This window comes from Mesorhizobium sp. W050, assembly GCF_054719535.1.
In genome coordinates, this window is sequence record NZ_JBTTIH010000001.1 from 3819602 (window position 1) to 3875100 (window position 55499).

Annotated in this window: 58 protein-coding genes (2 of these 58 running past the window's edge); 33 read left to right on the forward strand and 25 right to left on the reverse strand. The window is 63.6% G+C overall.

Going from position 1 to position 55499, the window contains the following annotated elements; translation table 11 throughout:
* Positions 1-40, reverse strand: partial view of a polyprenyl synthetase family protein gene (locus tag ACYG9Y_RS18695; protein WP_023668471.1) — the 5' end (the start) only. Its footprint begins 977 nt before the window's first position; only the first 40 of its 1017 coding nucleotides appear in the window; it begins with the start codon at positions 38-40; the stop codon falls past the left edge of the window.
* A gap of 222 nt (positions 41-262) precedes the next feature.
* Here ACYG9Y_RS18695 and ACYG9Y_RS18700 point away from each other — a divergent pair, with 222 nt between their 5' ends.
* From ACYG9Y_RS18700 to ACYG9Y_RS18730, 7 genes are all read left to right on the forward strand, one after another.
* Positions 263-487 (forward strand): putative signal transducing protein, encoded by a 225-nt coding sequence (locus ACYG9Y_RS18700; protein WP_023692106.1) that lies wholly within the window; start codon positions 263-265, stop codon positions 485-487.
* Positions 487-1281 carry a tRNA1(Val) (adenine(37)-N6)-methyltransferase gene (locus tag ACYG9Y_RS18705; protein WP_023745501.1) on the forward strand — a complete coding sequence of 265 codons (795 nt, stop codon included), beginning with the start codon at positions 487-489 and terminating at the stop codon, positions 1279-1281. The genes ACYG9Y_RS18700 and ACYG9Y_RS18705 overlap by 1 nt, the downstream gene beginning before the upstream one ends.
* A gap of 120 nt (positions 1282-1401) precedes the next feature.
* Positions 1402-2259 (forward strand): S49 family peptidase, encoded by an 858-nt coding sequence (locus ACYG9Y_RS18710; protein WP_023738466.1) that lies wholly within the window; start codon positions 1402-1404, stop codon positions 2257-2259.
* 72 nt (positions 2260-2331) lie between these two features.
* Positions 2332-2517 carry a membrane protein gene (locus tag ACYG9Y_RS18715; RefSeq protein ID WP_023668475.1) on the forward strand — a complete coding sequence of 62 codons (186 nt, stop codon included), beginning with the start codon at positions 2332-2334 and terminating at the stop codon, positions 2515-2517.
* A 26-nt stretch (positions 2518-2543) separates the two neighbouring features.
* A complete protein-coding gene (locus ACYG9Y_RS18720; RefSeq protein WP_023738465.1) occupies positions 2544-3437 on the forward strand; it encodes a 4-(cytidine 5'-diphospho)-2-C-methyl-D-erythritol kinase in 894 nt (297 codons plus the stop codon).
* Positions 3424-3978, forward strand: a complete 555-nt coding sequence (gene moaB, locus ACYG9Y_RS18725) for a molybdenum cofactor biosynthesis protein B (RefSeq protein ID WP_023738464.1) — start codon at positions 3424-3426, stop codon at positions 3976-3978. Before ACYG9Y_RS18720 ends, moaB begins: the two co-directional genes overlap by 14 nt.
* 128 nt (positions 3979-4106) lie before the next feature.
* On the forward strand, positions 4107-4538 hold the full coding sequence (locus ACYG9Y_RS18730) for a GFA family protein (protein ID WP_023738463.1): 432 nt from the start codon (positions 4107-4109) through the stop codon (positions 4536-4538).
* On the opposite strand, the gene ACYG9Y_RS18735 is transcribed toward ACYG9Y_RS18730, so the two are convergent.
* Complete coding sequence (locus ACYG9Y_RS18735; protein WP_023738462.1) at positions 4528-5502, reverse strand: hypothetical protein; 975 nt, start codon at positions 5500-5502, stop codon at positions 4528-4530. The genes ACYG9Y_RS18730 and ACYG9Y_RS18735 overlap by 11 nt on opposite strands.
* A 253-nt stretch (positions 5503-5755) precedes the next feature.
* Complete coding sequence (locus ACYG9Y_RS18740; RefSeq protein WP_023738461.1) at positions 5756-6259, reverse strand: glycosyltransferase; 504 nt, start codon at positions 6257-6259, stop codon at positions 5756-5758.
* 150 nt (positions 6260-6409) lie between these two features.
* Between ACYG9Y_RS18740 and ACYG9Y_RS18745 the strand changes: the two genes are divergently transcribed.
* Together ACYG9Y_RS18745 and ACYG9Y_RS18750 are read left to right on the forward strand one after the other, a co-directional pair.
* Positions 6410-7564 carry a PA0069 family radical SAM protein gene (locus ACYG9Y_RS18745; protein WP_023684378.1) on the forward strand — a complete coding sequence of 385 codons (1155 nt, stop codon included), beginning with the start codon at positions 6410-6412 and terminating at the stop codon, positions 7562-7564.
* Positions 7565-7718: 154 nt separating this feature from the next.
* The gene (locus ACYG9Y_RS18750) at positions 7719-8417 is read left to right on the forward strand and encodes a ribonuclease HII (protein WP_023726390.1); all 699 of its coding nucleotides are present in this window, start codon (positions 7719-7721) and stop codon (positions 8415-8417) included.
* A 225-nt stretch (positions 8418-8642) separates the two neighbouring features.
* On the opposite strand, the gene ACYG9Y_RS18755 is transcribed toward ACYG9Y_RS18750, so the two are convergent.
* The 7 genes from ACYG9Y_RS18755 to ACYG9Y_RS18785 form a co-directional block, all read right to left on the reverse strand.
* The gene (locus tag ACYG9Y_RS18755; protein ID WP_023668483.1) at positions 8643-9134 is read right to left on the reverse strand and encodes a F0F1 ATP synthase subunit B; all 492 of its coding nucleotides are present in this window, start codon (positions 9132-9134) and stop codon (positions 8643-8645) included.
* A gap of 10 nt (positions 9135-9144) precedes the next feature.
* Positions 9145-9744, reverse strand: a complete 600-nt coding sequence (locus ACYG9Y_RS18760; RefSeq protein ID WP_023738460.1) for a F0F1 ATP synthase subunit B — start codon at positions 9742-9744, stop codon at positions 9145-9147.
* Between the two features lie 92 nt (positions 9745-9836).
* Positions 9837-10061, reverse strand: a complete 225-nt coding sequence (locus ACYG9Y_RS18765; protein WP_006206606.1) for a F0F1 ATP synthase subunit C — start codon at positions 10059-10061, stop codon at positions 9837-9839.
* A 66-nt stretch (positions 10062-10127) separates the two neighbouring features.
* Positions 10128-10886, reverse strand: a complete 759-nt coding sequence (locus ACYG9Y_RS18770; RefSeq protein ID WP_023668485.1) for a F0F1 ATP synthase subunit A — start codon at positions 10884-10886, stop codon at positions 10128-10130.
* Positions 10887-10949: 63 nt separating this feature from the next.
* Complete coding sequence (locus ACYG9Y_RS18775) at positions 10950-11342, reverse strand: AtpZ/AtpI family protein (protein WP_023668486.1); 393 nt, start codon at positions 11340-11342, stop codon at positions 10950-10952.
* Between the two features lie 265 nt (positions 11343-11607).
* A complete protein-coding gene (locus tag ACYG9Y_RS18780) occupies positions 11608-12792 on the reverse strand; it encodes a cell wall hydrolase (RefSeq protein WP_023738459.1) in 1185 nt (394 codons plus the stop codon).
* Positions 12793-12928: 136 nt separating this feature from the next.
* The gene (locus ACYG9Y_RS18785; RefSeq protein WP_023738458.1) at positions 12929-14224 is read right to left on the reverse strand and encodes an MFS transporter; all 1296 of its coding nucleotides are present in this window, start codon (positions 14222-14224) and stop codon (positions 12929-12931) included.
* A 117-nt stretch (positions 14225-14341) separates the two neighbouring features.
* Here ACYG9Y_RS18785 and ACYG9Y_RS18790 point away from each other — a divergent pair, with 117 nt between their 5' ends.
* On the forward strand, positions 14342-15250 hold the full coding sequence (locus tag ACYG9Y_RS18790; RefSeq protein ID WP_023738457.1) for a LysR substrate-binding domain-containing protein: 909 nt from the start codon (positions 14342-14344) through the stop codon (positions 15248-15250).
* A gap of 239 nt (positions 15251-15489) precedes the next feature.
* Here ACYG9Y_RS18790 and der read toward each other — a convergent pair whose 3' ends face one another.
* Entirely contained in the window at positions 15490-16920 is a 1431-nt protein-coding gene (gene der / locus ACYG9Y_RS18795) for a ribosome biogenesis GTPase Der (RefSeq protein ID WP_023692116.1), read from the reverse strand.
* Between the two features lie 76 nt (positions 16921-16996).
* Positions 16997-17659 (reverse strand): tetratricopeptide repeat protein, encoded by a 663-nt coding sequence (locus ACYG9Y_RS18800; RefSeq protein WP_023729304.1) that lies wholly within the window; start codon positions 17657-17659, stop codon positions 16997-16999.
* Between the two features lie 193 nt (positions 17660-17852).
* Here ACYG9Y_RS18800 and ACYG9Y_RS18805 point away from each other — a divergent pair, with 193 nt between their 5' ends.
* Complete coding sequence (locus ACYG9Y_RS18805; RefSeq protein ID WP_023738456.1) at positions 17853-18857, forward strand: polysaccharide deacetylase family protein; 1005 nt, start codon at positions 17853-17855, stop codon at positions 18855-18857.
* Between the two features lie 26 nt (positions 18858-18883).
* Here ACYG9Y_RS18805 and sbmA read toward each other — a convergent pair whose 3' ends face one another.
* From sbmA to ACYG9Y_RS18820, 3 genes are all read right to left on the reverse strand, one after another.
* Entirely contained in the window at positions 18884-20140 is a 1257-nt protein-coding gene (gene sbmA, locus ACYG9Y_RS18810; protein WP_023668493.1) for a peptide antibiotic transporter SbmA, read from the reverse strand.
* A 115-nt stretch (positions 20141-20255) separates the two neighbouring features.
* Positions 20256-21413 carry a YbfB/YjiJ family MFS transporter gene (locus ACYG9Y_RS18815; protein ID WP_023738455.1) on the reverse strand — a complete coding sequence of 386 codons (1158 nt, stop codon included), beginning with the start codon at positions 21411-21413 and terminating at the stop codon, positions 20256-20258.
* 81 nt (positions 21414-21494) lie between these two features.
* A complete protein-coding gene (locus tag ACYG9Y_RS18820) occupies positions 21495-21710 on the reverse strand; it encodes a hypothetical protein (RefSeq protein WP_023668495.1) in 216 nt (71 codons plus the stop codon).
* Between the two features lie 94 nt (positions 21711-21804).
* On the opposite strand from ACYG9Y_RS18820, the gene ACYG9Y_RS18825 reads away from it, so the two are divergent.
* From ACYG9Y_RS18825 to ACYG9Y_RS18835, 3 genes are all read left to right on the forward strand, one after another.
* Positions 21805-22719 carry a LysR substrate-binding domain-containing protein gene (locus ACYG9Y_RS18825; RefSeq protein ID WP_023738453.1) on the forward strand — a complete coding sequence of 305 codons (915 nt, stop codon included), beginning with the start codon at positions 21805-21807 and terminating at the stop codon, positions 22717-22719.
* An 86-nt stretch (positions 22720-22805) separates the two neighbouring features.
* A complete protein-coding gene (locus ACYG9Y_RS18830; RefSeq protein WP_023738452.1) occupies positions 22806-24062 on the forward strand; it encodes an aminopeptidase in 1257 nt (418 codons plus the stop codon).
* A 9-nt stretch (positions 24063-24071) separates the two neighbouring features.
* Positions 24072-24428 (forward strand): DUF488 domain-containing protein, encoded by a 357-nt coding sequence (locus ACYG9Y_RS18835; RefSeq protein ID WP_023701480.1) that lies wholly within the window; start codon positions 24072-24074, stop codon positions 24426-24428.
* Positions 24429-24638: 210 nt separating this feature from the next.
* On the opposite strand, the gene ACYG9Y_RS18840 is transcribed toward ACYG9Y_RS18835, so the two are convergent.
* Positions 24639-24986: an ArsC family reductase gene (locus ACYG9Y_RS18840; protein WP_023687095.1), complete on the reverse strand. Its 348-nt coding sequence runs from the start codon at positions 24984-24986 to the stop codon at positions 24639-24641.
* 165 nt (positions 24987-25151) lie between these two features.
* On the opposite strand from ACYG9Y_RS18840, the gene ACYG9Y_RS18845 reads away from it, so the two are divergent.
* Together ACYG9Y_RS18845 and ACYG9Y_RS18850 are read left to right on the forward strand one after the other, a co-directional pair.
* Positions 25152-25508, forward strand: coding sequence for an ArsR/SmtB family transcription factor (locus ACYG9Y_RS18845; RefSeq protein WP_023687094.1), 357 nt, complete (start codon positions 25152-25154; stop codon positions 25506-25508).
* On the forward strand, positions 25505-25984 hold the full coding sequence (locus tag ACYG9Y_RS18850; protein WP_023668501.1) for an SRPBCC family protein: 480 nt from the start codon (positions 25505-25507) through the stop codon (positions 25982-25984). The genes ACYG9Y_RS18845 and ACYG9Y_RS18850 overlap by 4 nt, the downstream gene beginning before the upstream one ends.
* A gap of 89 nt (positions 25985-26073) precedes the next feature.
* Here ACYG9Y_RS18850 and ACYG9Y_RS18855 read toward each other — a convergent pair whose 3' ends face one another.
* Positions 26074-26427: a nuclear transport factor 2 family protein gene (locus tag ACYG9Y_RS18855; protein WP_023668502.1), complete on the reverse strand. Its 354-nt coding sequence runs from the start codon at positions 26425-26427 to the stop codon at positions 26074-26076.
* A 186-nt stretch (positions 26428-26613) separates the two neighbouring features.
* Here ACYG9Y_RS18855 and ACYG9Y_RS18860 point away from each other — a divergent pair, with 186 nt between their 5' ends.
* Positions 26614-27318 (forward strand): SOS response-associated peptidase, encoded by a 705-nt coding sequence (locus ACYG9Y_RS18860; RefSeq protein ID WP_023701482.1) that lies wholly within the window; start codon positions 26614-26616, stop codon positions 27316-27318.
* Between the two features lie 440 nt (positions 27319-27758).
* Here ACYG9Y_RS18860 and ACYG9Y_RS18865 read toward each other — a convergent pair whose 3' ends face one another.
* From ACYG9Y_RS18865 to ACYG9Y_RS18890, 6 genes are all read right to left on the reverse strand, one after another.
* Complete coding sequence (locus ACYG9Y_RS18865; RefSeq protein WP_023735598.1) at positions 27759-28844, reverse strand: ABC transporter ATP-binding protein; 1086 nt, start codon at positions 28842-28844, stop codon at positions 27759-27761.
* Positions 28834-29433, reverse strand: a complete 600-nt coding sequence (locus ACYG9Y_RS18870) for a helix-turn-helix domain-containing protein (protein ID WP_023684396.1) — start codon at positions 29431-29433, stop codon at positions 28834-28836. The genes ACYG9Y_RS18865 and ACYG9Y_RS18870 overlap by 11 nt, the downstream gene beginning before the upstream one ends.
* A 279-nt stretch (positions 29434-29712) precedes the next feature.
* Positions 29713-30819 carry an ABC transporter substrate-binding protein gene (locus ACYG9Y_RS18875; RefSeq protein ID WP_023738451.1) on the reverse strand — a complete coding sequence of 369 codons (1107 nt, stop codon included), beginning with the start codon at positions 30817-30819 and terminating at the stop codon, positions 29713-29715.
* Between the two features lie 25 nt (positions 30820-30844).
* Positions 30845-31672, reverse strand: a complete 828-nt coding sequence (locus ACYG9Y_RS18880; protein WP_023709184.1) for an ABC transporter permease — start codon at positions 31670-31672, stop codon at positions 30845-30847.
* Entirely contained in the window at positions 31669-32550 is an 882-nt protein-coding gene (locus ACYG9Y_RS18885; RefSeq protein WP_023732142.1) for an ABC transporter permease, read from the reverse strand. The genes ACYG9Y_RS18880 and ACYG9Y_RS18885 overlap by 4 nt, the downstream gene beginning before the upstream one ends.
* Positions 32551-32617: 67 nt before the next feature.
* The gene (locus tag ACYG9Y_RS18890) at positions 32618-33895 is read right to left on the reverse strand and encodes an NAD(P)/FAD-dependent oxidoreductase (protein ID WP_023738450.1); all 1278 of its coding nucleotides are present in this window, start codon (positions 33893-33895) and stop codon (positions 32618-32620) included.
* Positions 33896-34071: 176 nt separating this feature from the next.
* Between ACYG9Y_RS18890 and ACYG9Y_RS18895 the strand changes: the two genes are divergently transcribed.
* From ACYG9Y_RS18895 to ACYG9Y_RS18925, 7 genes are all read left to right on the forward strand, one after another.
* The gene (locus ACYG9Y_RS18895; RefSeq protein ID WP_023749139.1) at positions 34072-35229 is read left to right on the forward strand and encodes a fumarylacetoacetate hydrolase family protein; all 1158 of its coding nucleotides are present in this window, start codon (positions 34072-34074) and stop codon (positions 35227-35229) included.
* Between the two features lie 137 nt (positions 35230-35366).
* Positions 35367-36911, forward strand: a complete 1545-nt coding sequence (locus ACYG9Y_RS18900; protein WP_050593113.1) for a sugar ABC transporter ATP-binding protein — start codon at positions 35367-35369, stop codon at positions 36909-36911.
* Positions 36908-37936: an ABC transporter permease gene (locus tag ACYG9Y_RS18905; protein ID WP_196813737.1), complete on the forward strand. Its 1029-nt coding sequence runs from the start codon at positions 36908-36910 to the stop codon at positions 37934-37936. The genes ACYG9Y_RS18900 and ACYG9Y_RS18905 overlap by 4 nt, the downstream gene beginning before the upstream one ends.
* 296 nt (positions 37937-38232) lie before the next feature.
* Entirely contained in the window at positions 38233-39165 is a 933-nt protein-coding gene (locus ACYG9Y_RS18910) for a substrate-binding domain-containing protein (protein ID WP_023687083.1), read from the forward strand.
* A gap of 109 nt (positions 39166-39274) precedes the next feature.
* Entirely contained in the window at positions 39275-40261 is a 987-nt protein-coding gene (locus tag ACYG9Y_RS18915; RefSeq protein WP_023668514.1) for an ABC transporter permease, read from the forward strand.
* 4 nt (positions 40262-40265) lie between these two features.
* The gene (locus tag ACYG9Y_RS18920; RefSeq protein WP_023668515.1) at positions 40266-41060 is read left to right on the forward strand and encodes an ATP-binding cassette domain-containing protein; all 795 of its coding nucleotides are present in this window, start codon (positions 40266-40268) and stop codon (positions 41058-41060) included.
* Between the two features lie 136 nt (positions 41061-41196).
* Positions 41197-42219, forward strand: coding sequence for a LacI family DNA-binding transcriptional regulator (locus tag ACYG9Y_RS18925; protein WP_023738448.1), 1023 nt, complete (start codon positions 41197-41199; stop codon positions 42217-42219).
* A 439-nt stretch (positions 42220-42658) separates the two neighbouring features.
* On the opposite strand, the gene ACYG9Y_RS18930 is transcribed toward ACYG9Y_RS18925, so the two are convergent.
* The gene (locus tag ACYG9Y_RS18930) at positions 42659-43240 is read right to left on the reverse strand and encodes a TetR/AcrR family transcriptional regulator (RefSeq protein ID WP_023668517.1); all 582 of its coding nucleotides are present in this window, start codon (positions 43238-43240) and stop codon (positions 42659-42661) included.
* 242 nt (positions 43241-43482) lie between these two features.
* On the opposite strand from ACYG9Y_RS18930, the gene ACYG9Y_RS18935 reads away from it, so the two are divergent.
* The 8 genes from ACYG9Y_RS18935 (at position 43483) to ACYG9Y_RS18970 (ending at position 53785) form a co-directional block, all read left to right on the forward strand.
* A complete protein-coding gene (locus ACYG9Y_RS18935) occupies positions 43483-43743 on the forward strand; it encodes a hypothetical protein (protein WP_023738446.1) in 261 nt (86 codons plus the stop codon).
* Entirely contained in the window at positions 43737-46925 is a 3189-nt protein-coding gene (locus tag ACYG9Y_RS18940; protein WP_023735605.1) for an efflux RND transporter permease subunit, read from the forward strand. The genes ACYG9Y_RS18935 and ACYG9Y_RS18940 overlap by 7 nt, the downstream gene beginning before the upstream one ends.
* 14 nt (positions 46926-46939) lie before the next feature.
* Positions 46940-48094 (forward strand): efflux RND transporter periplasmic adaptor subunit, encoded by a 1155-nt coding sequence (locus ACYG9Y_RS18945; protein ID WP_023738445.1) that lies wholly within the window; start codon positions 46940-46942, stop codon positions 48092-48094.
* Between the two features lie 180 nt (positions 48095-48274).
* Positions 48275-48982: a GntR family transcriptional regulator gene (locus ACYG9Y_RS18950; RefSeq protein WP_023738444.1), complete on the forward strand. Its 708-nt coding sequence runs from the start codon at positions 48275-48277 to the stop codon at positions 48980-48982.
* Between the two features lie 17 nt (positions 48983-48999).
* Complete coding sequence (locus tag ACYG9Y_RS18955; protein WP_023738443.1) at positions 49000-50103, forward strand: mandelate racemase/muconate lactonizing enzyme family protein; 1104 nt, start codon at positions 49000-49002, stop codon at positions 50101-50103.
* 161 nt (positions 50104-50264) lie between these two features.
* Complete coding sequence (locus tag ACYG9Y_RS18960; protein ID WP_023668524.1) at positions 50265-51587, forward strand: NAD(P)H-dependent oxidoreductase; 1323 nt, start codon at positions 50265-50267, stop codon at positions 51585-51587.
* 20 nt (positions 51588-51607) lie between these two features.
* Positions 51608-53095, forward strand: a complete 1488-nt coding sequence (locus ACYG9Y_RS18965; protein WP_023696611.1) for a xylulokinase — start codon at positions 51608-51610, stop codon at positions 53093-53095.
* Between the two features lie 96 nt (positions 53096-53191).
* Positions 53192-53785: a hypothetical protein gene (locus ACYG9Y_RS18970; protein WP_156929750.1), complete on the forward strand. Its 594-nt coding sequence runs from the start codon at positions 53192-53194 to the stop codon at positions 53783-53785.
* A gap of 16 nt (positions 53786-53801) precedes the next feature.
* Here the strand turns inward: ACYG9Y_RS18970 and ACYG9Y_RS18975 are convergent, their stop codons facing one another.
* Complete coding sequence (locus tag ACYG9Y_RS18975; protein WP_023668527.1) at positions 53802-54764, reverse strand: sugar-binding transcriptional regulator; 963 nt, start codon at positions 54762-54764, stop codon at positions 53802-53804.
* Positions 54765-55048: 284 nt separating this feature from the next.
* On the opposite strand from ACYG9Y_RS18975, the gene ACYG9Y_RS18980 reads away from it, so the two are divergent.
* On the forward strand, positions 55049-55499 hold the 5' portion of the coding sequence (locus ACYG9Y_RS18980; protein WP_050587411.1) for an ABC transporter permease. 533 nt of this gene lie beyond the right edge of the window; the window shows 451 of its 984 coding nt (coding positions 1-451); its start codon is at positions 55049-55051; its stop codon lies beyond the right edge, outside the window.

Genomic DNA, 55499 nt, shown 5'->3' on the forward strand with positions numbered 1-55499 from the left:
GTTCCCGCTTCCCGTTTTCGATGTTGAGAACGACACCCACCAACAAACACTCCCGTCTTTGATCACGCGTGCGACGGCACCCCTGGTCCCGCCTGGGACTCTAGGGCGGCACATACGGGCACGGCAAGAGGCGAATTGGCGCGGCTGCGGTGACGGCGTGTCAACCTTAGCGACCGCATGCCGTTGCCCGAAAACCGCTCCACACTTTTCGGCGCCATGCTCCAGCGTTTACATCAACGCTGCAACCTGCGAACTTCGTCCGATGATAGAACTCGTGCGCACCAACGATGCCGTGATCATCTCCTTTGTCGAATCGCTGATGCGCGATGCCGGGATTGCCTGCTTCGTCGCCGACCAGAACATGAGCATTCTCGAAGGGTCGATCGGTCTTTTGCAGAAGCGCGTGATGGTCGATGCCGACCAGGCCGATCAGGCGCGGCGCATCTTGAAAGACGCCGGCATCGAGAACGAAATCCGCCAGACATAATGGCTGAAGCGAGCGGGCTTACCAGCGATACGCCGGCCCACACGGTGGATGCCTTCCATCGCGGCCGCTTCTGGCTGGTCCAGCCCAGGACAGGGCATCGCGCCGGGATGGATGCCATGATGCTGGCGGCAGCAGTTTCATCCGGCTTTTCTGGACGCCTCGCCGATTTCGGCGCCGGCGCCGGTGCGGCGGGTCTCGCCGTGCTGTCGCGCTGCCCAGAGGCGCAGGTCGTGCTCGTCGAACGGTCGACCGAGATGGCAGGCTTCGCCACAACCACGCTCGCCCATCCCGGCAATGCGCATCTCGGCAATCGCGCCTCGGTGCTGACCGCCGACGTCACGCTGTCGGGCCGGGCGCGGACGCAAGCCGGCCTTGCCGACAATTCCTTCGATTTCGTCATCATGAACCCGCCCTTCAACGCGGCGCAAGACCGCGCCACGCCCGATCCGCTGCGGCGGCAGGCGCATGTCATGGACGACGGGCTGTTCGAAAGCTGGATCCGGAGTGCGGCTGCCGTCGCCAAGCCGCGCGGGGGCCTGGCCGTCATTGCGCGGCCGGAACAGCTTGGCGACCTCCTCTATGCGCTGTCGGGCCGCTTCGGCGACGCCGAGATGCTGGCCGTGCATCCGCGCCCGGAAGCAGCCGCAATCCGCATTGTCGTCAGGGCAGCGCTCGGCGCGCGCGGCAAGCTGTCGATCCGCCCGCCTTTGATGCTGCATGGGCAAACGGGCGACGGCCCGTCGGAACGAACCGAGATGATCAACAACGGACTGGCGTCGCTGTTTGGCGATTGATTTGGGCCCGTCAGTGTCGTTGCCGCAAAACCGGCACACAGTTGGCTGAGATGGATTGCAGCATTGCCGTTGACCGGCAAATCCCTACATGCGTTGAAGCCATTTGGAGACAGCCACCTCGTGAAACGCCTTTTCAACCGCCTGCTGCCGAAATCCTGGCGATCCAGCGTCGTCACCATTCCCGTCATCAGGCTGCATGGCACCATCATGGCCGGCGGCGGCCCGTTCCGGCCGAGCCTGTCCTTGGCGTCCACCGCCGCCCTCATCGAAAAGGCGTTCCTGTTCGATGCGCCCGCCGTCGCCATTTCGATCAATTCGCCTGGCGGCTCGCCGGTGCAGTCGCGGCTGATCTTCAAGCGCATCCGTGATCTCGCGGTCGAGAAGAACAAGAAGGTGCTGGTCTTCGTCGAGGATGTGGCGGCCTCGGGCGGCTACATGATCGCGGCCGCCGGTGACGAGATCTTTGCCGATCCGTCCTCCATCGTCGGTTCGATCGGCGTCGTCTCGGCCTCGTTCGGCTTTCCCGAACTGATGAAGAAGATCGGTGTCGAGCGCCGTGTCCACACCGCCGGCCAGAACAAGGCGGTGCTCGACCCGTTCAAGCCGGAGAAGAGGGAAGACGTCGAGCGCCTGAAGGCGCTGCAGCTGGAAGTGCACGAGACCTTCATCGACCTGGTCAGGGAACGCCGTGGCACCAAGCTGAAGGACGATCCGGACCTGTTCACCGGCCTGTTCTGGACTGGCAAGAAAGGGCTGGAGCTTGGCCTCGTCGACGCGTTGAGCGACATGCGCACGGTATTGAAAACCCGCTTCGGTGCGAAAACCCAGCTCAGGCTGGTCACCGCGCCGCGTGGCCTGTTTGGCCGCATCGGCCTGTTCGGCTCGAACTTTTCAGCGCCCGATATTGCCGCCGCCGCCGCAAGCGGCGTGATCGATGCGGCGGAAGAGCGCGCATTGTGGGCGCGCTTCGGGCTTTGAAAAAGCGGGGAAAGCGTCTAGCATAAGCGCTTGACAGTCTGCCTTGCCGCCTTGCGAGGGAGGAGCTTTGAAATGCCACAGATCATTTTCTTCGCAGTTGTCGGCGCCGCCGCTTATTTCGGCTACCGCACCTTCGTCCGCGAGGCCGAACGTGTGACCGCCAAGGTGCGGCGCACCGAAAAGCAGGCAGCCAACGGCACCAACGGCACGCTGGTCCAGGATCCCAAGACCGGCGAATACCGCCTGGCCAAGGACTGAGCATCATCCCGTCAGCAGCCGACAGTTTGGATGCCGCAGCCCGGACGTGGCTTGCGCCCGCCAAGATAAATCTGGCGCTGCACGTCACCGGCAGGCGCGCCGACGGGTATCATCTGCTCGAGAGCCTGGTCGTTTTCACCCGCTTCGGCGACAGGGTCGAGATCGAGCCTGCCGACGCCGACCGGTTCTCCGTATCGGGCCGTTACGCGACTTCCGTGCCGATCGACGACAGCAATCTGGTGGTGAAGGCGCGCGAGGCGCTGCGCAGGCAGGCCGGCCAGCAGAGCACGCCGCCGGTTGCCATCCGGCTGGAAAAGAACCTGCCGGTCGCCTCGGGCGTCGGCGGCGGCTCGAGCGACGCGGCGGCGGTATTGCAGGGTCTTGTGCGGACCTGGGGGCTCGACATCGGCGAGGCCGAACTGAGCCGGATCGGTCTCACGCTCGGCGCCGACGTGCCGATGTGTCTTGCGGCAAAACCGCTGGTTGCGCGTGGCGTCGGCGACGAGCTGTCGCTGGTGCCGGATTTTCCGGCGCTCGCTTTGGTGCTGGTCAATCCCGGCGTCGCCGTCTCGACGCCTGATGTGTTCAACGCACTTGAGAAACGCGACAATGAGGGATTGCCGCCGCTGCCGCGTGCATTTGACTTCCACAGCGTCCGCAACTGGCTGGAGATCACCCGCAACGATCTCGAATCGGCGGCGCAGGCGATCCAGCCGCCCATCGGCCGAGCGGTTTCCCTGCTGAACCGGGCCGGATCGGGATTTTCGCGCATGTCGGGCTCCGGCGCCACATGCTTCGGGCTGTTCGAGACCGGCAATGTCGCCAAGCGCGCCGCCGCCGAGATTCGCAGCCGCGAACCGGAGTGGTTTGTCGCCGCGACACGAAGCATCGCTTCGGAGGGGGCCGATGGCCAAAATTGACGAGAGCCGCCCGTTCATCCCGGTGCGCATCGCGGTGCTGACGGTGTCCGATACGCGCAGCCTTGCCGACGACAAATCAGGGCGGACGCTGGCCGATCGCATCGTCGAGGCCGGCCATGTCCTGGCCGCGCGCGACATCGTCACTGACGACCGGGAGAAAATCCGCGACAAAGTGCTGGGCTGGTCGCGCGACAAGGACATCGATGTCGTCATCACCACCGGCGGCACCGGTTTTACCGGCCGCGACGTGACGCCGGAGGCGCTGGAGCCGATCTTCGAGAAGCGCATGGATGGCTTTTCCGAAGTGTTCCACCGCATTTCCTACGACAAGATCGGCACCTCGACAGTGCAGAGCCGGGCGACGGGCGGCGTCGTCAACGCCACCTTCGTCTTCGTGCTGCCGGGCTCGCCCGGCGCCTGCAAGGACGCCTGGGACGGCATCCTGAAACCGCAGCTCGACTACCGCCACATGCCCTGCAACTTCGTCGAGATCATGCCGCGCCTGGACGAGCATTTGCGGCGCGGCAAGGCCGCCTCGTAAACCAAGGCAAAGTGCCGGCCAAGTGCTGCCTTGTCAGGCAGAATGGCGGCTGCGCCTGCGAAAGGATCATTTCCTGAAGGCCGCCAGGCGGGTAATCTGCCACTAGGTCCTTGAGGCGGAAAGATGCCATGACTGCGTATCGCGGCGGCTGCCATTGCGGCAACATCCACCTGACATTCGAAACCGGAATCGAGCCGTCCGAGATGGAGATCCGCGCCTGCCAATGCGCCTTCTGCGTCCGGCATGGCTCACGCGCCGCCGCCGATCCGCGGGGGCGATTGATCGTCGCGGTCGAGGACGAGGCCCGGCTGCACCGATACCGGTTCGGATTGCGCACCGCCGATTATCTCATCTGCCGGGACTGCGGCGTCTATGTCGCTGCTGTGACCACCGACGGCGAACCGAGAGCGATCGTCATCGTCAATGCGCTGGATGACCGGCCGCGGTTCAACCGCGAGCCGGTCCCGATGGACTATGATGCCGAGAACAAAGAGGGTCGCATTGCCCGGCGGCAAGCGCGCTGGATGCCGGTCGAGATCCGCTCCGGCCTCAGCGGATGACCGGTTCGCCGTGGAAGCGGCGGCGCGAGGGCGGCGAGACGCCGAAGCCGACCTCCATCATCAGCCGTGGCGTGGTGGACGGCACAGTGCCCATGTGGAAGCCGAACGGGTCCTCGACGAAGCCGAGGCCGGCCTCACCGGTCAGCGTGACCGGGCTGTCGTCGCCATAGACCTTGAGCACGTCTTGCGCCGGATGGCCGACCAGCAGCGTCAACTGGTGCTTGAGGCTGCGCCTGTTGTGGCTGCCTTTGACATAGACATGCGGGCCGGTGCCGGCATCGCAGGGCTTGAGATAGAAGAAGAATTTCAGCATCCGCCAGTCGTCGAGATCGAAATGATATTTGCCGAGCGAGGCAAGGTTCTTGTCGGCGTCGGAAGCCTCGCCGGTCGGAAAACTCCACCAGACACGCGTGGTGATCAGCTTTGCCTGCCCGCCCAGATAGTGCTGGGCGATGTCGAGCAGCAGCGGCTCGTTCTGGATGGCGAGTGCCGCCTTGCAGCCGAGGATGCGCTCGAAATAGTGTCCGCTGAGCAAAGAGCGGCCGAACCGCTTCTCGGCTTCTGCGTGTTCTCCGGGCATGAATTCGAGCCGGCGGTCGAAATTGCCGAAGCACGGCGTGCTCTGAGCAAAGCTGGCGATCTCTTCGTGCATTGCCTGCGGAAGGACCAGTCCGGAGAACAGGCCATCGGTGCGCAGCGCCGCGACGATCGACTTGAGGTCGACGCCCCTGAACATCGTCGCTCCGGCACTCTGCGCGGGGCGCGCGGCTTTGGCGCCAAGCCAGTGCAGCTTGCGCGCCGGCATGGTGCGGGCAAGCACGAACATCGGCAGCCATGCGGGATTTTCGCGCAGGTCGGACAGATAGGTCGGGATACGCACCGCAATGCGGCGGAGCAGGCTGCCGTTGCGGGCAATGGCTTCCAGACTGGGGGCGCCGGATTTGTCAGGGGACGAAAGGTTCATCGGGGTCCTCAGATATGAACGGGCAGCAACGACGACGCGGCGCTTGCTTACCGCTCCGGCACTACCCAAACCCCGATATCCCGCATCAACGGAATGCTAATCCCGCGTCAGCTTTTGTGCAATGCACAATAGGTTTTTGCGGCGAAAAAGAGGGATGGTGCTGCGACCGTGCCAATGCGGATGAGACGCCGACGCTGCCCCTCATCCGCCCTTCGGGCACCCTTCTCCCTGGGAACGGGAAAAGGGAGAAACATCACTTCTTCGGCGCCATCCAGATTTCGGCGTCGAGCCGCCTGGTGGCGAGACCGCGCGCAAGGGCTTCGGCGCTATGCGCGTTCTTCGACAGGGCAGCGGCCTGGCGCTTGCTGATGACCAGCCCTTCGGCCAGCGCCCGGTTGCCCGAAAACACCCGTGACAGGAACGGCGTGCGGCTGCCGCGCGCACGGCAAAAGCGCGCCGGCATGGTTTGCCGCGCCGTGTGAGCGACAACGTCGTCGATCCAGCCCTCCGCCAGCCTTGCGCCGGGTTCCAGAAACAGCAGCCAGTCACCCTTCGCCTGCCTGATTCCCGCGGCAATGCCGCCGGCCACGAAGTGGCAGCCGGCATGATCGGCAACCCGATGCGTCTGGTCGGTCGAGCCGGTGTCGCAGACGATGACATCGCGCACCACGCCCTCGACCGCGCCGCCGATCAACGAGGCGAGCGTGCGGGCAAGGCCTTCTTCGTCATCCCGGGTTTCGATGAGAACGCTGAGCATTTTTAGCCGAATAGCGGAAAGCCCGGCGCAGCGCCAGTTTTGCATGGCCCAACGAAAAAGTTCTTGCTTTGTTCTCATCAGCGAAATAGGATTATTTTCATGAACAGAGCGATTCGACAGCCAGCCGACAGTCCTTGGGAAAGGGCCAAAATGGAACATATCGTGCGTGCGGACATTGCTGCTTTCGGAGCAGGGCGAGCCGAGATGGCCAATGCGATGATCGAACAGAGCGGCATGCGCGTCCGTCCGGATCGCAACCGCGGCCGTTCCGCCGGCATCAACCCGTCCGGCCGGTTCGAGCCGGTCAGCAGGCATGTGTTCGACGACGGCTGGAATTCGCTGGAGGAATTGCCGCCGTTCAAGACCGAAGTGCAGGTCGAGAAGCCGCGCACCATCATCACCCGCAACGAATCGCCCGACATTTCCTTCGACCGCTCGATCAACCCCTATCGCGGCTGCGAGCATGGCTGCGTCTATTGTTTCGCCCGGCCGACGCATTCCTTCATGGGCCTGTCGCCGGGGCTGGATTTCGAAGCGAAGCTGTTTGCCAAGCCGGATGCGGCGCGGCTGCTCGACAAGGAACTATCGAAGGATGGCTATCAGCCGCGCACCATCGCCATCGGCACCAACACCGATCCCTACCAGCCGATCGAGAAACAATACCGGATCATGCGCGAGATCCTCGAAGTGCTGGAGGCCCGCGGCCATCCGGTCGGCATCGTCACCAAATCCCATCTGGTGACGCGCGACATCGACATCTTGTCGCGCATGGCCGAACGGGGCTTGGCCAAGGTGGCGCTGTCGGTGACAACGATGGACCGCATGCTGGCGCGCACCATGGAGCCACGCGCGTCGACGCCGACCAAGCGCCTTGAGGCGATCCGGCAGCTTTCCGATGCCGGCATCCCGGCCTCTGTCATGGTGGCGCCGATCATTCCCGGCCTGACCGACCAGGAGATGGAGCGCATCCTCGATTCGGCACGCGCCGCAGGCGCCCGCGAGGCCGGCTATGTCATCCTGCGCCTGCCGCTCGAGGTGGCGCCGATCTTCAAAGACTGGCTGCTGCGCCATTATCCCGACCGCTACCGGCACGTGATGTCGCTGATCCGTTCGATGCGCGACGGCAAGGACTATGATTCGGAATGGGGCAAGCGGATGAAAGGCGCCGGCCCCTATGCCTGGCAGATCGGCCGGCGCTTCGAGATCACGGCCAAGCGGCTCGGCCTCAACGCCGAGCGGCGCACGCTCCGAACCGACCAGTTTGTCGCCGCCGCCAAGGCGACCGAGCAGCTGATGCTGCTCTGAGAGTAGCGCCTGCCCTGCCCTCGTGGTTGGCAGGCGACCCAAGAATCCCGTCCGGCCTGTCCCCCGGCCTGCAGACGGTGCCCTCCCGGTCTTGCCCCACTCGACCCTGGAGGGACTTGCGGAGAATCGGAGCCGATGCGAACCTCGCCGCAACATGGCTCGCGCACGTTCCGATTCTCCGCTTCTTTTCGAAATCGTCGAAAAGCCCGATTTCTCCTTCGAGACGAAGGCGATGGCCGAAGGCCTGTGGCCGGTGGCAGGCATGGACGAGGCCGGCCGCGGTCCGCTGGCGGGGCCGGTGGTGGCGGCGGCCGTGATCCTCGATCCCGCCAACATTCCCGACGGGCTCGACGATTCCAAACGGCTCAACCATTTGCAGCGCGAGGCGCTGTTCCTGAAAATCCTGGGGTCAGCGCTCGGCGTGTCGATGGCCTCGGTCAGCGCCGAAGGCATTGACGGCAGCAACATCCTCAAGGCCAGCCTGGAAGCCATGCGGCGCGCCCTTGCCGGCCTGCCGATCCAGGCGAAGCTGGCGCTGGCCGATGGCCGCGATGTGCCGCCGGGCCTCCTCTGCGAAGGCCGCGCGCTGATCAAGGGCGACCAGCGCTCGCAATCGATCGCCGCCGCCTCGATCGTCGCCAAGGTGATGCGCGACCGCATGATGTGCGGCTGCGGCAGCCATCACGAGCGCTACGGGTTCGAGGTCCATATGGGCTACGCCACCGTGCGGCACCGCACCGCGATCGAAGCGCATGGGCCGGTGGCAAGGCTGCACCGGGCATCATTCGCGCCGTTCAGGCTGGGTGGGGTTGAGGTGGTGGAGGAAGAAGGGTTTGTCGGGTTGGACAGCTAAATCTCCCCCCTTGAGGGGAGATGGCCGGCAGGCCAGAGGGGGTCACCGCGCGTCAAGCGCCAGCCCTTCTTCGCAGCAGAATGCGTCGCGCCCGGTCGAACCGACCCCTGCCGCCTTTGGCGACATCTCCCCCTTGTGGGTCCCACACGGGGGGGAGATTGTCCGCGCTCAACAAAAAAGCCGCCAGGTTGCCCGGGCGGCTTGATGTCAGCGAGTTAACCCCGCTCAGTTCAGCCTGGCCTTCACGTCCTGCAGCGCGGACTTGAACAGGTCGGCGCCGGCCTTGGCGTCGATCTTGCCGGCAAGCAGCGTGCGGGCCGCCTCGACAGCGATGTCGACGGCGCTGGCGCGCACTTCGGCGACGGCTTCGCGCTCGGCCTGGCCGATCTTCTGCTCGGCAAGCGCGGTGCGGCGGGTGACATAGTCTTCGGTCTTCTTGTGCGCCTCGGCGGCAAGCATGTCGGCTTCGCGCTTGGCGGCAGCGACGATGGCTGCGGCCTCCTGCTCGGCTTCCTTGCGCTTCTTCTGGTATTGGCCGAGCAGTTGCTGGGCCTCTTCGCGCAACCGGCGGGCTTCCGCAAGCTCGTCGCTGATCTTGGTCGCGCGGGCGTCGAGCGACTTGGCGATCAGGCCCGGCACCTTGATGTAAACGGCAACGCCGAGGAAAATGACGAGGGCAACCGTTGCCCAGAGCGTTGCGAGAGATGTGGCGTCCATAATGTGCTCCTCACCGGGCCACGGATTTGACCGCAGCCAAGATCTCGGCCTTGCTGGTCTTGCCGCCGACAAGCGCATCGACGATGGCTGAAGCGGTGTCCTCGGCAATCGTGCCGACTTCCTTCATGGCGTTGGCCTTGATGGAAGCAATGCTGGCCTCGGCCTCGCCGAGCTTCTTGTCGAGGGCGGCCTCGACCTTCTTGCGGGCAGCCTCGGCTTCAGCCTTGGCAGCGTCGTTGGCCTGCTGCCCGATCGCGTTGGCCTTGGCCTTGGCTTCCGCCAGTTCCTGCTCGTAAGCGGCAACGGCGGCGTCGGCCTCGCCCTTCAGCCTGGCGGCCTGGTCGAGGTCCTGCGTGATGCGATCGCTGCGGACGTCGATGATGCCGCCAAGGCGCGGCATCACCACCTTCTTCAGGAACAAATAGAACAGCCCGAACGTGATCGCCAGCCACAGAAGCTGGGACGGAAACGTCGCCGGATCGAATGGCGGGAACGTGCCGTGCGCCTCGGCAGGCACGCCGGTGCCGGAATGCGTGTCGCCTTCCGTACCGGTATGGGCGCCTTCAGCGGCGGGTGCGGACTCTTGCGCAAACGCAGATGTCACGAACATGGACTATCCCCTGATATCAGGCATGGCCGCAGGAATGCGGCCAGCCAATTCTTCCCAATGCTCGTCCGACCAATAATTGGCCGAACAGGGGCTCAGCCGAACAGGGCGAGAAGCGCGATGAGAAGCGAGAAAATGCCCAGAGCTTCGGTCACGGCGAAGCCGAAAATCAGGCGGCCGAACTGGCCATCGGCGGCCGACGGATTGCGCAGGGCGCCCGCCAGGTAGCTGCCGAAGATGTTGCCGAGGCCAATGCCCGCGCCGCCCATGCCCAGGCAAGCGATACCGGCGCCGATGTACTTTGCTGCTTCTGCGTCCATTTTAAACTCCTTTGGATCTGTAATTCGTTGCAATTCCATCCGGCGAAAGATGCCGGAAATTCTAGGTCAGTGCCCGGGATGCAGGGCGTCGTTCAGATACATGCAGGTCAGCACCGCAAAGACGTAGGCCTGCAGGAAAGCGACCAGCAATTCCAGCGCGGTCAGCGCGACTGCCATGGCCAGCGGCAACACCGAACCGGCAACGCCGACGGCGCCGAGCGCGCTCAGGCTGACGACGAAGCCCGAAAACACCTTCAGTGTGATGTGGCCGGCCAGCATGTTGGCGAACAGACGAACCGAGAGGCTGACCGGGCGCGACACGAAGGAGATCACTTCGATCAGCACCACCAGTGGCAGCAGGAACACCGGAACGCCATGCGGCACGAAGAGCTTGAGGAAACCCAGACCGTGCTTCGTGAAGCCGTAGACAACGACGGTTCCGATCACCAGGGCTGCGAGGCCGAAGGTGACGATGATGTGGCTGGTGACGGTGAAGAAGTACGGGAAAAGGCCAAGCAGGTTGGCGACCAGTACGAACATGAACAACGAGAACACGAAGGGGAAGAACTTCATGCCCTGCGTTCCGGCGGCGTCGCGCAGCATGTTGGAGACGAACTCGTAGCCCATTTCCGAAACCGACTGCAGGCGCCCGGGAACAAGGCTGCGGCTCGAGGTCGAGAGGTACAGAAACGCCGATGCGACGAGCACGGTCGCGACCATGAACAGGGACGAATTGGTGAAGGACAGGTCATAGCCTCCGATGTTGATCGGAATCAGCTTGACGATATGGAACTGGTGGATCGGATCGACCTTGTCAGCAGCCATTTACATCCCCGTCAAAGCCGCGAACGGCCTTAAGTGTCCTTGTGCGCCGTTGGCGGCGCCATTTCATTCTTTCGGATCGTGCGACTTCTCGCTTTTTCCGAATTCCGCCACAACACCTGACGAACGCAGGACATTGAGCACGCCGGCGCCAAAGCCCAGCAACAAGCCGACGACCAGACCCCATGGCGAGGTTCCCGCCACACGATCCAGAAACCAGCCAAGGCCCACACCCACCACTATCCCGGCGATGAACTCGCTGGACAGCTTGAGCGCCTGGCCATATCCGGCCGTCGCTTTCGCGCCGTCATTCCCCTCGAGCTGATCCGGCCGTCTTGTCGCAAGCGATGCTCCAAGCTCACGCCGGCGGCGTTCGAGATCTTCGTCGCGGATGTCGGCCTCGTGCTTGCTGCCGCGGCCGGTTTCTCCGGTTCCGTCTGGCCCGTTCTTGTCGGCCATCGTAACCCCCCTGCCCGGTCAGACCGTCGCCGTCCGTCCGCTTCTAAAGTCGCCGGCAACATAGTTAGAGGGTTTGCGCCCGTCAAGCCACGGGCGGGACTTCAAAGCCATGTATTTTTTCTATTGGAATCAACCACTTGGCGAGGTGCGACATCGTGCCCGGCACTATCGGGTCGGCACATGCCCCGAATCCGTCCGGCGACCGCTGTCCGATTTCGGCTTCCAGGGCCTTTGCGGTTCGTTTGCGACAGGCAAGCCGAAGGGCTCAGCTCCAGCCGCCGCCATACGTGCGGTAGAAGATATGCAGGCCGATCTTGGTCATCTTCTGCATCGTGCGCGCCCAGCCCGGATGGACGTAGTTGGCGTAGTAGTGGGTCGATGAGCCGACTTCGGGAATGAATATCTTGCCGGCGGTGACCGCCATCGCGACGTCCTGCGCGGTCTTGTAGTGGGCGGGGCTCTCGATGCGCTTCTTGCGGCCGTCGCAGGCGAAGGAGAACTGGCAGCGGTTCAGCCAGTTGTCGTTCTGGTAGACGACACCGCAAATCGAGTTTGGATAGGCCGGATTGCGGACGCGGTTCAGAATGACCTGGGCGACGGCGGCCTGGCCGCGCACGGATTCGCCGCGCGCCTCGAAATAGATGCCGTTGGCGAGGCAGGCCTGCTCCTTCGTGGAGAAGACGCTGGCCGGCAGCGGGTTCTGAATCCACGAGTGGTCACCCTTGGCCATCGGCGGAATGAAGCGCCCGCTGCTCGGCTCCTCGTCCTGCAGCAGCGCCTCGAAGGGTGAGGCCTTGGCGTAATCGGGTTCGGCCTGGGCATAGGCGGTGGCCAGCACGTCCGGTCTGTCATTGTTGACCAACGCGGCAAGCATGGCCGGCACGCCGGGATCGGGCTTCTTGTCCACGTTGGTATGGAAGGCCTGGGCGATCTGGATTTCCTTGCCCTTGATGCCGGGCTTGGCGAAGGCGAGCTTCAGGCCGCTGTCCATGCTCGGCCGCAGCAGCGAGGACGTGCGCTGAAAGATTGAGCCGGCATTGAAGTTCTTCGGCGGCGCCACCGGCGAGACCTGGATGATGCGGCCCTTCTTGTCGGCGCGCATCACACGGTCTTCGTCGGGCGTGACGCCGGCGACATTGCCCTTGCCGCGAAACGAGACCTTGCCGACGCCGGGCAGGCGTACGCCCGAGCCCGAGAGCGAACCGGTGGTGACGGAATCGATGAAAGGCATTTCGGCGGCATGAACCGAGCCGGCGACGGAGCGCTCGACATAAGAGTTCCAGCGGGTGCCCGAAGCTTCGAGGCCGGAAATCAAGCTGCCCATGTCCTGGTAGGCGACGACGGTCGGAAAGCCGATCCAGATGCCGAGCCCGATGACCAATGGCGATACGAAGGAACGTTTTTTCTCACCGGCGGCGGCGGCCAGCCGCTTCAGGACACGTCGATGCACGGGGAACTCTCCAGAAACGCAACTGAGCCACTGGAGAGCCAAAGTGAAGCATTAACCTTGATGCAGGGTTAACGCGGTCGATCGTGTTGTTCCGAAGCGGCCCGAAATGGGACGCCGTTTGCCGACCGGCAACCCGTCAGTTCGGCCGCAGGAAAATTGGCCATGCAATCAAGGCGCAGAGCGCGCCCACCAGCCAGACGCCAGGCCACGACCAGATGAGCAGCAAAGCCGGAATGGCGGTCGGCACCACGAAGAAGGCGATGAAGACGAAGCTGTTGGCAAGACCGAGCGCGGTTCCGGCGCGGCTGGCGCCGGCAAGCGTGGCGAGTTCGGTGTAGGCGACGCCATGCCAGGCGGAGATCGAAATGCCGGCAACGACCAGCAGCACGGCGATCGCCGGGATCAACGCGGCATGGGCGTCTGGCGTGGCTCCTGCCGCCAGGACCAGCAGGCCGACGGCCGCGAAGCCAAGCGCGCTTGTCATGCTGCAGAGGCGCAGGAACCAGCGGCGGTTGCCATGGCGGTCGGTGAAGCGGCCGCTCCAGACGCGCATCACCATCGCGCCGGTCTGCACCGCGGCAAGGCTGGCGCTGATCGTGAGCGTGGCCATGCCGGCGAAATCGTGCAGGAAGACCGAGGCAAAGGTCAGCACCGCCACTTGCGGAAAGCAGAGCAGGCCGATGGCGGTGGCGATGCGCCAGACCTCGACATTGCGCAGCGGCGCCGGACCGCCCGACTTTGCCATGGCCATGCTGCCGGCATTGTCCAGTTCCGGCGGCTGGTGCAGCCACCGCCAGGCAAACAGCGCAGAGACGGCGTTCATGGCGGCCAGCAGCCCGAAGACCGCCGCGAAACCGTGCACCGATGCCAGCGACGGCAGGACCAGCGCGCCGAGCCCGCCGCCGAGCGGCACCGCGGTCTGCCTGATGCTCATGGCAAAGCCACGTTCGCCTTCGTGGAACCAGGCCATGATGGCGCGGCCGCTGGAACCGTTGACGCTGCCGACGAGCAGGCCGGCGACCAGAAGGCATGCGGCCAGCATTGCGACGCCAGGCACATAGGTCACTGAGGGCACGATGAACAACGCCATCAGGGCGAGCCACGCCGCGGTCGTACCAAGGCCGGTCAATAGCACGCCGCGATCGCCCCAGCGGTCGGTGAGCAGACCCCAGGGCAGTTCGCTCAAGGCAACGCCCAGTCCGAGAAGGCCGAGGACCAGGCCGAGATTGCCATTGCTCAAGTGATAGCCCGACCGCAGAAACACCGCCGCCGCCGGTATGCCGGCGAAGGTGGCGGAGAAACTGGCATTGGCGGCAACGCCGATGCCAAGCACCTTCCAGCGATGATTGGCGCGAAATCGTTCAGCCTTCGACCTGACGGCGGCGGTTCGGCCAACCCGGCCTGGCTCACAATTTGCGTCGGCAATCGACATGGCGGGACTCCTGTTGATGCCCTTTCGGGACCTTGACGCCTCGTCTTTACCGCCATAACTTCATCCCGAATATCGGGAAGTTTTTGACAATTGTTCCCGAAAAACAGGATCGTTATGATGCGCCGCGTAACCTTCGACCTCGATGTCCTCCGAAGCTTCGTCACCGGCATGGAACTCGGCAGCTTCGCCAAGGCCGCCGACCGGCTTGGACGCTCGACCTCGGCGGTGAGCGCGCAACTGAAGAAGCTGGAGGACCAGGCGGCGACGCCGATCTTCCGCAAGTCGGGCCGCGGACTGGCGTTGACCGAAGCCGGCGAAACCATGCTCGGCTATGCCAGGCGGCTGCTCGAGTTGAACGACGAGGCGGCCTCGGCCATCCACGACGTGGAACTGGAAGGCTGGGTCAGGCTCGGCCTGCAGGAGGATTTCGGCGAGGCGGTGCTGCCGGAGGTGCTCGGACGCTTCGCTCGCGCGCACCCCAAGGTCAAGATCGAGGCGCGGATCGGGCGCAGCTATGAACTCGCCGAGCGGATCACATCAGGAAATCTCGACATTGCGCTGGCCTGGGACAGCGGCCAGGCGCTGCCTTACAGCCGGCATGTCGGCGACGCGCAATTGCGCTGGATCGGGCCGGCAAAGCTGATCGAGACCAGGCTACGCGAGGGCGAGGCACTGCCGCTGGTGGCGCTGGAAGCGCCATGCCTGCTGCGCACAGTGACGACGGAAACGCTCGACCGCGCCGGCCTGCCATGGCGGATGGCCTTCTCCAGCCCCAGCCTTGGCGGCATCTGGGCGGCGGTCGCCGCCGGCCTCGGCCTGACCATCCGCACGGATATCGGCCTGCCGGCCAATGTCAGGACGATGGCACCGCAAACGTTGGGCTTACCCGCGCTGCCAACCATGGCGCTGGTGATGCACCAGAAAGACGCCGAACTGGACCCGGTGGCGACGCGGCTGGCGGATATTTTGTGGCAGGCGGCGGTGGCGGCGCTGCCGCAGGACGAGCGGTTGAGAGAGGTCGCTTAGACGCGGTGATCACCCGGTGTCGCGTTCCGTCACACCCCCCTCTGTCCTGCCGGACATCTCCCCCTCAAGGGCCCTCAAGGGGGGAGATTGCTGTCATCAACGCTTTCGCCAATTTTTGATCTTGCAAGGTGAGAACGGCCGCAGCGGCTGCTGATCTCCCCCCTTGAGGGGGATGCCCGGCAGGGCAGAGGGGGGTGCTGCCCCGCCAATCTTGCGGAGAATTTCGCAACCGTCACCGCTCACTTGCGCTTGTTCGCTCTCCCCGCGAACGGGTTGTCCGAAGTCCGCAGCGCTATCCTGATCGGCACGCCGGGCATGTCGAAGGCTTCGCGCAGGCTGTTGGAGAGGTAGCGGACATAGGATTGCGGCATCGCGTCGGGCCGCGAGCACTGGACGACGAAACCCGGCGGCCGGGTCTTGGCCTGGGTGACGTATTTGACCTTGAGCCGGCGTCCGGCGACGGCGGGCGGCGGATGATGCGCAAGAATGCTTTCCAGCCAGCGGTTGAGCTTGCCGGTGGAAACGCGGCTGTTCCACACCTTGTGCGTCTTGATGACGGCATCCATCAGCTTGTCGAGGCTGCGCCCGGTCTCGGCCGAAACCGTCACCGCCTGGATGCCGCGCACTTGCGGCAAAAGCCGTGTGGTCTTTTCGCGCAATTCGGCCAGCAGTTCCTGCGGATTGTCGATCAGGTCCCATTTGTTGAAGGCGATGACCGGCGCCCTGCCCTCGCGGATGATCAGGTCGGCGATCTGGAGGTCCTGCTTCTCGAATGGGATGGTGGCGTCGAGCACGATGATGACGATCTCGGCAAAGCGGATGGCGCGCAGACCGTCCTGCACCGACATCACTTCCAGCTTTTCGTGGATCCTGGCCTTGCGGCGCATGCCGGCAGTGTCGAACAGTTTTAGGCGACGGCCATGCCAGTCCCAGTCGACCGAGATGGAATCGCGGGTGATGCCGGCTTCCGGGCCGGTCAAAAGCCGCTCCTCGCCGATCAGCGCGTTGATCAGCGTCGACTTGCCGGCATTGGGACGGCCGACGACGGCGATGCGCATCGGCTTGGTGTCGTCATAGGCAGGTTCGGCGTCGGGATCGGTGATGTCCTCGCCGATCAGCACCTCGCTGGCGGCGACGTCCTCGGCCTCGTCTTCTTCCTCGCCGAAGGCGCGGTCTTTGCCCAGCGCCTCGATCACCGCGTCGCGCAGATCGGGCATGCCCTGGCCGTGCTCGGCCGAGACCGGGATCGGCTCGCCGAGGCCGAGTTCCCAGGCCTCCAGCATGCCGCCCTGGGCGCCCTTGGCCTCGGCCTTGTTGGCGACCAGCACGACCGGCTTGCCGGATTTGCGCACGATCTCGGCAAAGGTGCGGTCGTCGGGCAAAAGGCCTGATTTGGCGTCGATGGTGAAGAAGATCAGGTCGGCTTCGCGGATCGCGATCTCGGTCTGCGCGCGCATGCGGCCGGGCAACGTCGAGGCGGCGGCGTCTTCGAAACCGGCGGTGTCGATGACATCGAAATGCAGATCGTAGAGTTTGGCCGCGTGGACGCGACGGTCGCGGGTGACGCCCGGCGTGTCGTCGACAAGCGCCAGCTTCCGTCCCACCAATCGGTTGAAAAGCGTCGATTTGCCGACATTGGGCCGGCCGATAATGGCGACTTTGAAGCTCATCCGGCTATCCATATCATCGCCCAAACCGCAGCGCGCCCTTGGGTCAGGCCCGAGGGCAGGCTTTGGGCGATGCGTATCATGACGCGCCCGAGCCGCGGATCAATTCCGACATCAGCGTCGCCCGCTGGCGCGCGTTGCGCGGGGCGCCGTCATCGGCGGCGATCTGGTCGAACAGTTTCAGCGCATCCTGGGTCTTGCCTTCCTTCCAGGCGGCAAGGCCGAGCGCTTCGCGCGCTGTGTGGCGCAGCGTGTTGTTGTCGGCGGTCAGCGCCTCGACGCGGCTGGAGACGTCGGCGAAGGAGCCGTGATCGACGAGCAGCAGGGCGGCCCGCAGGCGCGCCATGTCGCGAATGCCCTGGGGAATGGCGTTGTCGGCGGCGACGCCATCGAAATCGGCGACGGCGGCGGCAAAGTCGCCCTTGTCGGCCTTGACGGTCGCCGCGCGCATGCGGGCGAGCAGCGGATAGGCGCCGTAGCCGTCCTTTTCCAGCTGTTCGAGGGCGGTCAGCGCCTCGTCGCTCTTGCCGTCATTGGCAAGCTTCAGCGCCTGCGAGAAGGCATCGCCGGAGCGGTTGGCGCGCGTCTCGTCCCAATAGCGGTAGCCGACGAAGGCGGCGGTGCCAAGCACCACCAGGATGGCGAGGCCAAGGATCGCCGGACCAAAGCGGTCCCATAGCGCCTGCGCCTGCTCGCGACGGATCTCGTCGTTGACTTCGCGGATAAAACTGTCGTCGGACATCAATCAAAACCATTGCTGCCCTAACAGGGGCGCTTCTTGAGCCCGCGTTTTAGCGAAATTTCGCGGGCATGGAAGGGGCTCGGCAGGAAAATCGGCTAATCGCCGGGCGCATAGCTGCCGACGTTGATCGCACCCACGCCACATTTTGCCGATAGCCGGCTTGGACTGCCTCCAGATCAAGCCCAGATTGCCGATGCCACGTTTGTCCCGCGTTGTTGCGTTTTCCTCAGCCGTGCTTGCCATGGCTGGTGCGGCTTTCGCCGACCCGCCGGCGCCGCCTGCCCCGGCAAAGCCGAAGCAAATCGTCATCATCTCGTTCGATAGCGCCCGGGAGATCTCGCAATGGCAGCGCAGCCGGGCGCTGGCCAAGCGCACCGGCGCGCATTTCACCTACTTTTTGTCCTGCGTCTTCCTGCTGTCGCCGCAGACGCGGGCCGACTACACAGCTCCGGCCAGGTCCGCGGGCAAATCCAACATCGGCTTTGCCGCTTCGAAGCAGGACGTCGCCGATCGGCTCGATCAGATCGGGCTCGCCGCTTCGGAAGGCCACGACATCGCCAGCCATGGCTGCGGCCATTTCGACGGCAAGGACTGGAGCAAGGCCGACTGGCTGAAGGAATTCGCCTCGTTCGAGCGCATTCTGGAAAACGCCTATGCGATCAACGGTATTGAACCCGAGCCCAAGGGATGGCGCGATATTGCCCATGCCGTTGTCGGCTTTCGCGCGCCGTACCTCTCGACCAGCAAAGGGCTCTATGAGGCCCTGCCTGAAGCCGGCTACCACTATGATGCCAGCGGCGTTTCGAAAGGCCCGGTCGAGCCGCCGACCGGCGGCGGCTTGACCCGCTTTTCGCTGCCGCAGATCCCGGAAGGCCCTGATGGTAGGCTGGTGATCGCCATGGACTACAATCTCTATGTCAGGCATTCCGGCGGCTTCGAGCGGCCAAGCCAGGCGGCAGACTTCACCGAGCGGACGTACCAGGCGTTCCGCGCCGCCTTCGACAGGCAATATCAGGGCAAGCGCATCCCGCTGGTGCTCAGCTTCCACTTCACGCCGATGAACAACGGCGCCTACTGGGACGCGCTGGAGCGCTTTGCCGGCGAAAACTGCGTCAAATCAGATGTCGAGTGCATCAGTTTTCGCGATTATGTGCAGCGGCAACGTGGTAGCGAGAGGCAGGCGGCGGTGGGCGGCTGAGCCGCCAACCGTCTATGCAGATAGGATCAAGCCGGGTCGGGTTCCTTTGCCTGGCGCGCGAGGAAACGACGATCGATATCGGGAAGCGGCTCGCCGTGGATAATTGCCTCGAAGGCACGCAGGCGCTTGTAAATGGACAGAAGCTCGACAATCGTTGTCCACGCATTGACGAGATATTGGAACGAGGAGCGCACTTGCCCGAAGGCATCGAGAATTCGGTTCAATAGACCCAAACTGATTTTGGCGGCCACCATCGTTGGGACCAATACTATATAAGGGAATATATTATCTATCTGAAGATAGAATATGCGAGCCACATTGAAATACATGTAGTGGAAGTAAAGCCTAAAGTAATTTCGCCGCACGTTGTTAAATAGTTCGGCGACAGTGGGCGGCCGAGCACGATTCGGATCATCTTCACCATAAACAAGTTCTTTTCGATAGGCAGCCTCGACGCGCTGGTTACGGAATTCGAGGCCTGGCAACTTGATGCCGACGAGCGCCAAGAAAGTAGTCCCAAAAATCGACCAAACAATCGCTACCACCACTAGGGAGTAAGGGACCTCTCCGACGATTGGCAATTCAGTTACATTTTTCGACAGAACGAGGAGAACGGGCAAGAATGCGATCAGCGTCATTACCGAGCGGACCAAATTCACACCGAGTGCTTCCATCGTCGTGGAAAAGCGCATGGTGTCGTCCTGGACACGCTGCGACGCTCCTTCGATAGTGCGAAGCCTGTCCCAATAGAACATGTAGTATTCATTCATCGCCGTGCGCCAGCGGAAGATCCAATGGCTCACAAAAAATAGGTTAAGGACACCCACGGCAACGGCCAATCCAGCGACCCAGGAGATGGTCAGCAGTTGGCTGTAGAAATCCCACGGCGTTGTCGAATACGCCTTGCCGAGCGCCCGCTGTATGAGATCGTAGAACGGTCCGTACCAAGCGTTAAAGGCTACATCCACTTGAACCTGGAAATAGATCACGAAGAGAATGAGCGCGGACCCAAGGATCGACCAGTTCTGCCAAGGATGGGGTGAATACCACCTCCAAAAGCCAGCGAAAAGCGCTACGCCCGTGCCGTAGTATAGGTAGAACCAGACGAACGGGTCAGACCAAAAGACTTCAACGCCAACGGGCGTGTCGGCTGCCACCGGAGCAAGCCCAATCAGGGTACCCAGCTCTTGGCCGCCGAAAAACCAAATTATGATGAGCAAAAGGCTCCAGACGGCGGCCGAGGTGAAAAACAGCTTCGGCTGCGGGAAGAAGGATACGAACACTGTGGTGAAATCCTCGGTCGGTGCGCAAATCAGCGGGGTTCAGCGGGCATAAAGTCACACATTAGGTGGAAAGCAAATGCCCGTACCCGATGCCCGGCATCGAGCAAGACCACAATCATGGCGATTTTGGCGCGGCCGACCAGGTGATCCCAGCAGATACCAGCAATACGCCAGCAGCGACGATCGAGGCCAGGAAGAAGTTGCCCGAGGCTTGCGCCAGCAGTCCGGCGACGATCGGGCCGACGATCTGGCCGATGCCGAAGGAAGCGGTCATCAGCGCAAAAATCCGGCGCGGCGCCTCCGGCACGAGCTGCCTTGCCGTCTGCAGGCCGAGCGCGGTGATGGCGATGAAGGTGCCGCCGAGCAGGACGCCCGCCAGCAGCGGCCCGGCGGTGCCGCCGATGGCGACGCTGGCGGTGACGCCGACCACCTCGACCAGGCAGCCCACGGCATAGGCGGTATAAAGCCCGATCCGTGCCGCTACCTTCTGCCACAGCCAGACCGAGGGAAAGCCGGCAAGGCCGGTGACCATCCAGACGCTTGCCTCGAAGACGCGGCCGCCGCCGCCCTGGCGCACGATGGCGACCAGGAAGGTCGCCGTCACCACATAGCCGAAGCCGAACAGGCCGTAGGCAACGATGACTTTTGCCAACGACCGGTCCCTCGGCAGTGCCGGTTCGCGGTCGGCCACGCCGCGGCCAGGTGCGGTGCTGCCGGCGAGCAAGGCGACCATCGCAAGGCCGCCGGCGGAAATCGCTGCCGACCACAGCCAGCCCGAAGCCCAGCCGGCATGTTCGGTGACCAGAACCGCCATCAGCGCTGAGGATGCCGCGATGCCGAGGCCGACGCCGCCGAAATGCAGCGCCTGCAGGTCGCTTCTGTTGGCGGCTGCCAGGTGACCGAAGACGATCGAGGCCATGAACACCATGACGAAGGCGCTGGCGAGACCGGCAAGGAAGCGGAGGACGACAAAGGCGGTCATCGTCTCGCTCAGCCCCATCAGGGCGGCGAGCGCAGCACTGGCGGCAAGGCCGCCAAACATCAGCAGGCGCTCGCGCCCATGCGCCCAGCCGCCTGCCGCCGCAAGCGCGCCGACGAGGTAGCCGAGATAATTGGCCGACGCGATCCAGCCGGCATCGGCCGGCGACAGATGCAGTTCTTCCATCATTCCGGGCAGGATCGGCGTGTAGACGAAACGGCCAATGCCCATGGCAACGGCCATGGCGATCATGCCAGCGAGAGCTTGGCGCAAGGGTGATGGAGCGGCGTTCATTGCAGCGCACCATAGAATTGGCGACCGATGAAACAATCCGCTTTGTGTTGGGCCAGCGGGCGCGACTAACGCCCCCGCATCTCAGCCGCAGCCGACCGCCCCGGTCTCGTAGGCGGTGCGGCGCGCCGTCAGCCGGAACGGGATATCTCCGAGTTCGCGTTCCGACATGGTGTCCAGCACCGGATGCGACAATGGGTCGGTAACCCAGTCGATGACATCGCCGCCGTGCATCCCATCATAGCGGTCCGGCCGGAGGCCGGCAGCGGCTAAGATCTTGAACAATGATACGATCGTCATCCTCGCCTCCTCGGTCTGACTGTCCCACTAAAATCTGCCTTGTCGGGCTGTCTTTCAATTGAGATTTCAGCCGCGCCGGTTTAGAAAAACTGAAATGGCTATGCTGAACCGCGTCCATCTCAACGGCCTGCGCGCCGTCGAAACCGTCGCCCGCCTCGGCTCGCTCGCGGCGGCGGCCGGCGAACTCAACGTCTCGGTCAGCGCCGTCAGCCAGCAGATCAACCGCACTGAAAAGCAGCTCGGACAGGCGCTGTTCGAACGCACCGCAAGCGGGCTGGTGCTGACCGAATTCGGAACGGTTTTTTCCGCCCGGCTGGGCGCCGGTTTTCGCGAGCTGGCGCAGGCGGTGGCGCTGGCCGATGAGGCAAGCCAATGCACGCTGGTGGTTTCGGTGGCGCCGGCCTTCGCCTCGAAATGGCTGCTGCCGCGATTGTCGCGGCATTTCGACCGCCATCCCAACGTGCTGCTGCGCATCGACGCCTCGGTGCGCCTCGCCGATCTCGAACGTTCCGACATCGACATCGCCATCCGGCTTGGCGACGGCAAATGGCCGGGCGGCCGGGCGGAACTTTTGTTGGCGCAGGAAGTCTTTCCGGTCTGCGCGCCGGTGATCGCCAGGAAACTGAAGTCGATCGAAGACCTGGCGCAGACCTGCGCCATCACCGACGAGCGGGCGATGATCAACTGGGAGAGCTGGTTCAAGGCTGCCGGGGCCGAGCCGGTCAGCTTCCGCAAGGGCGCGCGCTTCACCGACCCGATGCTGTGCCTGGAATCGGCAATCGCCGGCCACGGCGTCATGCTCGGCTGGCAATTGCTGGCCGCCGATGCGCTGGCCGACGGCCGCCTCGTCGCGCCTTTCGGCGTGCGGGCGCAGAGCGGCCTCGGCTACTGGCTGGTGACCTCGGCGACCAAGACCGAAAGCCGCAAGGTGCGCGATTTCAAGATCTGGATCCGCGAGGAAATCGCGGCGACCGTGGCGCAGTTCAGCGCACTGGAAAGCGCTGCCTAGGGCTGTCCGTCGCGACGGTGCTGGAAAGCACAGCCGCGCCGATCTATGTTGGAAGCTTCACCTCCAAGACCAAGGCAGGCAGGATCATGACCACACATTCGCGCGGCGTTTCCGCAACCATCGACCCGGTGAAGCTCGACAGGCTGGCGGAAGTCGCCATCAAGGTGGGGCTGCAATTGCAACCGGGGCAGGATTTGGTGCTGACCTCGTCGATCGCAGCCCTGCCGCTGACCAGGCGCATCGTCGAGCACGCTTACAAGGCGGGCGCCGGGCTGGTAACGCCGATCTTCAATGATGACGAGATCACGCTGGCGCGCTTCCGCTACGGCGCGGATGCGGGCTTCGACCGCGCCGCCGGCTGGATATATGAAGGCATGGCGAAGGCCTTTTCCAACAATGCGGCGCGGCTTGCCGTGCGCGGCGAGGACCCGTCGCTGTTGTCGGCGCAGGACCCGGCGAAAGTGGCGCGCGCCAACAAGGCGAACTCGATGGCCTACCAGCCGGCGCTGGAAAAGATCACCGGCTTCGACATCAACTGGAACATCGTCGCCTACCCGGATCTCGCCTGGGCCAAGCAGGTCTTCCCCGGCGATGCCGACGATGTCGCCGTGGTCAAGCTTGCCGATGCGATCTTTTCGGCATCACGGGTCGATGTGGAAGACCCGATCGCAAACTGGACGGCGCACAATGCAGCGCTGCGCGGCCGCACAAAGTGGCTGAACGAGCACAATTTCCATGATCTGCATTTCAGCGGCCCGGGCACCGACCTCACCGTCGGGCTGGCCGATGGCCATGAATGGATGGGCGGCGCCTCGACCGCCAAGAACGGCGTCACCTGCAATCCGAACATCCCGACCGAGGAGGTCTTCACCACGCCGCATGCACGGCGCGTCTCCGGCCATGTCTCCTCGACCAAGCCGCTGTCCTACCAGGGCACGCTGATCGACGATATCTCGGTGCGTTTCGAAGAGGGCAGGATCGTCGAGGCCAAGGCTTCGAAGGGCGAGGACGTGCTGAAGAAAGTGCTCGACACCGACGAGGGTTCGCGCCGGCTCGGCGAGGTGGCGCTGGTGCCGCATTCCTCGCCGATCTCGGCCAGCGGCCTGCTGTTCTTCAACACGCTGTTCGACGAGAACGCCGCCTGCCACATCGCGCTCGGGCAGTGCTATTCAAAATGCTTCGTCGACGGCGCCTCGCTCAGCCAGGACGAAATCGCCCAGCGCGGCGGCAACAAGAGTTTTATCCACATCGACTGGATGATCGGCTCGGACAAGATCGACATAGACGGCGTGCATAAGGATGGCCGCCGCGTGCCGGTGATGCGCAAGGGCGAGTGGGCGTAAAGGGGGCGGATGGCCTTCGACCTGACGGTCAAGCGAATTTACGAAGCACCCGCGCCCGATGACGGGCAGCGGGTGCTGGTCGATCGCATCTGGCCGCGCGGCGTCAGCAAGGAGGATGCCGCGCTGACGCTGTGGCTGAAGGACATCGCGCCGAGCGATGAATTGCGGAGGTGGTTCGGACATGAGCCGGCGCGGTGGGCGGAGTTTCAGGTGCGGTATTCGGTCGAACTGGATGGGAATAGCGAAGCGGTGGCGCAACTGCGTGGCTTGCTCGGCAAGGCCAAGGTGACGCTGCTTTATGGCGCGCATGACGAGGCGCATAACAATGCGGTGGCGTTGGCGGGGTATTTGCGCGGGACGGGTTGAGAGACAGCGAACCGCTGCATACGCCGCAAGCGAAAGCCTTCACAATTAGCGATCGCCCTCCACGCGTTCGTCATCCTCGGGCTGACCCGAGGATCCTGTGTGTTGTTCCCATGCTATGTTTGGGGTGGGAAGGAGACCGACAGGATCCCATGGTCTGCGCTGCGTCGCTTCGAACCTAGCTTCGCCACAGGATGACGAAGCGAGGCTACGCTACTTCACCACCCCTTCATAAGCCTCCGGCTTGAACCCCACCAAAATCTCATCCCCGACCTCGAGCACCGGGCGCTTGATCATCGTCGGGTTGGCCAGCATCAGCTTCCTGGCCTTCTTCTCGTCGAGCCCTTGCTTGTGCTTGTCGGGCAGTTCGCGGAAGGTCGTGCTGCCCTTGTTGAGCAGCTTTTCCCAGCCAACCTTGCCGATCCATCCATCCAGTCTGCCCACCTCTATCCCCTCGGCCCGGTAGTCGTGAAAACGGTAAGGCACATCGTGGCCCTCCAGCCAGGTGCGCGCCTTCCTGATCGTGTCGCAGGTGGTGATGCCGTACATGGTGATCGTCAAAACGCACTTCCCTTGGGCTGATGGTCGAATCCGCCGGACAGCCTAAAACCGTCCTTCCCGCTTTGCCAGCACCCCGGTCACATCAGCCCATTTTTAGGGCTTGCCAATACTAAGGAATTTTCCTAAGTATCTTTCTATACCCGTCGACGGACCTCAGGATCGCCCATGCCAAGCCTCCACGCCCCAACTACAAGTCTCCCGCCGATCGACGGCATCTTCCGCGCGCTGGCTGACCCGACGCGGCGGCGCGTGGTCGAGCGGTTGAACCGCAGTCCGGCCTCGGTCAGCGAGTTGGCGCAGCCTTTCGAGATGGCGCTGCCTTCCTTCATCGAGCATCTGAAAGTGCTGGAAGGCTGCGGTCTGGTGCGATCGGAAAAAATCGGCCGCACCAGGACCTATCAGCTGGCGCCCGAACCGCTGCAGCTCGCCGAAAACTGGCTGGCCGAACAGCGCACGCTGTGGGAGCGCCGACTCGATCAATTCGACGCCTATGTGATGAGCCTCAAGGAGCAAGAAAAGTGAGCTATCCCTTCAAGCCCGACCCCAGACTGGACCTTGTGCTGGAGCGCAAGCTCGACGCGCCGCGCGAACTCTTGTGGAGCGCGATGACGGTGCCGGAGCATGTCAAGCAATGGTTCACGCCCAAGCCCTGGCTGATCACCGATTGCGAGATCGACCTTCGTCCGGGCGGACTGTTCCGGACGCGCATGCAATCACCCGACGGCAAGGAGGTCAACGACCGCCATTGCTGCTATCTCGAGATCGTGCCGAACGAGCGGCTGGTGTGGACCGATGCGCTGCTGCCGGGCTATCGGCCCTCCGGCGAGCCCTTCATCACCGCAGTCATTTCGCTTCAGTCGGATGACAAGGGCACGCGCTACACGGCAACGGCCATCCATCGCGACGAGGCTACCCGCAACAATCATGAAGAGATGGGGTTCTTCGACGGCTGGGGCACGGTGGCCGATCAGTTGGCGCAGTATGTGAAGACCATTTGAGCTTTTCCCACTGCGGCCAGGACTTTGTCCCGGCCGCCTGGTTTTTGGGTCGTGCAGCGAAGTGCGCCGGAACCCTACGGCACCCGGGCTCAGTAGTAGAAGCGCTCTTCGGTGATCTTGCCGTTCTTGACCGTGTACAGGCCAACCTCGTCCATGGTGACCCGTTCGCCGGTGGCCTTGGGCGTTATGTCGAACTTGAAGCGCACCGCGAACTGGTCGCCGTTGACATAGGGGCCTTCGACAGAGCCGCCATGGACTTCGTGGTTCGCTTGCCACCATTCGCCCTTTTGCCTGAGAGCTTCCTTGCCACGGGCAATGGCCATCGGGCCCTCCATCGCTTCGAGGCTGACGATATCATCGGCATTGTACTTTTCACCAGCACCCAGGTGATCCCCCTGCTGGAGCATTTCGGTGAAATCCTTGGCAACATCCGCGATGGTCATGTGTGTTCCTCCTGTTCAGACTGGTTTGAAGTAGGGAAGCGCTTGCCGGCCCGCCACCTTTACCCGCACGACAGCTGACAAGGTGTGTCAGGACGATGATACAGCGCGGCTGTGTGACGACGATTGCGGCGGCGTCGGACAGCGACTTCGGTTGCAGACAAAAGCCAATTCCGCAATGCTGGGTGCATGTGCAACCTCTACAACATCACGACGACGCAAGAGGCGGTCCGCCAATGGACCCGCACATTGCGCGATATCAGCGGCAACCTCGAACCTTCGCTTGATGTCTATCCCAATCAACCTGGGCTTGTCGTTCGCAACAGGGCGGATGGGGAGCGTGAACTGGCGAAACTGCTTTGGGGTTTGCCAACGCCGCCCGAGCGCATGAAAGGTAAGGCCGACTACGGCACCACCAACGTTCGCAATCCGCAATATTCGCACTGGCAGCAATATGTGGGCGTCGAGCACAGATGTGTCGTGCCGGTGACCAGCTTTGCCGAGCCCAGCCCTGCGGCGAACGATAAAGACCCGGAAACAGGAATCCAGCGAAATTACTGGTTTGCCCGTGGCGAGAGCCGGCCGTTGTTCTTCTTCGCTGGTTTCTGGACGTCTTGGCAGGGCGTGCGAAAGGTCAAGGACGGTCCCGGCGACTTCGAGCTATACGCCTTCATGACCACCAAGCCTAATGCTCTCATTGCGCCGATCCATGAGAAGGCTATGCCCGTGATCCTCACCACGCCGGAGGAAACCGAGGCTTGGCTGACGGCGCCATGGTCGGAAGCACGGCATTTGCAGCGGACGGCGCCCAACGACGCGTTGGTGATCGTTGAGAAGCCAGCCACACAGATCAAGTTCCCACCACGGGCCCCGGCCCAAGGGTCTCTGTTTTAGCCCGAAATCGGCTCTCCTCAATCGTCGTCTCGCCAGATTACCCGGCGAACCATGCGGATTTCGACAAGACGTCTGACGCGAATTTTAAGGCGTTCAGCAGCGCTTGGCAGAATGATGCCTGCATCGAGCTCACGACCTTTGCAGCGCTCGCACCGCATGTGCCGCTCCACATCCCAAAAGGGGATATCACCAACCAGCTTTGCGAGATCGCCAGGCAGATAGTGTCGAGTGATGTTGCAGTTCCGACATCGAACACGAATTAGCTGCCCGACTTCATGCGCCAAGCAGAGGGTTTGCACATTTCGGCGCGGTCGGGTGCTTAGTTCGGGCATCCCGCAAAGTAGGAATATGTTCCTTTGCGAGTCAATTCACACTTAATTCCACCTTGGCGATCTTCACAGCAGGTTAAATCCAACCGTCGATGAAGGGATTGGGTTGGATCAGCTCGGCAGCATAGGGCAGTTGGCACCACGGCGCAGGCTGATATGCGCCACGTCGCCGACGCTGAATTGAAAGCCCTCGGCCTGGCGCGGCGCATCGATCACCACCGGCAGCCCCTGCCCGAGTTCGGCATGCAGGCGCAGCGTGCGGCCGTGGAAGACGATGGAGTTGACGCGCGCCGGCGTGGTGCCGGCGGCGGCGTCGGTGGTGGCCAGCAGATCCTCCGGACGGACGCCGATGGTGTGCGTCGCACCTTCGCCGGGCGTGTCGCCGGTTTCGGATGTTGCTTCCAGCGAAAGCCCGCCAGCGGCGAAGCGCAGGCGGTCGCCGTCGCGGCCGATGAAGCGCGATTGCAAGAGGTTCATGGTGCCGATGAAGCTTGCGACGAATTTCGTCGCCGGCCGGTCGTAGAGCGTGGCCGGCGGCGCGATCTGCTCGATGCGGCCCTTGTTCATGACGACGATGCGGTCGGAGATCGACAGCGCTTCGGTCTGGTCGTGGGTGACCATGACGAAGGTGGTGCCGAGCCGCGACTGCAGCCGCTTCAGTTCAACCTGCATCTGTTCGCGCAGATGCGCATCGAGCGCCGACAGCGGTTCATCGAGCAACAGAACGCGCGGCTCGCAGACTATGGCTCGGGCGAGCGCGACGCGCTGGCGCTGGCCACCCGACAGTTCGGAAACGCGGGCGCCGAGCTTGTCGGCGAGGCCGACCATGTCGAGGGCTTCGCGGACGCGCTTTGCCTGCTCGGCGCCGGACAGTTTGCGCAGCGACAGGCCGAAGCCGACATTCTCGGCGACGTTCATATGCGGGAACAGCGCATAATCCTGGAACACGGTGTTGACGGGACGGTCGAACGGCCTGAGCGCGGTGATGTCGCGACCATCGAGCAGCACCTTGCCGCTCGACGGGCTCTCGAAACCGGCAATGACGCGCAGGCTGGTGGTCTTGCCGCAGCCCGAGGGCCCGAGCAGGGTGATGAACTCGCCGCTGATAATGTCGAGATCGACGGCGTCGAGCCCGACAATGCCGCCGGGGAAAACCTTCGAGACCGTGTCCAGGCGTACCAGCGCATCAGGCGCCATCGCGAACCTCGGACGGCTTGGTGGTGTTGACCCAGAGGATCTGGCAAGGCTCGGTGCCGGGATTGCGGAAGGCGTGCAGAAGCGTGCTCTTGAAGGCAAAGGAGTCGCCGCTCTTCAGCACGTATTTTGTCGAGTCCACCACCAGTTCGACCTCGCCCGACAGGACATAGCCGAACTCGTGACCGATATGCGCATAGGCTTCCGCCGTGCCGCCATCGGCTTCCACGGTCACCAAGAGGCCGGTCAGCGCCGCGCCCGGCGGCGACAGCAGCGCCTTGGCGATGCCTTCCGACTTGACCGGGAGCTGCCGCCTTTTGTCGGCGCGCACGCAATAGAGATCGTTGGCGGCTTCGTTGCCGTCGGTGATCAGCGCCGAAGGCTCGATGTCGAGCGCGGCCGCAAGCGGCCAGATCACCTTGACGCGCAGCGAAGACAGGCCGCGCTCGATCTGGCTCAGCGCACCAATGGAGACGCCGGCTTTTGCTGCCAGCTCGGCCAACGACAAATTGCGCTCCAGCCGCAGCGCCCGCACGCGCCGGCCGACGCGAATGTCGGCGTCGGCCTTTGGTTTCGCTTCAAGCATGTCCATCAGTTGGTCCTTGTTGCAGTCTTGGCGCGGCGGCAAGACCCGCGGCTTCAGGAGATTAGTCACAATTACCTGCCGTCGGCGCTGCCCCTCATTGTCCTGCCGGACATTTCTCCCCGTATAGTGACGGGGAGAAAGCGGCTGGTCGCAAACTCGGCGCCATTTCTGCAACGTTTGCGATTTGCGAAATCGCTGGTGACAGCGCCCCTCTCCCCGTCACTATACGGGGAGAGGATGCCGGCAGGCAGGTGAGGGGCAGCGCAACCGTCGGCGATGGATCCCTCACCCGCCCGCCTTCACTTTCTCGAACATCTTCGCCACATCGTCGTTCTGCTTCATCGGGCCGGTGAAGATGGTGGTCTTCAGCATCACCTCCGGGTCCGCCGGCAATTGCAGCTTGTCCAGTTCGTCCTTCGCCACGCCGGCGAAGGCGGTGCTCAGCGAGCTGCCATAGCCGTAGGCCTGGATCAGGTACTTACCCGAGTCGGCGTCGAGCCGGCTGTTGATGAAGTCATAGGCGAGGTCGACGTTTTTCGCGTCCTTGAGCATGACGAAGCCGCAGGCCCAGGTCAGCATGCCCTCCTTCGGCTTCATGAACTCGACCGGCACGCCCTGCTTCTTCAGCGAGGTTGCCGACGCGTTCCAGGTCATGGCGGCGACCAGCTGGCCGCTGGCCAGCGCCTGTTCGACCGAGGTCATGTCGGTGGTGTAGTTGGAGAGCAGCGGACGCTGCTCGCGCAATTTTTCCGCCACCTTGTCCATCTGCTCCGGCGTCATATCGAAGGGGTTTACGCCGGCCAGAAGTGCTGCAACGATCGGCGTGTCATGCACGGCATCGATGGTCGCCATGCGGCCGGCATATTGCTTGTCCCACAGAAGGTTCCAGCTCGCTTCCGGGTTCTTCACCAGATCGGTGCGGTAGAGGATCGAGGTGTTGCCCCAATCCCACGGCACCATCCAGACCTTGCCGCCGCCGGCCTGGATGTCGGGCAGGTTCTTGAACACCGGGAAGATCGAATCCCAGTTCTTGATGCGCTTGGTATCGATCGGCTGCAGCAGGCCTTCCTTGTTCCAGCGCGCCACCTTGTCGTAGCAGGGATGGGCGATATCGGGGCGGAAGCCGGCCTTGACCTTGGTGAAGGCATCGTCGTCGTCGCCGAAGATCGAGGCCTCGACGCCATCGGGATGGGCCGTCAGGAAGCTCTTGTTGAAGTCTGGCAGTTCATAGCCGGACCAGGTGAAATATTGCAGCTTGTCGGCGGCGAAGGCGACAGTCGACGACAGGACGATTGCAAGCGCGGCAAGCCCGGTGCGGGCTGTCTTTGCACTGATCGATTTCGGGCCAGTGATCGATTTCAGCCCAGTAATTGATTTCGGGTCGAATGCCATTTCGGTTCTCCTCTTTTGTTATGGTTCAGGCTGGACTGGTGGGCGCCGTCCGACGGGCTGTGCTCAGCCCGCGATGGCGCAGGATTTCGGCGATGCCGGCGATGATGACGGACACAGCAAGGATAGCTGTCCCCAGCGCCATCACGGTCGGCAGCGAGCGAGGAAAACGCAGTTGGCTCCAGATGTAGAGCGGCAGCGTCGGCTCGGTGCCGGCGAGGAAGAAGACGACGATGAACTCGTCGAAGGAAATCAGAAAGGCCAGCATGAAGGCCGAGACGATGGCCGGCAGCGAGAGCGGCAACATCACCCGCCGGAAGGTCGTCCAGTCGGAAGCGCCGAGATCGAGTGCGGCCTCGCGAATGGTTTTCGGAATTGCGGCAAACCGGCTGCGCATGATCACCACGGTGGTCGGCAGCGCCACCAGTATGTGGCCGAGAACGATGGCGATGCGCGACGGGCCGAGGCCGATGAGATTGACGAGGATCAGCAACGATATGCCGACGATGACGCCGGGGATCAGGATCGGCAGCCTGGAGATGGCGCTGATGGTGGCGGCGAGCGGCGAACGACCATAGAGGTCCATATAGGAGACGGTGATGCCGCAGAGCGTGGCGCCGGCGGCGGCCACGACGCCAATGACGAGACTGTTCAAAAGCGCGCCGGACAGCGCCGGATTGCCATAGAGCGTGGCATACCATTCGAGCGTGAAGCCCTGCAGCGGAAACGCGGCCTGGATGGAGTTGTTGAAGGAAAACAGCGGGATCAACAGCACCGGCAGATAGAGGAAGACGAGATAGGCAAGCACATAGACGCCGAGCCAGCCGCGGCCATCATCTCTCCGCGCCGCGCTCATGTGCGGCTGCCGAATTTGCGGTCGGCGCCGCATGCGACCAGCACCACGCAGAGGATGACCAGCATCACGCAGACTGAAAGTGCCGCCCCGAACGGCCAGTCATTGGCCTTGCCGAACTGCGACTGGATCAATGTGCCGATCATGGTGCTGGCGGGACCGCCGACCATGGCCGGGGTGACATAGTCGCCGACCGTCGGCACAAAGACGACGAGGGCGGCCGCCAGAACGCCCGGCATCGAATTGGGCAAGACGACGCGGCGAAACGCCGTGAACGGTCTGGCGCCGAGATCGGAGGCGGCTTCGAGCAGTGATTTCGGGATGGTGTCCAGCGCCACATAGATCGGCAGGATGGCGAAGGGCGCATAGGCATGCGCCAGCGTGATGACCACCGCCGCCGGCGTGTTGAGGAAGGCCAGCGTCGGTTCCGACCAGATGCCGCTTTCGATCAGCGCCGAGTTCAGCACGCCATTGTAGGCGAGCACGATCTTCCAGGCGAAGACGCGCAGGAGATAGCTGGTCCAGAACGGCAGGGTCACCAGAAACAAAAGCAGGCTGCGGCGGCGGCCGGCATGGAAGGCGAGATAGTAAGCGACGGGATAGGCGGTGACGACGGTCGCCAGCGTCACCAGGCCGGCGATCACCAGCGAGCGCAGCGTCACTGTCCAGTAGAGCGGATCGGAGACCACGGTGATGAAGTTGCCTGCCGTAAAGCCGGCGCCGAGCAGCGAACCGTCATTGCCGCGAAGTGAGAGGAACAGCACGAGGCCGAGGGCGAACAGGATCAGGAGGACGGTGACCAGCCCGCCCGGCAGCAACATGGCGAAGCGGAAGCCCCGGGCGGAGCCTGCTGGCGCTTCAGACGCAACGACGGTCGACATCGGGCTACTCGACAGAAATATGAAATCGACTTAACTTTTTTCATATTTGTGAAACTGTCAAGTTGAATCAACGCTCGAACGCGTCCAGCATCCGGTACCAGGCAATGGTCGCGGCAACGCCGACCTGGCGGAAGGCGTGGAACGGGATCGGCCGGACCGGCGACAGCGGGAACGGCAATTGATTGACATCGCCGCCCGCGAGGTAGCCCGCCATGCGTTTTCCCAGCGCGGTCATCAGGCCGACGCCCCTGCCCTGGCAACCAACTACGGCGAGCAGGCCCTTTTCCGGCTCATGGATGTGCGGCAGGTGATCCGGCGTCATCGCCACACGACCGAACCAGCGTTTCTCGATCGAGATATGGGCCAAGGCCGGATAGAGCCGCACCAGCGCGCGCTGCAGATGCGCCCAGTCGGCCTCGCTCCTCGGCCGCGCCATGCGGCCGCGGCCGCCAAGCACCAGATGGCCGTCGGTTGTTTTGCGGTAGTAGACGAGAATGCGCCTGGAGTCGGACACCGCCTGCCCTTCCGGCAGGATCGTCGCCGCAAGGTTGGATGACAGCGGCGCGGTGGCGACCTGGAAGGAATGCAGCGGCACGATCGTTTCGGCGAGGCCCGGAAGCAGTCCATCGGTATAGGCGTTCGTCGCCAGGACAACCGCTTTCGCCCGCACCTCGGCGCCGTTTTCGGTTGAAACACGCCAAAGGCCGGCCTCCTTGCGGAGTTTCACCACCTTCTGCCGCTCGGCAATGCTGGCGCCGGCGGCGGCAGCGATGCGCGCCAGTTCCACTGTATAGGCGAGCGGATCGATGATGCCGGCGCGGCGGTCGAGCCAGCCGCCGAGATAGCCTTGCGCGCCGGTCATATCGGCGATCTCGCTTTCATTCAGAAGCCGGACATGGGCGCCACGCGCCCGCCATTGACGATCCCTGTTCGCCGCCGCTTTCAATGCGGTTTCGGTATGCGCGGCCTGGATCCAGCCATTGCGCGTGAACGGCACCGCCAGCTTTTCGTCTTGGATGAGATCGAACACCGTATCCGCCGTCGAGGCGGCGAAATCGACCAGCGCTTGGCCACGCTCGAGGCCGAAATGCTCGAGCAGCCATTCGGGATCATATTTCAGGCCGGGAATGACCTGGCCGCCATTGAGGCCCGAGGCGCCCTGGCCGATCTCGCCAGCCTCCAGCACCTGTACACCGAGACCGAGCCGGGCTGCGTGCAAGGCGGTCGACAGGCCCATGAAGCCGCCGCCGACGATGGCAACGTCGACCGGCGCCGGGACGAGCGACTGGAAGGCGGATGCGGTCTGCGGCTTCTGCCAGATCGGAACGGAAAACGGTGCGGGCAAGGCTTCACCTGGAGTATGCGGAAAATGAAAATTCTAGTTCCAGTTTCATTTTTTTGAAAGAGCGGGCCTCATGTCAGAACTGACAATTGCCTGCGCCACGGGATAGACCTTTGGCGTGAATCCGGTGAAAGTGCAGCGGCCCAGCTGCCATCTCGATCATCAAAGGACCGTAAGCCATGACGAACCCAACGCAGCTTCCCGCCGATGGGCTCTTCATCGGCCGAGCCAGGGCAAGCGATGCCTCGCATCCGCTGGTGGTCACCGTGCGCGACGGCATCGTTTTCGACGTCACCTCGACCACCGCACCCACAGTGCGCGACATCTGCGAGATGGCCGATCCGGCCGGACACGTGCGCTCTGCCAAGGGCGAACCGATCGGCTCGCTCGACGCGATCGCCGCCAACAGTTTTCAGGCCACCCGCGACCCGGCAAAACCCTATCTGGTCTCGCCTGTCGACCTGCAGGCGGTGAAGGCGTCGGGCGTGACCTTCGTGGTCAGCCTGCTCGAACGCGTCATCGAGGAGCAGGCGCGCGGTTCGGCGGAAAAGGCCGACGCCATCCGCGCCGACATTGCCGGGCTGATCGGCCACGATCTGTCCAAGCTGAAGCCCGGCTCGCCTGAGGCGATGGAGATCAAGGCCAAGCTCATCCAGCGCGGCGCCTGGTCGCAATATCTGGAAGTCGGCATCGGCCCCGACGCCGAGATCTTTACCAAATGCCAGCCGATGGCGTCCGTCGGCTTCGGCGCCGATGTCGGGCTGCATCCGGTGTCGACCTGGAACAACCCCGAGCCGGAGATCGCCATGATCGCCGCCAGCACCGGCAAGATCGTCGGCGCCACCATCGGCAACGACGTCAATCTGCGCGACGTCGAGGGACGCTCGGCGCTGCTGCTCGGCAAGGCCAAGGACAACAATGCCTCGGCCTCGCTTGGGCCCTTCATCCGGTTGTTCGACGCAAGCTTTTCCATCGACGATGTCAAGCGCGCCACTGTGCGGCTGAAGGTCGAGGGCGAGGACGGGTTTTCGCTGGAGGGCGCGAGCTCGATGGCCGAGATCAGCCGTTCGCCCGAAGAACTGGTCGCGGCCGCCATGGGGCCGCACCACCAGTATCCCGACGGCTTGGCGCTTTATCTCGGCACCATGTTCGTGCCGTCGAAGGATCGCGGCGAGAAGGGCAAGGGATTCACCCACAAGGTCGGTGACATCGTCACCATCTCGTCGGAGAAATTCGGCGCGCTGGTCAACCGGGTGCTTCTGTCGCCCGATTGCCCGCACTGGACCTACGGCGCCAGCCATCTCATGCGGGACCTAGCCAAGGCCGACCTGATCTGATTTCGGAGCAGCGGGACGAACGGCTAGCCGGTAAACGTTCCTGTCCGGGATTCGTAAGCCGTTTGTTAGCGGAATCCGGGTGACTGTATCGGAAATTCGCTCCAGGATCGGGGCGCGGTCTGTGGGGGCCGAATCGCATGCTCGGTTTGCCGATGATATCGGTGCGCAATCTCGCCATGCGTTATGGCGGCGTTTTCGCGCTAAGGGATATGAACCTGTCTGTCGGACAGGGGACGATCCATGCTGTCGTCGGTGAAAGCGGCGCCGGCAAGTCGACGCTGGTGAAGGTGCTTGCCGGCGTGCTCCGGTCCAACAGCGGCACCATCCGTGTCGGCGACCAGATAGTCACCGTCGACAGCCCGATCGCTGCACGCAAGCACAGCTTCGGCGTCGTCCACCAGGGGCTCAGTCTGTTTGCCGACCGCTCGGTGCTGGCCAATCTGTTCGTCAATCGCGAGCCGTTGCGCAATGGCTTCGTCTCCAGGCGCGAAATGGAGGCACGCAGCCGCACCTTGCTTCGGCAACTCAAGCTCGACGTCGATGTCCACGCTCCTGTGGGACAACTCGGCATGGGCGAACGGCATTATGTCGAACTCGGCCGCGCAATTCTGGAAGGCCCGAGGCTGCTGATCCTCGATGAACCGAATTCTGCGCTCGACCGGCGCCAGACCGAGCACCTGTTCACCGTACTAAGTGACCTCAAGGCCAAGGGCACGAGCGTGCTCTATGTCTCGCACCGGCTGGAGGACGTGTTTGCGATCGCAGACCAGGTCACCGTGATGCGCAACGGCCGTGACGTGCTGACAAGTGAGCGCTCGGCGTTGAGCGAAGCCGATGTGATCGACGCCATGATCGGCCAGCAGCGCGGCAGCCTGTTCCCGCCTGCACTGCCGGCCAATGCCAGCACGATAAGGCCGCGGATCACGGTGGAGGGTCTGAGCGGCGGCCGGATTTCCGGCGTCAGCTTCACCGCCCGCTCCGGCGAGATCCTCGGCTTGGCCGGGCTTGAGGGGTCGGGCGTTGAAGACCTGTTCGAGATGCTGTTTGGCCTGCGCGAGGCGCAAAGCGGCAGGGTGCGGCTCCCCGACGGCTACGGCTTGCCTGGAAATCCGACCGAAGCGGCGCGGCGCGGCATCGGCCTGGTGCCGGCCAACCGCCTGTGCAACGGCCTGATGCCCGACCGGTCGCTGGCCTTCAACATAGGCAACATCGCTACCGGCGCCCGCAACTGGGGGTCTCGCCGCTACTCGCCCAAGGCCGCGATCGCCGCCGCCGCAAGGCAGATCGATGCGCTGCGCATCAAGGGCCTGCCGGACGCGCCGGTGAATTCGCTGCTGGCCGGCGATCAGCAGAAGATCGTAATCGCCAAATGGCTGGAGACGGCGCCGCAAGTGCTGCTCCTAGACAATCCGGCTGGCGGTATCGAGGCGGCTGCCAAGCGCAAGATCTATGCGCTGATCCGGCAGATGGCGGCCAATGGCTGTATCGTTTTGCTGCGTTCGGTCGAGCCGTCCGAACTGACCAACCTCAGCAACCGCGTCCTTGTCTTCCACCGCGGCCGGGTCGCCGGCGAGCTGTCCGGCGCCGAGATGAAGCGAAGGACAGTGCTGCAACTGACCACCACCGGCGAGATGCCGGAGGCGGAGCGGCCGAAAAAGAAACTCGTGGGAGCCATGGCATGACACGATTGGATCCCATGCTACAGCTTGCCGGTTCGGCTGCCCACCCGAAGCGCAGCCTTCACCTGCCCGTCGAACTCAGGCCGCTCATCGGGCTCGTTGTCCTTGTGGCGATTACAGGCTTTGCCCGGCCGGATTTCCTCGACGAGGCCAATGTGCTGTCGTTGCTGGAAACCGCTGCGTATCCCGGCATGCTGGCGATCGGCATGGTGTTCGTGCTCGCACTCCGCGAGATCGACCTTTCCGTCGGCTGGATATTCCATCTCGCGGCCCTTCTCACCGCATTCCTTCTGGCCGCCGGCATCGACCCGTGGCTTGCCGCCCTTTCCGGCGTGCTGCTCGGCGCCGGGCTCGGCCTCGTCAACGGCCTGCTGGTGGTGGCGCTGCGACTGCCGGCCATCGTCGTTACGCTGGGCACCTTTGCAATGTTCCGGGGCCTGGCGGCGGTGGCCGTCAAGATGCAAGCGACAGCTCCGGCCAGCCCAGGCGGCGACTTCTTTGAGATCGTTCACGGCAAGCTGTTCGGCCTTGTGCCGACGGCTGTCTTTGTCTTCGTCACAATGGCGGTGGTGATGCACCTCGTGCTTCACCGCAGCCGCTTCGGCTACCGGATCCAGGCCGTCGGCAGCAATCCGCAGGCGGCGCTCTATGCCGGCATCCCGACCGGTGCTGTGCGGCTGCAGACGCTGGTGCTGATGGGCATCGTCTCGGGGCTGGCGGGCGCGCTGTGGCTTGGCTCTCCCGTTACCGACGTCGACCAAGGCGGCGGTTTCGTGCTGATGGCGATTGCCGCGGCGATCATCGGCGGCACCTCGCTTTCCGGCGGGCGCGGCACCGTCTTCGGTGCGGTGATCGGCATGCTGATCGTCCAGGTCATCTTGAGCGGCGTGACCCTGTTCGGCATCGACGCCGCATGGAGCCCCTTCGTGATCGGCGCGGTGATGGTGCTGGCGCTCGCGCTCGACCGGCTGGCCAAGGTGCTGCGCAACCGCCAGGCCGAGCGCTTTCAGGAAAATCCGCGCGCCTGAGTTTAAGCCCCGCCTGCTTGCCGGGAAATATCTCTATCTCTTGGTTGACGCAATTCCGGACGGAAAACCGTTTCACACTTTTCCTGGAATCGCCCTCTAACTGATGCGATCTGATGGGATCGATGATGGCGCGTTGCATCGCGCCACCATCCATTGGGCGGATGGAGGCTTGCCATCGGCCGCAAAAGAAGATGCTCTGCGCATCCGGGTCGGCGCTGGCAGGAGGAGAGGATCAAGGGCATGGCCCGGATCATCGCCGGACGTGGAGGTCGTTTTTCAACATGGGAGGAAAGCAAATGCTGACGAGGCTACGATTACTCGTGCTTGGCTTGATTGTGGCGCTGGCCGTTCCGGCGGCGGCACAGGCCAAGACGTTCTACTGGATTTCGCATGGCGGCCCGGCCGACCCGGTCTGGACCTACTTCCTGGCCGGCGCCAAGCAATGGGCGAAGGACACCGGCAACACCGTCAACACCTCGTTCCACAATGGCGACGTTGCCTCGCAGCAGGAGGCCGTGCGCGCCGCGATCTCGGCAAAGGCCGACGGCATCGTCACCACCAGCCCCGATCCGGGCAGCCTGATCGAAATCGCCAAGGAAGCCAACACGGCCAAGATCCCGATCATCAACTTCAACACGCCCGATCCCAAGGCAAGCTTCGACGCCTATGTCGGCGGCGACAACGTCACCTTCGGCAAGCACTGGGCGCAATATCTGGTCGACAAGGGCCTGGTGAAGAAGGGCGACTTCGTCTGGATGCCGGTCGAAATCCCCGGCGCCACCTACGGCGTCCAGGAAGAGGAAGGCATCAAGAGCGTCTTCGAACCGCTGGGGATCACCTATGAGATCACCGAAGCGACCCTCGACCAGGCCGAAGCCATCAACCGCATGGTCGACTATCTCACCGCCAACAAGGCCAAGGTCAAGGCAATCATCGGCCTCGGCGATCTGGTCACCGGCTCGATCAAGCGGGTGTTCGACCAGGCCGGCATCAAGCCGGGCGAAATCCCGGTCGTCGGCTGGGGCAACTCGCTCGACACCACCCAGGAAGTGCTGACCGGCTACGTCAATGCCGGCCAGTGGCAGGACCCGCAGGCGACCAGCTACGTCGCGCTGTCGCTGGCCAACATGGCGGCGTCAGGCATTCCTCCGGGCTTCAACGTCATCACCGGCGCGCTCTATGAAAAGGACACCGCGCAGGTCTACGACGACATCCTGTCCGGCAAATAACCCAGACCTTCAACAGTCGCGGCCGCAGCCGCGGTCGCGACTGTCTTTTCGCCGAGCCCTTCGCGTTGCGCGCTGGGCTCAGCCTTCCCCTTCCTGTCGCAGGTTATCAGTGGAAAACCGTTCGCTCATCCAACGCCTGATCGCGAGGCCGGAATTCGGGCCCTTCGTTCTGCTCATCGTCGAAATCGCGGTGTTCTGGAGCATCAACCACGATTTCCTGTCGCCGCAGAACATCTCCAACACGCTGGCCTTCACCGTCGAGCTCGGGCTGATCGCGCTGGCGATGACGCTGTTGATGACGTCGGGTGAATTCGATCTGTCGGTCGGCTCGCTGTTCGGCTTTTCGCCGGTGCTGATGTGGACGCTGTTCAACAGCGGCCTGACCTCGCTGGAGGTCGGCTTCCTCGCCGCGCTGCTGATCGCGGCCTTCATCGGCCTGGTCAATGGCTGGTTCGTCACGCAGCTGAAAATCCCATCCTTCCTGGTGACGCTCGGCATGCTGCTGGTGGTGCGCGGCACCGCGCTGTTCGTCACTGACGGCTTTCCGCAGCGGACGTGGAGCGCCGAGGGCAGCTGGCTGGCCGAAGCGCTGGTCGGTGATTTCTTCATCGGCCCGTTCCGCATCTACATGTCGCTCTTCTGGTTCATCGCGGCGGCCATCGCACTGGGCTACGTGCTGACGCAAAGCCGGACCGGCAACTGGATCCAGGCAGCCGGCGGCAATCCAGGCGCCGCAAGGGCGCGCGGCGTCAACGTCAGCGGCGTCAAGATCGGCCTGTTCGTGCTGTCGTCGGTGATGGCTTCGCTTGCCGGCGTCATCTCGTCGCTGCGCACGTCGGCCGCCAACCCCAACAGCGGCACCGGCTACGAGCTCGAAGTCATCGCCATGGTGGTGATCGGCGGCACGGCGCTGACCGGTGGGCGCGGCACCATCATCGGCACCGTGCTCGGCATCCTCATCCTGCGCGTCATGCGCAACGGCATCGTGCTGATCGGCGTGCCCGGGCTGGCCTACAACATCTTCATCGGCGCCATCATCCTCGGCATGATGGCGCTGCACTCATGGCTGGAACGCCGGCATCAGGCAGGGACCTAGAACCATGGCTGAACCGCTCATCCGCATGTCCAACATCAAAAAGTCCTACGGGCGCGTGCAGGCGCTCGAAGACGCCAATTTTCATGTCAACGAAAGGGAGATCGTCGGCCTGCTCGGCGACAATGGCGCCGGCAAATCGACGCTGATCAAGGTGTTGTCGGGGGCGGTGCCGCTGACCAGCGGCGACATTTTCATCCGCGGCAAGAAGGTCAATCTGCGCAGCACCAGCGACGCCATCGCGCACGGCATCGAGACGATCTACCAGGATTCGGCACTGGTGACGCAGCTGTCGATCGCGCGCAACCTGTTCCTCGGCCGCGAGCCGATCAAGCCGCCGCGTTTTTTGAACCGCATGGACCAGGAGGCGATGAACAATGTCGCCCGCGACCTGCTGAAACAGGTCGGCATCTCCAAGAACATCCCGCCGACGACGCCGATCGGCTCCCTGTCCGGCGGCGAGCGGCAGGCCGTCGCCATCGCGCGCGCCATGCACTTCGACAGCGACCTGATCATCCTCGACGAGCCGACCAACAATCTCGGCGTCGCCGAGACGCAAGGCGTGCTGAGCTTCGTGCGCAACGCGCGCGATTCCGGGCATTCCTGCATCTTCATCGCCCACAACATCCACCATGTCTTCCAGGTGGTCGACCGCATCGTCGTCATGCGCCGGGGCAAGGTGGTGGCCGACGACATCGACCCGAAGAAGACCAGCGTGGCCGAGGTCGAACGCATCATCACCGGGATGTCGGACAAGGAGATCCGCGACGCCATCATCGAAGGCGGGCCATCGCACGGCTGAACCGTCTTCGCGCCGTCTGGCACGGAAACGCATCCGCTCTAACTCGTTGTAGAGCATGACCTTTTGACAAAACGGTTCCCTTTTGTCCGAGAAAACCGGTTCCCACTTTTCGGGATCATGCTCTATGACTACAGCCATGAAAGCCACCGTTGCCGACATAGCCAGGAGCTGCGGCCTGTCGACCGCGACCGTCGACCGGGTTCTGAACAACCGGGCCGGCGCGACCGCCGCCAACCGCCAACGGGTGATGGAGGCGGCCAAGCAGCTCGGCTATTTGCCGGTGGTCGATCAGGTGACGCTGCCGTCGCGGCCGGCGCATCTTGAATTCTTCCTGCCGATCGGCGCCAACGGTTTCATGATCGACCTCGCCGGGCACATCGAGGACTATGCGGGGCGCCTGCCGCTGGTCGCCTCGTGCCGGATCCACAATCTCGGCGGCATCTCGCCGGCAGCGCTGCAGGCGGCGGTTGAAAATCTGTCGCTGAAGGCCAATGGCGTCGGCGTCATTGCCGTCGATCATCCGCGAACGCGCAACATATTGCGCGATGTGGTCGAGGCAGGCATCCGCCTTGTCACGCTGGTCTCCGACGTTCCAGCCGCCCCGCGTTCGGCCTATGTCGGCATCGACAACCGGGTTGCCGGACGCACGGCGGCGCTGTTGATGGGGCGCTTCCTCAATGGCCGCCAGGGTCATCTGGCGATGGTCGTCGGCTCGCGTTCCTATCGCGGGCACGAGGAGCGCGAGATGGGCTTTCGGTCGGTGCTGACAGAGGAATTCCCCAATCTCACGGTCTCGAGTGCGGTCGAGATCAATGACGAACCGGAGGGCAGCTACACCGCAACGATGCAGGCGCTGCACAACGAGCCGGAACTGCTCGGCATCTACTGCGTCGGCGCCGGGCGCTCAGGTGTGGCGAGAGCGCTGCTTGAGGCCAAGCCAAAGAAGAAGCCGGTCTTCATCTGCCACGACCTGACCAAGGAAACGCGCGGCTATCTCGTTGACGACCTCGCCGATGTCGTCATCGACCAGAATGCGCGGCTGATCGCGGAGCAATCTGTGATCCGCCTGCTCGGCTCGATCGCGTCCGCCGCGCCCTACCTGACGAAGAAGTTCATCGAGCCACGGCTGATCTTCAAGGAAAACGTGCCGGTGCAGTGATTTCGCGCCGTGGCGGTTTTTCCGATTTGTATGACAAGTCGGGCAGATGCCGCAAATCTGCACAGCAGCCATGCAACTTTCATTGTTGCCGAATCATTGGGCAACCCGTACTCATCTGGGTGTCGGCCATCTACTCCTCCCAGATGCGATGCCGACGCTGAGCGCGGTGCACCTCCTCCCGCATCTCGTTCGAAATCGAGCCCGCTGCCACCTCCTCCCGGCAGCGGGTTTTTTTCATTCCCAAATGAAACTTGGCATATCCAAAGCCCCTCACCCGGATTGCCGCGACCGAGTTGCAAAGAGCAATTCGCTGCAATCCGACCTCTCGCCAAAGCGAAAGGAGATCATCAGCGCCGGCGCCAGCCTCTTCTCCCCTCGGGGAGGAGCTAGCCGCGAAGCGGCCGGATGAGGGGGCCTTGCAAACTCGGTGAGCTGGAATTCAGCGCGCCCTGAAAGAGCTGATCAGGCCTTCAGCCATGCGCACGAACTGCGTGCTGGGGCCCTGGCAGCCCATGGTCTGCACGCTGACGCGCGCCCCTTCGAACAGCAGCGACAGCGTATCGGCCAGAAGCTCGGCCTGACCGATGCCCGCATCCCGGCACAGCGCAACGAGGCGATCGCGCTGAGCGCTCTTGAGCTCCTTGATCACGCTCCTGGCGGGATGGTCCGGCTCGGTCAATTCGGCGGCGGCATTGGCCATGTCGCAGCCGCGACCGTCAGCCGCCAGGCAAGCAGCGGCCATGCGAATCCAGGCATGCAACTGGGCGAGCTTGTCGCCGGGATGCTCAGCCTCGAATTGGTCCCACATCGCGGCGCCTTTAGCCGCCGACGCGCGCAGGCATTGGACGATCAGTTCGTCCTTCGACTCAAAATGACGGTAGAGCGTCATCTTGTTGGTGCCGGCGGCTTCCGTGATGGCGTCGACACCGACGCCCTTGATGCCATGCTTGTGAAACATGTCCTGCGCCGTCTCCAGGATTCGGTCCCGGGGGCGCACGCGATCGGTAATGCCGTCTGCCATCGCAGTCTCCTTGTCTCCCTAAAAATTCGGTTCACCTCTTGACTAGGGTGTTACCGGTCTGTAACTATCCGAATGTTACTTACTGGTAACACCTATGTGGCCTTCCGTCAATAACAAGGCCGTGAACTGGTCCTGCCAGATCACAAAGGGTGAAAATTGCAGGTCATGCGGCTCCGGCCGGTGAAGAGATGAAAACCGGTTCGCGATCGTCCGATGCGAATCGCTGGAATGGAGACGCTCCAATGTCGCAGCGCAAAGATTTGACCATCGATGAAGCCATCCTGGATCCGATGATCCGGCTGGTGATGAAAGCGGACCGCGTCAACCCGCGCGCCTTCGAAGCGATGCTGAGGACCGTGGCCGATGAGCAGGGCCTCAGCGGCGCGGCGCCGTCTTCGTATTTTTTGCAGGACCCGGGTTCGGTGCGCAGCCGGCGGCTGTCCCGGTCTGCCAATTCTTTTAGAGAGGCCGGTTCTTCTAAAGAGGTTTGCGTGTCGTGGTAAACTTTTTCATCCATCGTCCGATCTTCGCCTCGGCCATCGCCATCATCATGGTGCTCGCCGGGACGATTTGTTATTTCCTTTTGCCGGTTTCGCAGTTTCCCGACATCACGCCGCCGCAGGTCGTGGTCAGCGCGCATTATCCGGGCGCCAGCGCGCAAGTGGTCGCCGATACGGTGACGACGCCGCTGGAGCAGCAGATCAACGGCGTCGAAGGCATGACCTACATGTCGTCGTCGAGTTCCAATGACGGCTCCTCGACCATCACCATCACCTTCGATGTCGGCTATTCCTTGAGCACCGCGGCCGTCGACGTCCAGAACCGCGTCTCGCAAGCGGCCTCGTCGCTGCCGGCGATCGTCAACCAGGGTGGCGTGACGATCAAGAAGCAGAACCCGAATTTCGTCCTCATCGTCAACCTGACCTCGCCCGACAGTTCGGTCGATCCGGTGGCGCTGAGCAACCTCGCCTATCTGCAGGTCGTCGATCCGCTGAAGCGGCTGCCTGGCGTCGGCGACGTCCAGATATTCGGCGAGCGCCGCTATTCGATGCGCGTCTGGCTCGACCCGGACAAGCTCGCCAATCTTGGCATCACCGCTGTCGACGTCCAGAACGCCATCTCGGAGCAGAACGTCCAGGTGGCGGCCGGCAAGATCGGCCAGTCGCCGGCGCCCGCCGGCACCGCCTTCGAGATGCAGGTCAACGCCGTCGGCCGCCTGAGCGACCCCAAGGAGTTCGGCGACATCGTCGTGCGCGCCAACACCGGCACCGGCTCGCTGGTGCGACTGCGCGACGTCGCCCGCATCGAGCTCGGCGCGCTGCAATATTCGTCGTCGGCATTCTTTGGCAAGGACCCGACGGTGGTGCTGGCCGTCTACCAGATGCCCGGTTCCAACGCGCTCGATCTGCAGCAGCACGTCAAGGACAAGATGCAGGAACTGTCGGCCCGTTTCCCCAAGGGCGTCAGCTACGCCATGCACTACGACACCACGCGCTTCGTGTCGGCATCGATGCATGACGTGCTGATCACGCTTGGCGAAGCGCTGGTGCTGGTCGTGGCCGTGGTGTTCATCTTCCTGCAGAGTTGGCGCACGACGATCATCCCGACCATCGCCATTCCGGTGTCGCTGGTGGCGACGATGGTCGTCATGGAAATGATGGGCTTCTCGCTCAACATGCTCTCCCTGCTCGGCATGGTGCTGGCCATCGGCCTCGTCGTCGACGACGCCATCGTGGTGGTCGAAAATGTCGAGCGACAATTGGAGGCGGGCCTCAAACCGCTGGCGGCGACCAAGGCCGCGATGGCCGAGGTCACCGGACCGATCATCGCCACCACCGCAGTGCTGATGGCCGTCTTCGTGCCCGTTGCCTTCATTCCCGGCGTCTCCGGCAAGCTCTACAATCAGTTCGCGCTGACGGTGGCGATTTCGGTCGGCATATCCGCCTTCAACTCGCTGACGCTCAGCCCGGCGCTGAGCGCCGCCTTCCTGCGCCATCGCGGCGAGACGCAGTTCGCCCCGTTCCGCTGGTTCAACACGGGCTTCGACAGACTGTCGCATGCCTATGCGCACGGCGTGCGTATCCTCATCCGGCTGCGCTGGATCATGCTCGGCTTGTTCGCGGCCGGCCTGGTGGCCACCTACTTCGTCTGGCAGAAGTTGCCCTCGACCTTCCTTCCGGTCGAGGACCAGGGTTACTTCTTCGTCGTCATCCAGCTGCCTGACGGCGCCTCGCTGGAACGCACCGATGCGGTGGCGCAGAAAGCGCGCGACATATTGCAGGCAACACCCGGCGTCGAGATTGTCGGCTCGATCAGCGGCCTGAACTTCCTGACCAGTGCGGCGCAGTCGAACTCGGCTGTCGAGTTCGCCATCCTGAAGCCGTGGGAAGAGCGCGGCCCCGACCAGAGCGCGTCCAAGCTCGTCTCCGATGTGCGCGGCAAGCTGATGCAGATTCCGGAAGCCTTCGCGCTGTCCTTCGATCCGCCTTCGATCCCGGGTATCGGCACCACGGGCGGCTTCGAATTCGTCGTCGAGGACCTCACCGGGCGAGGCAGTTCAGCCCTCAACGACGCGACGCAAGCCGTGATCGCCGAGGCGCGCAAGCAGCCGGAAATCAACCCGCAGCAGCTGTTCTCGCCGTTCTCGACCTCGACGCCGCAGTTCAACTACGACCTCGACCGCAGCAAGGCCAAACTGCTCGGCCTCAACCTGCCCGACGTCTTCAACACGCTGCAGATCTATCTCGGCTCGCTCTACGTCAACGACTTCAACCTGTTCGGCCGCACCTTCCGGGTGACCATCCAGGCCGACAAGGATGCACGTGCCGACGCAGGCGACCTTTCGCGGCTCTATGTGCGCAACGCCTCCGGCGGCATGGTGCCGCTGAGCACACTGGGCAAACTGGTGCCGTTCGTCGGCCCGGAAACCGTGCCGCACTACAACAACAACGCCTCGGCCACGATCAATGGCGGCGCAGCCCCCGGCTTCTCGTCGGGCCAGGCGGTTGCCGCGATGGAACGGGCCGCCGCCACCGCTTTGCCCAGGGATTTCGGTTTCGAATGGACCGGCATCACCTTCCAGGAGCTCAAGGCAGGATCGATCGCGTCGGTCGTCTTCGGCCTCGCCATCGTCTTCGTCTTCCTGATCCTGGCGATGCAGTATGAGAGCTGGGCGATGCCGTTCATGGTGCTGCTGGCGGTGCCACTGGCCCTGTTCGGCGCCTTCGCAGCCCTGTTCCTGCGCGGCATGCAGATCGACGTCTACTCGCAGATCGGCTTCGTCATGCTGATCGGCCTCGCCGCCAAGAACGCGATCCTGATCGTCGAGTTTGCAAGGCGGCGGCGCGAGGAGGGACTGAGCATTGTCGACGCGGCGATGGAAGCTGCGCGGCTGAGGCTGCGGCCGATCCTGATGACGGCCTTCGCCTTCATTCTCGGCGTGCTGCCGCTGATGTTTGCGACGGGTGCGGGTGCGGCAAGCCGGCAGTCGATCGGCACCACCGTGTTTGGCGGCATGGTCGCGGCGACCATCCTGTCGCTGGTGTTCGTGCCAGTCTTCTACGCGGTCATCGAACAGCTGCGCGAAGGCCGCGTGCGCAGCGAACCGAACGCTGCTCATGACCAGGACAATAATGAACCGACTGCCGAACCAGCGCCGATGCGCCTGGCCGAAGCAGCCGAATAGAATTGGAGACCAAAATGCGTAAATGGAAAATAGCTTTGGGAACGGCCGTCGCCCTGGGAGCGATCTCGGTGGCAAGCGTCCACTTCCTCGACATGGGCAATCTCAGCCTCAATGCCGGCACGGCGGCAGCGACGGCAGCACCTGCGGCATTCGTCATGCCGGTGCCGGTGACGAGCGTGGTCAAGAAGACGATCCCGATCTACCTTGACTACGCCGCCCGCATCGAGGCGATCCGCAGCGTCACCTTGCAGGCCCGCGTGCCCGGCTATCTGCAGGAGCAGACGGCTAAGGACGGCGCGGATGTGCGCCAGGGTGATCTGCTCTACAAGATCTCGCCTGACGACTTCAAGGCGGCTCTCGACCAGGCCAAGGCCGAAGTGCAGCGCGACCAGGCGAGCCTCGACTATGCGCGCTCCAATCTCGGCCGCGGCTCCGAACTCGCCAAGAGCGGCTATCTGGCCAAGGATGGGTTCGACCAGCGTACGAGCACCTTGCGCCAGGCCGAAGCGTCGCTTGCCGTCAACCAGGCGGCGGTGCGCACGGCCGAGCTCAATTTGAGCTACGCCGAAATCCACGCTCCGTTTGCCGGCCGCGTCGGCCGCAACCAGGCTTCGGTCGGCACGCTGGTCAGCGTCGCCGGTACGGTGCTGAACACGCTGGTGCAGCTCGACCCGATCTACGTCACCTTCAATCCGAGCGAGACGGACCTGGCCGAAATCGAACGGGCCGGGGCCGCCGGCCCGATCGAGGTCGAGGTGCTGCTGCCCGGCGAGACCGAAGCCAGCCAGAAGGGCGAACTCACCTTCATCGACAACACGGTCGACCACTCGACCGGCACGATTACGGCGCGCGCCACCATCGGCAATGCGAAGTTCTCGCTGCTGCCGGGCCAGTATGTCCGCGTGCGGCTGCACATCAAGCAGCTGCCCGACGCGCTGATGGTGCCGCAGGTGGCGCTGGGTTCGAGCCAGCTCGGCAAATATGTCTATGTCGTCGGCAAGGGCAACACGGTCGACCAGCGCATCGTCTCGCTTGGCGCGACCAGCGGCGACCTTGTGGCGGTCCTCAGCGGCGTTGCCGAAGGCGACCAGGTGATAACGGGCAATCTGCAGAAGATCGGACCAGGAATGCCGATCTCGCCGTTGCCCCAGGAGAAACCGGCCAGCTGATAACCCCCATCAGCCCCGGTCCTGCGGCGCCTTCGGCTTCCACGCCGAGGGCGCCGTTTTTTTATGGAGCGCCGCACGCCGTTTTTGGAGTAACCGCAAGGCACAAGAATCCGGAACAGACATATTGTAGGATTGTCGACAATCTGCTTGTCTGTTTCCGGCTCTCACTGGAGTGACGGAATGGCCAAGCTGGACTTCAATCCGATCGCGGATACGACACGCCGAGCCGAGATCGTCGCGCTGTTGCGGCGGGCGATCCTGACCGGCCAGCTGGAACCCGGCCAAAAGCTCAACGAGCTGAGGATCGCCGAGCAGATGCGGGTCAGCCGTGCGCCGTTGCGCGAGGCGATGCGCGAGCTGGTGCAGGAAGGCATCCTGACCAGCATTCCCTATGCCGGCACCTTCGTCATCGATGTCACCGCCAAAGACATCGACGACGCCTATTCGCTGAACAAGGTGCTCGATGAATTCGCCATCGAGCGGACATGGAAGCTGCGCGACCAGCGCTTCTTCGACGAACTCGACCGCCGCCACGAGGCGGTGAAGCAGGCAACGCGCGCGCGCGACACCACCCGCCAGATCGAGACCGCGCTGCAATTGCACGGGCTGATCTATGAATGGGCCGACAATTCGGTGCTGCTGGAAACCTGGCAGCGGCTGACCAGTCGGCTGCAGATGTATTTTGCCCTGCACCAGCGGGCCCGCAACGAGCCGGTGCCGGCCGAAGATCTCCACGAGAGCTATGTGCGGCTCTTGAAGGGCGCCGACATGCGCGCTGCCCAGCGCCATGCGCGCGAGCATATCGACCTCGATTTCGAAGAGCTGCTTGCCTATGCGCGTGGCCTCGAGCAGCGGAACATCGAAGGGCTGACCCTCCTCAACACCTAGAGACAATGGACAGACAAGTGCAGATCAAATCCATCAAGGCCTATCGCGTCGTGCAGCCCTTCGTGGACGGGCCTTACCTCATGTCCAAGGGGCGTGTGGCCGACTGTTTCGACGCGGTGATCGTCGCCATCACCTCCGACAGCGGCGTAACCGGCTGGGGCGAGATGGCGCCGCTCGGCAATTTCTATTCGGCCGCCTTTCCGGCGGGAACGCGCGCGGGCGTGGTCGAGATCGCGCCGCACCTGATCGGCCAGGACCCGCGTGGCCTCGCCGGCATCGGCCGATTGATGGATACGGTGTTCAAGGGCCATCCCTATATCAAGTCGGCGCTCGACATGGCCTGCTGGGATCTGGCCGCCCGCGCCGCCGACGTGCCGCTGGTGACCATGCTTGGCGGCCGCGAGAGCGACATGGCGGAGACCTACCGCGTCGTCACCCACGGCACGCTCGACCAGATGGCGGCACTGGCCAAAAGGATCATCGCCGAAGGCTGCCGCCGGCTGCAGGTCAAGGTTGGCGGCAATGTGCATGAAGACATCGAGCGGGTGAGCGCAGTCGCTTCGGCCGTGCCGAAAGGCACGGTGATTTTCTGCGACGCCAATGCCGGCTGGACACCCTACCAGGCGCGGCAGTTCGCCGATGCAACGCGCGGCATCGACTACACGTTCGAGCAGCCCTGCACAACGATCGAGGAGAACATGTCGGTGCGCCGCATGCTCGACAAGCCGATGGTGCTGGACGAGAGCGTCATCTCGCTCGAGGCGATGCTGGAAATCCATCGCCTGGGCGCCGCCGACGGGCTGACGCTGAAGATCTCGCGGCTTGGCGGCGTAACCAGGACAAGGCAGATCCGCGACGTCGCCGTCGATCTCGGTTTCATGATCACCGTCGAGGATACGGGCGGCGCCGAGATCGACACGGCGGCGATGGCACATCTGTCGCTGTCGACGCCGGAAGAACGCCGGCTGCACGCCATCGCCTTCCATGAGTGGGTGACGGTGCGCACGGCCTCCAACGCGCCACCGGTCACCGGCAGCCACATGGGCATTCCCGACGGGCCCGGCCTCGGCGTCGATGTCGTGCCCGATCTGCTCGGCAAGCCTTTCCTTGAGATCGGCTGAGATCAAGCCCAGCATGAAGCTGTCACCCCACGAATCCTCCGTGGGAGATTTGGCCCTGCAGCCATTCTCCGATTTGCGGGTTGAAATATTTTTCAAATGGAAATAGGAATGTTCAAAATGATGATTTGACGCTGCGGCGCGTCATGCCTGGAGGAAGCGATATGGCCCATCCGCAATTTGCAGCGGAACTTCTGCAGCGCGCTGAAGCCCAAGGGCCTATCACCATCGGACTCGCCGGCGCCGGGCAGATGGGCACCGACATCGTCGTCCAGGTGGCGCTGATGCCGGGCATGCGGATCGGTGCCATTTCCGAGGTGCGCCCGCAAGCGGCGATCGATGCCGCACTGCTCGCCGGCCATGACCGCTCCGACATCGTCCAGGCTGCGAACGCCTCTGCCATCGACCGCGCCATCGAGGCCGGCAAGATCGCTGTCACCGAAGATCTGCATGCGCTGGCCGCGGCCGGCCGCATTGATGTCATCATCGACGCGACAGGCAATCCCAACATCGGCACGCTGTTTGCGCTCGAAGTGATGAAGAACGGCAAGCACATCGTCATGCTCAACGTCGAGGCGGACATTACGATCGGCCGCTTCCTCAAGGAGGAAGCGCGCAAGGCCGGCGTGGTCTACACCGGTGCGGCCGGCGACGAACCCGCCTGCACGCTGGAGATCATCGGCTTCGCCAAGAGCCTCGGCTTCAACATCATCGCCGCCGGCAAGGGCAAGAACAACCCGCTGAAGATCGACGCCATGCCCGCCGACTACGAGAAGGAAGCGGCCGAGCGCAATATGAATGCGCGCATGCTGGTCGAGTTCGTCGACGGTTCCAAGACGGCGATCGAGATGGTGGCGATTGCCAACGCCACCGGGCTGGTGCCCGACGTGCCGGGCATGCACGGCCCGACGGCGACGCTGGAGGAACTGGCCAGCGTGCTTTGCCCGCGCGAGGATGGCGGCGTGCTGCACCGCAAGGGCGTGGTCGACTATTCCATCGGCAAGGGCGTGGCGCCCGGCGTGTTCTGCATCATCGAAACGAGGCATCCGCGCGTGCTGGAGCGCATGGTCGACCTCAAGGTCGGCAAGGGCCCCTATTTCACGATCTACCGTCCCTATCACCTGACAAGCCTTGAAGTGCCACTGTCGGCGGCGCGCGCCGTGGTCTACAAACGCGCCGACATGGAGCCGCTCGACCACCCGGTGGCCGAAGCGGTGGCGGTGGCCAAGAGCGATCTCGGCGCGGGCCAATCGCTCGGCATGATCGGCGAGAACGACTATCGCGGCTTCGCCATGACCTGGGAGGACGCCCGCGCCAAGGGCGCGCTGCCGCTCGGGATCGCCGAACGCGCCAAGGTGGTCAAGCCGGTCAAGACAGGCGACTTCCTTACCTATGAAAATTGTGTACCCGACGATTCGATGGTGATAACGCAGATCCGCCGCCGTCTAGACCAGTCGGATGGACAGTTTGTGACCAACGCCGCCTGAACCTTCGGGATCTCCCTGTGATGGACGATGTCGTTATCGGGATCGATGCCTCGACGACGGCGGTGAAGGCGATCGCCTTCACCGGCGACGGCGCGGAGCTGTTCCAGGCGCGCGAGGCCTATCCGCTGGCCAATCCTAAGCCCGGCCATTTCGAGCAGGATGCCGAACATTGGTGGGCAGCCCTTATCAGTGCGCTGAAGCAGGTTGCCGACAAGGTCGGCGCCGCGCGCGTGGCGGCAATTGCCATAGCCCATCAGCGCGAGACCTTCACCCTGATCGATCAGGCCGGCACGCCGCTCATCCCGGCGATCCTGTGGCTTGACGAGCGCGCCCGGCCTCAAGTCGCCAAGCTGTCGGCCGAGCTTGGCCGCGAGACGATCCGCGATTGGAGCGGCAAGCCGCCGGATCCGACGCCGGCGCTCTATGCCATAGCCTGGCTGGCGGAACACCAGCCGCAGGTGCTGGCCAACGCCGCCGCCCTGGTCGATGTTCATGGCTTCTTCGTTCACCGGCTGACCGCACGGCTGGTAACCAGCACGGCAAGTGCCGACCCGCTCGGCTTGCTCGATGTTGCGACAGGCGAATGGCACCCTGAGCTTGTCGCGGCTGCAGGGCTGCAGCCACGGCAGTTGCCGGCGCTGATCGGCCCAGGCGAAATCTGCGGCGGCCTTGCCGAAAGCATTGCCCAGCTGACTGGCCTCAAAGCGGGCACGCCAATTGTCGCCGGCGCCGGCGATGGCCAGGCCATGGGTCTCGGCATGGGCGTCTATGGTGCCGGCAAGAGCTATCTCTCGCTCGGCTCCGGCGTCGTCAGCGGCTGCTATTCCGGCACGGTCACCACATCGGACGCGTTTCGCACGCTGGTCTCGCCGACCGGCTCCGGCTTCATGCTGGAAACCGTGCTGCGCTCGGGCATGCAACTGGTCGACTGGATCGTGCGCACCACCGGCGCGTCTTCCGCGGCAGAACTGGAGAAGGGTGCGGTCGATGTTGCGGCCGGCGGCGACGGTCTTTTGGTCATGCCCTATTGGGCCGGCGTCATGAGCCCCTATTGGGATGGCGCGGCGCGCGGCGCCGTTGTTGGCCTGTCGCTCGACCATGAGCCCAGGCATCTCTTCCGCGCCACGCTGGAAGGCATCGCTTTGGAGCAGGCCATCGCCAGCGAGGCGATGGAGGCCGAAAGCGGCGGCAAGCCGGGAGAGATGATTGCCGCCGGCGGCGGCACCAATTCGGCGCTGCTGATGAAGATCATGGCCAGCGTGCTGGAGCGGCCGCTGTTCGTGTCGCCGGTCAACGAGGCGGCGGCCCTTGGCGCGGCGATGCTGGCGGCTTCGGCGATCGGCTGGTTCGCCTCGGCGGAAGACGCCGCCAAGGCAATGGCGGCGGCGCCGGCCAGGCGTGTCGATCCGGATATGACGCTGGTGCCGGCTTACCGGGCGCGCAAGTCGATCTACCGCGACCTCTATCACGCGACACGCGACATCCACGCGCGACTCGGTGCGATCTGAGTTCAAGCGCAGCTTGCCTGCGTGAGGCTCCCATGCCCAACCTGCCCAGCTTGGGATTTTGCGTCCTGCCCGGCCAATGCTAGACTCATCGGGCTCATGAAAGCAGTATTTCATCTTGCCGCCCTGCCCTGGATTGTCGCGCTTGCGGCAGCTCCAATGACGGCGCGTGCGCAGGACGAGCCGCCCTTTGAGGTCACGCTCGACATGGACAATGACGGCCGGATGGATCGGGCCGCGATCGCGGCGGATTCCGACACCGGGCTGGCGGATCTCTCGATCTATCTGGCTGCCGGCGAAGGAAAGCTCGATCCTTCGCGCAAGCCTGATTTTGTCAAAAAGGCGCTGACGCAGGACCGTATTCTCGGGTTCGAAAGCAAGGGCAAGGGATCGCTTGTCGTCACCTCGTGCTTCGGCTGCGGCGCCAACAAATCATGGGATGCGACGCTGACCATCGTCTGGCGCGGCGGTAAATTCCTTGTCGCCGGCTACAGTCGCGACTGGGACTGGAATGTGCAGAAAGCCGACGGCTCGGTCGAGACGACGCTGGGCGGCTGCGACATCAATTTTCTCACCGGCAAAGGCACCGCTTCAAAGGACCTGGACGACGGCAAACCGGTCGCGGGAAAATTCGTGCCGATCGCACTGGCCGACTGGTCGGACGACAGTCGTCCGGAGCCCTGCGAATTCTGACCGAGGCCGACAGCGCTCAACGGTTGAGTAGGCCTTTGGCCGCATCCTCATCGGTAATGAGCACCGAAATCCTGGTGTTGGCGAGCGCCGCACGCATGACGGCGACCTTCTCCTGACCGCCTGACACCAGGATGATGCTCGGAATATCGGACAGATCCTGCAGCGGATAGGCGCAGACGCGGCGGTTGACCTCATGGTCGACAGGGTGGCCCTCGGCGTCGATGAAATGGCACAAGAGGTCGCCGACCGCGCCGGCCGCCTGCAATTCCTCGAGTTCGCTCGGTTTGATGAAGCCGTAATTGGCGATCGGGCTGTCCTTGGAAAACGAGCCGACGCTGAGCACGGCGATGTTGGCGCGGCGCGCGCGGAAGACGACATCCTGAACGCTGCGCTGGCTCATGAAGGCATCGCGCTGTTCCGGCTTGTCGGCATAGACCGGCACCGGCAGCAGGAAACATTCAGCGCCGATCTTTTCGGCGAACTCCCAGGCGCTTTCGGTCGGGTTGAGCGGCTGCGCGTGGGTAAGGCCGCCGAGCATCGAGACGACCGTCGTCCTGGCAATCGGCCGCCTCGGCAATTCGTTGATGGCGAATTTCAGCGTCCGGCCCCAGCCCAGCGCAATGACGTCGCCGGCATTGACGTTGTCGGCGAGATAGGCGGCAGCCGCGTGGCCGATCATCAGCGGCGCGTTGCTGCGGTCGGCGGCCGACGGCACCACGACCGCCTGGCTTAGCCCAAAGCGCTGCTTCAGGCTCTCCTCGAGCTGCACGCATTCGACGACACTGTCGCGAATGCGGAACTGCACGATGCCCTCCTCTCGCGCAGCGGAGAGAATGCGGTGCACCTTGATGCGGCCGACGCCGAGGATCTCGGAAATGCGCTCTTGCGTCAGACCTTCGACATAGTAATGCCAGGCGGCCCGGGCCTTGAGCTCGGCATCGGGGAAGCGCGAGGCCTTCTCGTTTTCGACGGTCGCCATCTTTTGCCCTCCCGCGGCAGATTTCGGAAATCTTTCCGCAAGCGCCGCCCCCTGGCCTTCCCTAGGACAAACCGCCCTGTGGCGCAAACCACCGCCGAATGGCGCAACGGCTCTTGACAATTTTCTAATGAACAGTTTAGCTGAACAAAATTGCATATCAAAGATAAATTGTTCACAGGGAGGTGCCTGGTGAACAAGAGCGGACGGCAGGCCATCGTCGTTTCGCTGACGGAGGAGACGAAGTGGCCGTGAGTAATGATGCAAGCGAGTCGAAGGCTGGCGAGTTGAAAGCCGCGCCCGGCACTCAAGGTGCGACGGCCGCGAAGCTTTCGGCGCTGTTTGCCGGAACCATGGGGCCGCTGATCGGGCTGCTGCTGCTTTGCCTGGCGCTGACGCTGACCACCGACACGTTCCTCACCGTGCGCAACATCCTCAACGTACTTGACCAGATCACGGTGCTCGGCATCATGGCAATCGGGATGACGCTGGTGATCCTGATCGGCGGCATCGATCTCTCGGTCGGCTCGGTGCTGGCGCTGGCCGCCATGGTGATGGGCTTTGTCTCCCACCCCGACTATCTCAATCTCGGCCTTGCGGCCGGCGTCGTCGCAGCACTGGTCGTCGCCGGCCTTTGCGGACTGGTGTCCGGCCTGCTGGTGACCGTCACCCGGCTGCCGCCGTTCATCGCGACGCTGGCGATGATGTCGGTGGCGCGCGGTCTTGCCAATATGATCA

Coding starts and splice junctions, on each gene's coding strand:
- ACYG9Y_RS18775 (WP_023668486.1), bottom strand. CDS start 11,342: ATGGCCGACAAGAACGGGCCAGACGGAACCGGAGAAACCGGCCGCGGC.
- ACYG9Y_RS18825 (WP_023738453.1), top strand. CDS start 21,805: ATGGCTATGCTGAACCGCGTCCATCTCAACGGCCTGCGCGCCGTCGAA.
- ACYG9Y_RS18815 (WP_023738455.1), bottom strand. CDS start 21,413: ATGAACGCCGCTCCATCACCCTTGCGCCAAGCTCTCGCTGGCATGATC.
- ACYG9Y_RS18705 (WP_023745501.1), top strand. CDS start 487: ATGGCTGAAGCGAGCGGGCTTACCAGCGATACGCCGGCCCACACGGTG.
- ACYG9Y_RS18920 (WP_023668515.1), top strand. CDS start 40,266: ATGGCTGAACCGCTCATCCGCATGTCCAACATCAAAAAGTCCTACGGG.
- ACYG9Y_RS18730 (WP_023738463.1), top strand. CDS start 4,107: ATGACTGCGTATCGCGGCGGCTGCCATTGCGGCAACATCCACCTGACA.
- ACYG9Y_RS18855 (WP_023668502.1), bottom strand. CDS start 26,427: ATGACCATCGCGGATGTTGCCAAGGATTTCACCGAAATGCTCCAGCAG.
- ACYG9Y_RS18750 (WP_023726390.1), top strand. CDS start 7,719: ATGGCTCGCGCACGTTCCGATTCTCCGCTTCTTTTCGAAATCGTCGAA.
- ACYG9Y_RS18865 (WP_023735598.1), bottom strand. CDS start 28,844: ATGGCGCCTGATGCGCTGGTACGCCTGGACACGGTCTCGAAGGTTTTC.
- ACYG9Y_RS18805 (WP_023738456.1), top strand. CDS start 17,853: ATGCCACGTTTGTCCCGCGTTGTTGCGTTTTCCTCAGCCGTGCTTGCC.
- ACYG9Y_RS18925 (WP_023738448.1), top strand. CDS start 41,197: ATGAAAGCCACCGTTGCCGACATAGCCAGGAGCTGCGGCCTGTCGACC.
- moaB (WP_023738464.1), top strand. CDS start 3,424: ATGGCCAAAATTGACGAGAGCCGCCCGTTCATCCCGGTGCGCATCGCG.
- ACYG9Y_RS18830 (WP_023738452.1), top strand. CDS start 22,806: ATGACCACACATTCGCGCGGCGTTTCCGCAACCATCGACCCGGTGAAG.
- ACYG9Y_RS18960 (WP_023668524.1), top strand. CDS start 50,265: ATGGCCCATCCGCAATTTGCAGCGGAACTTCTGCAGCGCGCTGAAGCC.
- ACYG9Y_RS18885 (WP_023732142.1), bottom strand. CDS start 32,550: ATGTCGACCGTCGTTGCGTCTGAAGCGCCAGCAGGCTCCGCCCGGGGC.
- ACYG9Y_RS18860 (WP_023701482.1), top strand. CDS start 26,614: ATGTGCAACCTCTACAACATCACGACGACGCAAGAGGCGGTCCGCCAA.
- ACYG9Y_RS18735 (WP_023738462.1), bottom strand. CDS start 5,502: ATGAACCTTTCGTCCCCTGACAAATCCGGCGCCCCCAGTCTGGAAGCC.
- ACYG9Y_RS18870 (WP_023684396.1), bottom strand. CDS start 29,433: ATGGACATGCTTGAAGCGAAACCAAAGGCCGACGCCGACATTCGCGTC.
- ACYG9Y_RS18900 (WP_050593113.1), top strand. CDS start 35,367: ATGCTCGGTTTGCCGATGATATCGGTGCGCAATCTCGCCATGCGTTAT.
- ACYG9Y_RS18760 (WP_023738460.1), bottom strand. CDS start 9,744: ATGTTCGTGACATCTGCGTTTGCGCAAGAGTCCGCACCCGCCGCTGAA.
- ACYG9Y_RS18945 (WP_023738445.1), top strand. CDS start 46,940: ATGCGTAAATGGAAAATAGCTTTGGGAACGGCCGTCGCCCTGGGAGCG.
- ACYG9Y_RS18880 (WP_023709184.1), bottom strand. CDS start 31,672: ATGAGCGCGGCGCGGAGAGATGATGGCCGCGGCTGGCTCGGCGTCTAT.
- ACYG9Y_RS18785 (WP_023738458.1), bottom strand. CDS start 14,224: ATGTCGATTGCCGACGCAAATTGTGAGCCAGGCCGGGTTGGCCGAACC.
- ACYG9Y_RS18970 (WP_156929750.1), top strand. CDS start 53,192: ATGAAAGCAGTATTTCATCTTGCCGCCCTGCCCTGGATTGTCGCGCTT.
- ACYG9Y_RS18875 (WP_023738451.1), bottom strand. CDS start 30,819: ATGGCATTCGACCCGAAATCAATTACTGGGCTGAAATCGATCACTGGC.
- ACYG9Y_RS18770 (WP_023668485.1), bottom strand. CDS start 10,886: ATGGCTGCTGACAAGGTCGATCCGATCCACCAGTTCCATATCGTCAAG.
- ACYG9Y_RS18740 (WP_023738461.1), bottom strand. CDS start 6,259: ATGCTCAGCGTTCTCATCGAAACCCGGGATGACGAAGAAGGCCTTGCC.
- ACYG9Y_RS18895 (WP_023749139.1), top strand. CDS start 34,072: ATGACGAACCCAACGCAGCTTCCCGCCGATGGGCTCTTCATCGGCCGA.
- ACYG9Y_RS18790 (WP_023738457.1), top strand. CDS start 14,342: ATGCGCCGCGTAACCTTCGACCTCGATGTCCTCCGAAGCTTCGTCACC.
- ACYG9Y_RS18835 (WP_023701480.1), top strand. CDS start 24,072: ATGGCCTTCGACCTGACGGTCAAGCGAATTTACGAAGCACCCGCGCCC.
- ACYG9Y_RS18930 (WP_023668517.1), bottom strand. CDS start 43,240: ATGGCAGACGGCATTACCGATCGCGTGCGCCCCCGGGACCGAATCCTG.
- ACYG9Y_RS18755 (WP_023668483.1), bottom strand. CDS start 9,134: ATGGACGCCACATCTCTCGCAACGCTCTGGGCAACGGTTGCCCTCGTC.
- ACYG9Y_RS18765 (WP_006206606.1), bottom strand. CDS start 10,061: ATGGACGCAGAAGCAGCAAAGTACATCGGCGCCGGTATCGCTTGCCTG.
- ACYG9Y_RS18935 (WP_023738446.1), top strand. CDS start 43,483: ATGTCGCAGCGCAAAGATTTGACCATCGATGAAGCCATCCTGGATCCG.
- ACYG9Y_RS18745 (WP_023684378.1), top strand. CDS start 6,410: ATGGAACATATCGTGCGTGCGGACATTGCTGCTTTCGGAGCAGGGCGA.
- ACYG9Y_RS18975 (WP_023668527.1), bottom strand. CDS start 54,764: ATGGCGACCGTCGAAAACGAGAAGGCCTCGCGCTTCCCCGATGCCGAG.
- ACYG9Y_RS18965 (WP_023696611.1), top strand. CDS start 51,608: ATGGACGATGTCGTTATCGGGATCGATGCCTCGACGACGGCGGTGAAG.
- ACYG9Y_RS18910 (WP_023687083.1), top strand. CDS start 38,233: ATGCTGACGAGGCTACGATTACTCGTGCTTGGCTTGATTGTGGCGCTG.
- ACYG9Y_RS18950 (WP_023738444.1), top strand. CDS start 48,275: ATGGCCAAGCTGGACTTCAATCCGATCGCGGATACGACACGCCGAGCC.
- ACYG9Y_RS18845 (WP_023687094.1), top strand. CDS start 25,152: ATGCCAAGCCTCCACGCCCCAACTACAAGTCTCCCGCCGATCGACGGC.
- ACYG9Y_RS18800 (WP_023729304.1), bottom strand. CDS start 17,659: ATGTCCGACGACAGTTTTATCCGCGAAGTCAACGACGAGATCCGTCGC.
- der (WP_023692116.1), bottom strand. CDS start 16,920: ATGAGCTTCAAAGTCGCCATTATCGGCCGGCCCAATGTCGGCAAATCG.
- ACYG9Y_RS18820 (WP_023668495.1), bottom strand. CDS start 21,710: ATGACGATCGTATCATTGTTCAAGATCTTAGCCGCTGCCGGCCTCCGG.
- ACYG9Y_RS18715 (WP_023668475.1), top strand. CDS start 2,332: ATGCCACAGATCATTTTCTTCGCAGTTGTCGGCGCCGCCGCTTATTTC.
- ACYG9Y_RS18700 (WP_023692106.1), top strand. CDS start 263: ATGATAGAACTCGTGCGCACCAACGATGCCGTGATCATCTCCTTTGTC.
- ACYG9Y_RS18905 (WP_196813737.1), top strand. CDS start 36,908: ATGACACGATTGGATCCCATGCTACAGCTTGCCGGTTCGGCTGCCCAC.